Source organism: Chelativorans sp. YIM 93263 (assembly GCF_028767125.1).
Lineage (GTDB): Bacteria > Pseudomonadota > Alphaproteobacteria > Rhizobiales > Rhizobiaceae > Chelativorans.
This window is the reverse complement of the sequence record NZ_JAKCWP010000006.1, coordinates 56936-113717: the sequence shown is the minus strand read 5'-3', so window position 1 is coordinate 113717 and position 56782 is coordinate 56936. Positions and strand designations below refer to the sequence as shown.

General features: G+C 62.7%; 53 protein-coding genes (2 of these 53 cut by a window edge). 20 read left to right on the top strand and 33 right to left on the bottom strand.

Annotated elements, in window-relative coordinates:
- Both LY631_RS13665 and LY631_RS13660 read left to right on the top strand, forming a co-directional pair.
- A protein-coding gene (locus tag LY631_RS13665; protein ID WP_445082884.1) for a serine hydrolase domain-containing protein crosses the window boundary here: on the top strand, window positions 1-235 show its final stretch. The gene continues 770 nt to the left of window position 1, outside the view; 235 of the gene's 1005 nt are visible here — the last part of the coding sequence; its start codon lies beyond the left edge, outside the window; its stop codon occupies window positions 233-235.
- Window positions 235-1347 carry an anhydro-N-acetylmuramic acid kinase gene (locus LY631_RS13660; RefSeq protein WP_274426029.1) on the top strand — a complete coding sequence of 371 codons (1113 nt, stop codon included), beginning with the start codon at window positions 235-237 and terminating at the stop codon, window positions 1345-1347. The genes LY631_RS13665 and LY631_RS13660 overlap by 1 nt, the downstream gene beginning before the upstream one ends.
- A gap of 28 nt (window positions 1348-1375) precedes the next feature.
- On the opposite strand, the gene LY631_RS13655 is transcribed toward LY631_RS13660, so the two are convergent.
- The 8 genes from LY631_RS13655 to LY631_RS13620 form a co-directional block, all read right to left on the bottom strand.
- Window positions 1376-1801, bottom strand: coding sequence for a GNAT family N-acetyltransferase (locus LY631_RS13655; RefSeq protein WP_274426028.1), 426 nt, complete (start codon window positions 1799-1801; stop codon window positions 1376-1378).
- Window positions 1798-2682, bottom strand: coding sequence for an N-acetylmuramic acid 6-phosphate etherase (locus LY631_RS13650; protein WP_274426027.1), 885 nt, complete (start codon window positions 2680-2682; stop codon window positions 1798-1800). The genes LY631_RS13655 and LY631_RS13650 overlap by 4 nt, the downstream gene beginning before the upstream one ends.
- A 2-nt stretch (window positions 2683-2684) precedes the next feature.
- Window positions 2685-3572, bottom strand: coding sequence for an N-acetylglucosamine kinase (locus LY631_RS13645; protein WP_274426026.1), 888 nt, complete (start codon window positions 3570-3572; stop codon window positions 2685-2687).
- Window positions 3569-4240 carry an N-acetylmannosamine-6-phosphate 2-epimerase gene (locus LY631_RS13640; protein ID WP_274426025.1) on the bottom strand — a complete coding sequence of 224 codons (672 nt, stop codon included), beginning with the start codon at window positions 4238-4240 and terminating at the stop codon, window positions 3569-3571. Before LY631_RS13640 ends, LY631_RS13645 begins: the two co-directional genes overlap by 4 nt.
- Window positions 4237-5106, bottom strand: a complete 870-nt coding sequence (locus LY631_RS13635) for a carbohydrate ABC transporter permease (protein ID WP_274426024.1) — start codon at window positions 5104-5106, stop codon at window positions 4237-4239. The genes LY631_RS13640 and LY631_RS13635 overlap by 4 nt, the downstream gene beginning before the upstream one ends.
- A complete protein-coding gene (locus tag LY631_RS13630; RefSeq protein WP_274426023.1) occupies window positions 5103-6023 on the bottom strand; it encodes a carbohydrate ABC transporter permease in 921 nt (306 codons plus the stop codon). Before LY631_RS13630 ends, LY631_RS13635 begins: the two co-directional genes overlap by 4 nt.
- A 61-nt stretch (window positions 6024-6084) precedes the next feature.
- Entirely contained in the window at window positions 6085-7323 is a 1239-nt protein-coding gene (locus LY631_RS13625; protein ID WP_274426022.1) for an extracellular solute-binding protein, read from the bottom strand.
- Between the two features lie 22 nt (window positions 7324-7345).
- A complete protein-coding gene (locus tag LY631_RS13620) occupies window positions 7346-8428 on the bottom strand; it encodes an ABC transporter ATP-binding protein (RefSeq protein WP_274426021.1) in 1083 nt (360 codons plus the stop codon).
- A gap of 232 nt (window positions 8429-8660) precedes the next feature.
- Between LY631_RS13620 and LY631_RS13615 the strand changes: the two genes are divergently transcribed.
- The 3 genes from LY631_RS13615 (at window position 8661) to LY631_RS13605 (ending at window position 11443) form a co-directional block, all read left to right on the top strand.
- On the top strand, window positions 8661-9614 hold the full coding sequence (locus LY631_RS13615; protein ID WP_274426019.1) for an ABC transporter substrate-binding protein: 954 nt from the start codon (window positions 8661-8663) through the stop codon (window positions 9612-9614).
- 150 nt (window positions 9615-9764) lie between these two features.
- Window positions 9765-10649 (top strand): ABC transporter permease, encoded by an 885-nt coding sequence (locus LY631_RS13610; protein WP_274426018.1) that lies wholly within the window; start codon window positions 9765-9767, stop codon window positions 10647-10649.
- On the top strand, window positions 10646-11443 hold the full coding sequence (locus LY631_RS13605; RefSeq protein ID WP_274426017.1) for an ABC transporter ATP-binding protein: 798 nt from the start codon (window positions 10646-10648) through the stop codon (window positions 11441-11443). Before LY631_RS13610 ends, LY631_RS13605 begins: the two co-directional genes overlap by 4 nt.
- Window positions 11444-11646: 203 nt before the next feature.
- Here LY631_RS13605 and LY631_RS13600 read toward each other — a convergent pair whose 3' ends face one another.
- From LY631_RS13600 to cyoA, 9 genes are all read right to left on the bottom strand, one after another.
- Window positions 11647-13677, bottom strand: coding sequence for a CocE/NonD family hydrolase (locus LY631_RS13600; RefSeq protein ID WP_274426016.1), 2031 nt, complete (start codon window positions 13675-13677; stop codon window positions 11647-11649).
- Complete coding sequence (locus LY631_RS13595) at window positions 13664-14971, bottom strand: ATP-grasp domain-containing protein (RefSeq protein ID WP_274426015.1); 1308 nt, start codon at window positions 14969-14971, stop codon at window positions 13664-13666. The genes LY631_RS13600 and LY631_RS13595 overlap by 14 nt, the downstream gene beginning before the upstream one ends.
- Before the next feature lie 309 nt (window positions 14972-15280).
- The gene (cml, locus tag LY631_RS13590) at window positions 15281-16489 is read right to left on the bottom strand and encodes a CmlA/FloR family chloramphenicol efflux MFS transporter (RefSeq protein WP_274426014.1); all 1209 of its coding nucleotides are present in this window, start codon (window positions 16487-16489) and stop codon (window positions 15281-15283) included.
- Window positions 16490-16880: 391 nt separating this feature from the next.
- Window positions 16881-17684 (bottom strand): ABC transporter permease, encoded by an 804-nt coding sequence (locus LY631_RS13585; RefSeq protein WP_274426013.1) that lies wholly within the window; start codon window positions 17682-17684, stop codon window positions 16881-16883.
- Window positions 17681-18691, bottom strand: coding sequence for an ATP-binding cassette domain-containing protein (locus LY631_RS13580; protein WP_274426012.1), 1011 nt, complete (start codon window positions 18689-18691; stop codon window positions 17681-17683). Before LY631_RS13580 ends, LY631_RS13585 begins: the two co-directional genes overlap by 4 nt.
- A gap of 241 nt (window positions 18692-18932) precedes the next feature.
- Window positions 18933-19241: a cytochrome o ubiquinol oxidase subunit IV gene (cyoD, locus tag LY631_RS13575; RefSeq protein WP_274426011.1), complete on the bottom strand. Its 309-nt coding sequence runs from the start codon at window positions 19239-19241 to the stop codon at window positions 18933-18935.
- The gene (gene cyoC / locus LY631_RS13570) at window positions 19241-19831 is read right to left on the bottom strand and encodes a cytochrome o ubiquinol oxidase subunit III (RefSeq protein ID WP_274426010.1); all 591 of its coding nucleotides are present in this window, start codon (window positions 19829-19831) and stop codon (window positions 19241-19243) included. The genes cyoD and cyoC overlap by 1 nt, the downstream gene beginning before the upstream one ends.
- The gene (cyoB, locus tag LY631_RS13565; protein WP_274426009.1) at window positions 19828-21861 is read right to left on the bottom strand and encodes a cytochrome o ubiquinol oxidase subunit I; all 2034 of its coding nucleotides are present in this window, start codon (window positions 21859-21861) and stop codon (window positions 19828-19830) included. The genes cyoC and cyoB overlap by 4 nt, the downstream gene beginning before the upstream one ends.
- A gap of 14 nt (window positions 21862-21875) precedes the next feature.
- The gene (gene cyoA / locus LY631_RS13560) at window positions 21876-22733 is read right to left on the bottom strand and encodes a ubiquinol oxidase subunit II (RefSeq protein WP_274426008.1); all 858 of its coding nucleotides are present in this window, start codon (window positions 22731-22733) and stop codon (window positions 21876-21878) included.
- A gap of 221 nt (window positions 22734-22954) precedes the next feature.
- Between cyoA and LY631_RS13555 the strand changes: the two genes are divergently transcribed.
- Entirely contained in the window at window positions 22955-23509 is a 555-nt protein-coding gene (locus tag LY631_RS13555; protein WP_274426006.1) for an HdeD family acid-resistance protein, read from the top strand.
- A gap of 13 nt (window positions 23510-23522) precedes the next feature.
- Here LY631_RS13555 and LY631_RS13550 read toward each other — a convergent pair whose 3' ends face one another.
- From LY631_RS13550 to LY631_RS13520, 7 genes are all read right to left on the bottom strand, one after another.
- Entirely contained in the window at window positions 23523-24314 is a 792-nt protein-coding gene (locus LY631_RS13550) for an SDR family NAD(P)-dependent oxidoreductase (RefSeq protein WP_274426005.1), read from the bottom strand.
- Window positions 24315-24685: 371 nt separating this feature from the next.
- Window positions 24686-25528: a purine-nucleoside phosphorylase gene (locus LY631_RS13545; protein ID WP_274426004.1), complete on the bottom strand. Its 843-nt coding sequence runs from the start codon at window positions 25526-25528 to the stop codon at window positions 24686-24688.
- Between the two features lie 9 nt (window positions 25529-25537).
- On the bottom strand, window positions 25538-26854 hold the full coding sequence (locus LY631_RS13540; RefSeq protein WP_274426003.1) for an amidohydrolase family protein: 1317 nt from the start codon (window positions 26852-26854) through the stop codon (window positions 25538-25540).
- Window positions 26855-26864: 10 nt separating this feature from the next.
- Complete coding sequence (locus tag LY631_RS13535; protein WP_274426002.1) at window positions 26865-27767, bottom strand: ABC transporter permease; 903 nt, start codon at window positions 27765-27767, stop codon at window positions 26865-26867.
- Window positions 27760-28821, bottom strand: coding sequence for an ABC transporter permease (locus LY631_RS13530; protein WP_274426001.1), 1062 nt, complete (start codon window positions 28819-28821; stop codon window positions 27760-27762). Before LY631_RS13530 ends, LY631_RS13535 begins: the two co-directional genes overlap by 8 nt.
- On the bottom strand, window positions 28818-30338 hold the full coding sequence (locus LY631_RS13525) for an ABC transporter ATP-binding protein (protein WP_274425999.1): 1521 nt from the start codon (window positions 30336-30338) through the stop codon (window positions 28818-28820). Before LY631_RS13525 ends, LY631_RS13530 begins: the two co-directional genes overlap by 4 nt.
- A gap of 44 nt (window positions 30339-30382) precedes the next feature.
- On the bottom strand, window positions 30383-31384 hold the full coding sequence (locus tag LY631_RS13520; RefSeq protein ID WP_274425998.1) for a BMP family ABC transporter substrate-binding protein: 1002 nt from the start codon (window positions 31382-31384) through the stop codon (window positions 30383-30385).
- Between the two features lie 159 nt (window positions 31385-31543).
- Here LY631_RS13520 and LY631_RS13515 point away from each other — a divergent pair, with 159 nt between their 5' ends.
- The 3 genes from LY631_RS13515 to nagA all read left to right on the top strand — a co-directional run bounded on the left by LY631_RS13515 (window position 31544) and on the right by nagA (window position 34213).
- Window positions 31544-31912, top strand: a complete 369-nt coding sequence (locus tag LY631_RS13515) for a cupin domain-containing protein (RefSeq protein WP_274425997.1) — start codon at window positions 31544-31546, stop codon at window positions 31910-31912.
- Between the two features lie 112 nt (window positions 31913-32024).
- A complete protein-coding gene (locus LY631_RS13510; RefSeq protein ID WP_274425996.1) occupies window positions 32025-33056 on the top strand; it encodes an SIS domain-containing protein in 1032 nt (343 codons plus the stop codon).
- Window positions 33053-34213 (top strand): N-acetylglucosamine-6-phosphate deacetylase, encoded by a 1161-nt coding sequence (gene nagA / locus LY631_RS13505; protein WP_274426161.1) that lies wholly within the window; start codon window positions 33053-33055, stop codon window positions 34211-34213. Before LY631_RS13510 ends, nagA begins: the two co-directional genes overlap by 4 nt.
- Before the next feature lie 3 nt (window positions 34214-34216).
- On the opposite strand, the gene LY631_RS13500 is transcribed toward nagA, so the two are convergent.
- The 4 genes from LY631_RS13500 to LY631_RS13485 form a co-directional block, all read right to left on the bottom strand.
- On the bottom strand, window positions 34217-34393 hold the full coding sequence (locus LY631_RS13500; protein WP_274425995.1) for a hypothetical protein: 177 nt from the start codon (window positions 34391-34393) through the stop codon (window positions 34217-34219).
- Between the two features lie 6 nt (window positions 34394-34399).
- A complete protein-coding gene (locus tag LY631_RS13495; RefSeq protein WP_274425993.1) occupies window positions 34400-35815 on the bottom strand; it encodes a TRAP transporter large permease in 1416 nt (471 codons plus the stop codon).
- Window positions 35812-36432, bottom strand: coding sequence for a TRAP transporter small permease subunit (locus LY631_RS13490; protein ID WP_274425992.1), 621 nt, complete (start codon window positions 36430-36432; stop codon window positions 35812-35814). The genes LY631_RS13495 and LY631_RS13490 overlap by 4 nt, the downstream gene beginning before the upstream one ends.
- Before the next feature lie 79 nt (window positions 36433-36511).
- Window positions 36512-37639 (bottom strand): TRAP transporter substrate-binding protein, encoded by a 1128-nt coding sequence (locus LY631_RS13485; RefSeq protein ID WP_274425990.1) that lies wholly within the window; start codon window positions 37637-37639, stop codon window positions 36512-36514.
- Between the two features lie 273 nt (window positions 37640-37912).
- Between LY631_RS13485 and LY631_RS13480 the strand changes: the two genes are divergently transcribed.
- Window positions 37913-38554 (top strand): LysE family translocator, encoded by a 642-nt coding sequence (locus tag LY631_RS13480; protein ID WP_274425989.1) that lies wholly within the window; start codon window positions 37913-37915, stop codon window positions 38552-38554.
- A gap of 27 nt (window positions 38555-38581) precedes the next feature.
- Here LY631_RS13480 and rlmN read toward each other — a convergent pair whose 3' ends face one another.
- Window positions 38582-39808, bottom strand: a complete 1227-nt coding sequence (gene rlmN / locus LY631_RS13475; RefSeq protein WP_274425988.1) for a 23S rRNA (adenine(2503)-C(2))-methyltransferase RlmN — start codon at window positions 39806-39808, stop codon at window positions 38582-38584.
- A gap of 418 nt (window positions 39809-40226) precedes the next feature.
- Here rlmN and LY631_RS13470 point away from each other — a divergent pair, with 418 nt between their 5' ends.
- From LY631_RS13470 to LY631_RS13445, 6 genes are all read left to right on the top strand, one after another.
- Entirely contained in the window at window positions 40227-40886 is a 660-nt protein-coding gene (locus LY631_RS13470) for a DUF599 domain-containing protein (protein WP_274425986.1), read from the top strand.
- 152 nt (window positions 40887-41038) lie between these two features.
- Window positions 41039-42454, top strand: coding sequence for a mannose-1-phosphate guanylyltransferase/mannose-6-phosphate isomerase (locus LY631_RS13465; protein WP_274425985.1), 1416 nt, complete (start codon window positions 41039-41041; stop codon window positions 42452-42454).
- A 395-nt stretch (window positions 42455-42849) separates the two neighbouring features.
- Window positions 42850-43821 carry a metal ABC transporter solute-binding protein, Zn/Mn family gene (locus LY631_RS13460; RefSeq protein ID WP_274425984.1) on the top strand — a complete coding sequence of 324 codons (972 nt, stop codon included), beginning with the start codon at window positions 42850-42852 and terminating at the stop codon, window positions 43819-43821.
- A gap of 14 nt (window positions 43822-43835) precedes the next feature.
- Window positions 43836-44651, top strand: a complete 816-nt coding sequence (locus LY631_RS13455; RefSeq protein ID WP_274425983.1) for a metal ABC transporter ATP-binding protein — start codon at window positions 43836-43838, stop codon at window positions 44649-44651.
- A gap of 291 nt (window positions 44652-44942) precedes the next feature.
- Window positions 44943-46154: a metal ABC transporter permease gene (locus tag LY631_RS13450; protein WP_274425982.1), complete on the top strand. Its 1212-nt coding sequence runs from the start codon at window positions 44943-44945 to the stop codon at window positions 46152-46154.
- Between the two features lie 7 nt (window positions 46155-46161).
- Entirely contained in the window at window positions 46162-47088 is a 927-nt protein-coding gene (locus LY631_RS13445; RefSeq protein WP_274425981.1) for a metal ABC transporter permease, read from the top strand.
- On the opposite strand, the gene LY631_RS13440 is transcribed toward LY631_RS13445, so the two are convergent.
- Entirely contained in the window at window positions 47052-49313 is a 2262-nt protein-coding gene (locus LY631_RS13440; protein ID WP_274425980.1) for a heavy metal translocating P-type ATPase, read from the bottom strand. The two genes, LY631_RS13445 and LY631_RS13440, sit on opposite strands and share 37 nt — an antisense overlap.
- A 68-nt stretch (window positions 49314-49381) precedes the next feature.
- Here LY631_RS13440 and LY631_RS13435 point away from each other — a divergent pair, with 68 nt between their 5' ends.
- The gene (locus tag LY631_RS13435) at window positions 49382-49810 is read left to right on the top strand and encodes a MerR family transcriptional regulator (protein ID WP_274425978.1); all 429 of its coding nucleotides are present in this window, start codon (window positions 49382-49384) and stop codon (window positions 49808-49810) included.
- A gap of 561 nt (window positions 49811-50371) precedes the next feature.
- Window positions 50372-51271: a LysR family transcriptional regulator gene (locus LY631_RS13430; protein WP_274425977.1), complete on the top strand. Its 900-nt coding sequence runs from the start codon at window positions 50372-50374 to the stop codon at window positions 51269-51271.
- Between the two features lie 5 nt (window positions 51272-51276).
- On the opposite strand, the gene LY631_RS13425 is transcribed toward LY631_RS13430, so the two are convergent.
- Window positions 51277-52305 carry a LacI family DNA-binding transcriptional regulator gene (locus LY631_RS13425; RefSeq protein ID WP_274426160.1) on the bottom strand — a complete coding sequence of 343 codons (1029 nt, stop codon included), beginning with the start codon at window positions 52303-52305 and terminating at the stop codon, window positions 51277-51279.
- A gap of 273 nt (window positions 52306-52578) precedes the next feature.
- On the opposite strand from LY631_RS13425, the gene LY631_RS13420 reads away from it, so the two are divergent.
- Both LY631_RS13420 and LY631_RS13415 read left to right on the top strand, forming a co-directional pair.
- A complete protein-coding gene (locus LY631_RS13420) occupies window positions 52579-53553 on the top strand; it encodes a WD40 repeat domain-containing protein (protein WP_274425975.1) in 975 nt (324 codons plus the stop codon).
- 680 nt (window positions 53554-54233) lie between these two features.
- The gene (locus LY631_RS13415; RefSeq protein ID WP_274425974.1) at window positions 54234-54854 is read left to right on the top strand and encodes a UdgX family uracil-DNA binding protein; all 621 of its coding nucleotides are present in this window, start codon (window positions 54234-54236) and stop codon (window positions 54852-54854) included.
- 22 nt (window positions 54855-54876) lie between these two features.
- On the opposite strand, the gene LY631_RS13410 is transcribed toward LY631_RS13415, so the two are convergent.
- On the bottom strand, window positions 54877-56142 hold the full coding sequence (locus LY631_RS13410) for a glycerate kinase type-2 family protein (RefSeq protein WP_274425973.1): 1266 nt from the start codon (window positions 56140-56142) through the stop codon (window positions 54877-54879).
- Window positions 56143-56481: 339 nt separating this feature from the next.
- Window positions 56482-56782, bottom strand: the 3' end of a protein-coding gene (gene guaD, locus LY631_RS13405) for a guanine deaminase (RefSeq protein WP_274425972.1). The gene runs 1004 nt beyond the window's last position; the window shows 301 of its 1305 coding nt (coding positions 1005-1305); its start codon lies off the right edge, out of view — the gene reads right to left on this strand; it ends in the stop codon at window positions 56482-56484.

The following is a 56782-nucleotide window of genomic DNA, read 5'->3' as shown; positions in this document are numbered from 1 at the left end:
GCGCACCCATGGCTGGGAGCGGACCTATATCGGCTGGCCGGGCGGGGATGCCGCGTCCGCCGGAACGATTGGGCACACGGGCTTCACCGGAACGGGGCTTTGGATCGATTTCGACAAGCGGCGGGCGTGGACATTGCTGACTAACCGTATACACCCCACCCGCCATTTCGATAGCGGCATCGCCGGTTTGCGTCGCGCCGTTGGGGATCGGGTGAGTACACAAGGAGACGCCTGATGGAGCCGATTTGGGCTGTCGGTTTGATGACCGGGACTGTGCTGGATGGAAACATTGACGTCGCCATTCTGAAGACGGATGGCGAGACGATTTCCGAATTCGGGGCTTACACGCTGGCACCCTATGACGAGGATATTCGCGCGCTTCTGGTGGAGACGCTGGCGGCGGCGCGGGCGTGGAATTTCGAGGGACCGGAGCCGGCGATCTTCGCCGAGGCCGAGGACAAGCTGACGCGGGCGCAGGCCGATGCCGTGCGCGATCTGGTGACATCGAGCGGGCTTTCCTTGGACGATATCGGCGTGGTGGGTTTTCACGGACAGACCGTTCTGCACCGCGCGCCGCAGCCCGGCCGTATCGGCGATACGCGCCAGCTCGGCGACGGCGCGCTGATGGCCGAGATGCTGGGCACCAGGGTCGTCTATGATTTCCGCACGGCGGATGTCCGCGCCGGCGGGCAGGGGGCGCCGCTTTCCGCTGCCTACCATGCCGCGCTCCTGAAGGGGCTTGGTACTTCCGGCGAAACGGCGGTTCTCAATCTTGGTGGTGTGGCCAATATCACCTGGAGCGACGGCGAGCGGCTTGTTGCCTTCGATACCGGCCCGGCGAACGCGCCGATCAACGATTTCGTGCGTGAGCGCGGGCATGGCGAGATGGACGTGAGTGGGCGTCTTGCGCGCGCCGGCAAGGTGGACGAGGCGCGGCTTTCGCAGCTTCTCACCCATCCCTATCTCGCCGCGCCCTATCCGAAGTCGCTCGACCGCTTCGATTTCTCGGCCTCCATGGCGGAGGGATGCGGGCTGGAGGACGGCGCGGCGCTGCTGACGGCATTCACCGCTTGCGCCGTCGGCAAGGGGCTCGATCTCCTGCCCCGCCGGCCGGAGCGGCTGATCGTGTGCGGCGGCGGCCGGCACAACCCCGCGATCATGGACGCGCTGAATGCGCGCGCGGGGGTGGAAGCGGCGCCGGCGGAAGATGTTGGCTGGCGGGGCGACGCCATCGAAGCAGAATGCTTTGCCTTCCTCGCGGTGAGGAGTTCGCGTGGTTTGCCGATTAGTTTTCCTACGACGACCGGGGCTCCCGAGCCGATGACGGGCGGGAGGATTGTGGGATGACACTCCCCTCCTCAACGCAAGGGAAGCGCTAGCCTTCCAAGCGCTTCTGCAAAAACGTCCGGGTTCGGCCCTTGGGGAAATCGTCGAGCGTGCCGAAGGGTATGTAGCCGGCTTTGCGATAGGCGTTGAGTGCGTGCGAGCTGAAGGTGTCGATCCAGGCACCGTGGCAGCCGCGGGCCAGTGCTTCCGCCTCGGCGCGGCTTAGAAGCTCGCCGGCCAGGCCTTGTCCGCGAGCGTCCTCACTCAGCCAGAGCCACTGCACATAGAGCCATCCCCACGCGGTGTAGCCGGAAAGGCCGCCGGCAATCGCGCCGGAGTAATCACACATGAAAATCGCCAGCGCCCGCTTCTCGGCCGGTCCGACATCCACCTCGTTGAATGCGGAGAGCGCCTCGCGGAGGTGGGCGAAGTCGTCCGGCTTCGGCGCTCCGGTCACCTCGAAGGCAAAACTCATGATGCTTCCATCGCCTTGCGCAAATTTCCGCCGGCCTGTTCGAGCGCTTGTTCGGCCTCGACGCGGCTCAGCGATTTTTCAATCATCAGGCAGGCATGCTTGATGGAATAATCCGCTTCGAGAAGCTTGGCTTGGGCTTCGACCTGGTCGGCGCCGGTGATGCGGGCGACGATATCGGCCGCGCGGCGCCGGAGCTTTTCGTTGGTCGGGCGCATCTCCACCATCAGGCCCTTGTAGACGTAGCCGAGCTTGATCATCACGCCGGTGGAAATGCAGTTGAGCGCCGCTTTCTGAGCCGTGCCGGCCTTCATGCGGGTGGAGCCGGCCAGAAGTTCGGAGCCGGTTTCGAGCAGGATTTCGATTTCGCTCACCTCTCCGACCTTGCCGCCGCGGCTGTTGAGAATGCCGATGGTGAGGGCGCCTTTTTCGCGGGCATGCTTCAGACCGGAGACGACGAAAGGCGTGCGGCCGCTTGCGGCGAGGCCGATGACGACGTCGTTTTCTCCGATGCCGTGGTTATCGAGTTCGCGGGGTGCTTCGGTTTCACCGTCCTCCGCGCCCTCTATAGCCTTGATGAAGGCGGCGTCGCCGCCGGCCATCAGCGAGATCGCCCGCTCATAGGGCCAGTTGAAGGTGGGCGGCAGCTCGGCCGCATCCTGGGTTGCAATGCGGCCGGAAGTGCCCGCGCCCAGATAGACGAAGCGCCCGCCCTTGCTCAGCCGCTCGGCGGCGCGGGCGATGGCCTCGGCGATGGTTACACGGGCGGCATGGACCGCGGAAATGGCCGCGAACTGCCCCTCAACGATGCCTTCGACCAGGTCCAGGCTCGTCCAGTCCTCAATGTTGGCGTAGCGGGCAGCGGCGGTTTCGGTCTGGATCATGCTTACCGTTCCATCTGTGATGCGATGCGCGCGGCGGAAAGTGCGGCATCGAGGGTGGGGAATTCTACCGCGACATCGGGCAGGGACGCCAGGATGGCGGATTTTATCCGAGGATCCAGGGTGAGCACGCCGCCGACAAAGGCGACCGGGGCCGGGCCGCCGCGCGAAAGAAGCGCGTTGGCGAGGCGGGCAAGCTCCCCGGCGGCCTCATCGAGCAAGGCGCCGGCCACCGGGTCGCCGGCTTGGGCGGCTTTTGCCACAGCCTGCGCCAGGCCGCCGATGCGGCCACGGTCTCCGCCATAGACGAATGCGCGCACGGCGTCCCAGCTTGCGCCGCCTACTGCCGAGAAGAGGGCCTCGGCGAGGCGTTGAGCATCCGCCGGGCCACCGGTTTCGTCAATGCGATGATAAATGGCGCTGAGCGCGCGCAGCGCGATCCAGGCGCCCGAGCCTGCGTCGTCGATCAGAATGCCGCGTCCGCCGACGCGGATGTGCTCGCCGCTGGCAGTGATATGCAGCGCGATGGAGCCGGTGCCGGCAGCAACGAGATGGCCTCCGCCGGGGGCGAAGTGGATGCGGAAGGCAAGCTCGATATCGTCCGTTGCGCGCACCGTGTCCGGCGGGCATCCAGTTGTCTCGCCGATCAAGGCTCGTGCTTCGGGCGCGGTCATCTCTCCGAGGCCTGTTACGCCCGCCACGATTGCGGCAACGGGTTTTTCCACCTGCTGCGCAATTTCGGCAATTGTCTCGGAGAAGTTCGCCCGCGCTTCGGGCCTGAAGAGATGGCCAGTGGCGCCGGTCGCCTTTCCACGGGCAATCAACCTGCCGGTCGCATCGACAAGTGCCCAGCGCGATCCCGTGCCGCCGACGTCGATCCCGAGGAAGTTCAAGCGCCAAGTCCTCGCACAAAGCCGCGCGTGATTTCGCGCGGATTGGTGATCATGGTGCCCACCACCACCGCATGCGCGCCCGCATTCAGAGCGGCGCGTGCCATCTCAGGCGAATTGTAGCGTCCTTCGGCGATCACCGGAACCGAGACACGCTTCGCCAGCGCCTCGACCAGTTGCAGATCCGGTGTCTCCGGCTTGGGCTGCGTGTAGGCCGTGTAGCCGGAAAGCGTCGTGGCGATATAGTCGGCGCCCATTTGCTCGGCGGCGAGGCCCTCATCCAGGATAGCGATGTCGGCGAAGGTGGGGAGGTCGAGTTCGTCTTTGGTACGCCGGATGAGCGCGTCCGGGCTCTCGCCGTCGCGTGGGCGCGGTGTGCAATCAAGCGCGATGATATCGGCTCCGGCGTCTTTCAGAGCGCGGGCGGCCTCAAACGTCGGCGTGATGTAGACATCGAATTCGTCGGAGAAGACCTTGTCGATGCCGATGACGGGGAGCCCGGCCTGCTTGACCGCCGCCACATCAGCCGGCCCGTTGGCGCGGATGGCGACGGCCCCGCCCTGGGCCGCGGCAAGCGCCATCGCGCCCATGAATTGCGGCCCGTGCAGCGGATTGTCGGCGCGCGCCTGACAGGAGACGATAAGTCCGCCTTTGGCCAAGAGCTTGCTCATTTGAGCGCTCCGGAGGTCATGCCGTTGATGAACTGCTTCGACAGGATGATGTAGACGATGGTGATGGGCGCGGCTGCGAGCGTCAGCCCGGCGAACATCACGCCCCAGTCGGTCGTGTACTCGCCCATGAAGGAGGTGAGGCCTTGGGGCAGGGTTTTCAGCGCGTCGTTCTGGATGAATACCAGCGGGAAGAAGAAGTCGTTCCAGATCGGTACCAGATTATGGATGGCCGAGATCACCAGCGCAGGACGGCAGAGCGGCAACAGGACGGAGACCATGATGCGCAGCTCGCTGGCACCGTCCATGCGGGCGGCATCCTCGAGTTCGCGCGGGAGCGTGCGGATAAAGCTCGTCATGATGAACACGGTGGAGGGCAGACCCATGGCCACATAGACGGCGATCAGCGCCCAATAGGTGTTGAGGATACCCATGTCACGGAACAGGATGAAAAGCGGGATGATGGCCAGCTTCAAGGGCAGCGTCAGGCCCGCCAGGAAGAATAGCAGGATGATGTTCGACCCGAAGAACTCGTAGCGCGCGATGGCGTAAGCGGCCATCGTTCCCAACACCAGGATAAGGCCGATAGACAGGCCCGTGACGAAAACCGAATTGAAGAGGTAGCGGGCGAAATTCGTCTGCGTCCAGACCTTCACATAGTTGGTGAGGTTGGTGAAATCGGGGATGGCGAAGGGCTGGTTGAAGATCTCCATGTTGGACTTGAAGCCCGAGAAGATCATGATCACCACCGGAAACAGCATCAGGGCGGTGTTGGCCACCAGAATGATCTGCAAAAGTCCCTCGCGCCCGAGCGTGCCGAGGATGCCCTTGTTGTCGTAGGCCATTGCCTTTTCGGCGGCCGCACTCATAGCTGGATCTCCCGCTTGCGCAGCCGCACCGTCCAGAAGGCGGCGACGACGGCGATGAAGAGGAAGATGAGCACGGCAAGCGCGCTGCCGTTTCCGAAGTCCTGCACGCCGGCGGACTGGTTGCCGAAAGCCGTGCGGTAGAAGTAGAGCCCGAGCACATCGGTTGAGCCGAAGGGCGACCCGTCAAGCCCGACCATGATGTAGGGCAGCTCGAACCAGTTGAACGAGCCGATAAAGAGCAGGATGAAGACCACGGTCGCGCTGGGGGCGACCAGCGGCCAGACGATCTTCTTGATGAGCACCCATTCGCTGTCGGTCTCCATGCGCGCGGCGTCGAGCAGTTCGGTCGGGATGCGCTGCATGCCGGCGAGGAAGACGAGCGTGGGAAAGCCGATCCAGGCCCAGGCGTTGACGAAGATCAGCGAGCCAAGTGCTGTCGAACTCTGGCCAAGCCAGGGTTGGGCCAGAAAATCGAGACCGACCCCGCGGAAGATCTGGTTCACCGGCCCGAAGATCGGGTGGAAGAAGAGCTTCCAGAGAAAGCCGATGATGACGGTCGAAAGCACCACCGGCAGGAAGACGGCCACCCGGTGGAAGGCCGCGCCGGGAAGCTCGCGCCACAGCGCATACGCCAGAATGAAGCCGGTGCCGTTCTGGATGACCATCAGGCTGAAGAACACAATGATATTGTGCATGAAAGCGCGCTGGGTCCAGCTCGCGAACGGTTCGGTGAAAAGGACGTTGTAGAAATTCTGGAGCCCCACGAACTCGCCACGCTGCAAGCCTTGCCAGTCATAGAAGGCATAAGCGAGCGCGGAGCCGATCGGATAGGCGACGAATGTCGCCATCACCGCGAGCGGCGGCACGATGAGCGCGGTGATCCAGAGAGTACGTCCTGTCAGGCGAAGTCTGGGCATGTCTGGCTTCAAGCTGAATGACGGGAGTAGCCGGGAGGGGGAGCCTCCCGGCCTGCCGAACTTACTGCTGGAACGGCTCGTAGTAGGTGGCGATGCCTTCGGTTACCGCCTGCGCGGCTTCCTCGGGAGTCTTTCCGCCGGCCAGCATCTCCTGGACTTCGGACTGGATCAGGACCGAGCCGGAGGGTTCCTGATAGCGGAAGTGGACCAGCATGATGTAGGGAATGGAATTCTGGTTCAGTTCCGCCACTTCCTGCAGCAGCGGATCCTCGAACTCCACGCCGGGGATCGGCGAAATGTTGCCGAGCGAGTTGGCGAATTGTTGGCCGAATTCCTGGCTGGCAAGATAGCTCAGGAACTTCTGCACGGCCTCGGGATGCTCGGTCTGGGCGTTGCCGGCATAGCCGCCGTCGAAGAAGAGGCCGACCAGGTGCTGGTCACCTTCCTCTTTCACGGGTGCCGGGAAGACGCCGAGGTCGAGATCCGGGTTCTGCGACATGAAGTTGGCGATCTCGAAGGAGCCGCCGGCGAACATGCCGGCCATGCCGGAGGCAAAGAGCTGCTGGGCCGAAGCGTAGTCCAGACCCGTAAAGCCGTCGGGGAAATACTCGCTGATCTCTACCAGCGCTTCCAGCGCCTCGACGAAACGCGGGTCGGTGAAGTCCGTCTCGCCCGCCATCAGGTCGTTGTAGAAGTCCTCCCCGATGATGGAGGAGCCGAGGGCGGAGACGATCGTCTCGTTCTGCCAGGCCGTTCCCGTGCCGTTTGCAAAGGCATACATGCCGGCGTCCTCGATGGCCTGGCTGACTTCGAGCAGCTCGTCCCAGGTCTCCGGCTCTTCAAGTCCGAGCTGGTCGAAAATATCCTTGTTGTAGATGACGAGCATGGTCTGGGAGGCGAACGGGACCGCGTAAATCTTGCCGTCCGAGCGCAGGGTCTCGGCTTCCAGAGCCGGTTTCGGCATGTCCGCGAGGCCGGGAACGGTCTCCTCGTCGAGCGGCATCAGATAGCCGGCCTCGGCGACCGTTTCGAAGGCGCCATAGGCGCGCACCATCATGATATCCGGCCCGGAATCGCCAGCGAGCGCGGTTGAAAGGATGGTGTTGTAGTTTTGCGGCTCGATTGTCTCCAGACTTATTGTGATGTCGGGATTGTCGGCTTCGAAATCTGCGATGAACTGCTCATACTGCTCGCGGTCCTCCTGACGCCAGCTCCAGAAGCTGAGCTCCTGCGCGAACGCCGGAAGGGCCATCGACACGGCGCCCAAAAGGGCCGCCGAGCGTACCAGATATTTCTTCATGATCGTCTCCTCTCCTTGGTGTTCAATGTGCGGCCACTGCCGAGGGCTCAAGCCGCTGACCGGATTCGGCATCGAAAAAGTGAACCGGGCTGCCGTTCAGATTTATCCTGACGGCTTCGTCCGGCTCGAAAATGTCGTTGGGATGGGTGCGGATCGCGACCAACGTGCCGTCGGCCAGCCGCGCGTAAACATAGGAATCGTCACCCAGATACTCGGTATAGACGACGCTTGCGGTAAAGCCGTCCTCCGCCTCGCGCTTGACGGTAAGCGCGTCCGGGCGGACCCCAAGCTTCAGGTGAGGTGTCTTGTCGGGAAGCTCATCGAGCGGAACGGAACCGCCATCAGCTATGCCAAGGCGGTTTCCTGAGCGGGAGACATCCACGAGGGTCATCTTCGGCGAGCCGATGAACGTACCGACGAAACTGTTGGCCGGTTTTTCGAAAAGTTGCCTCGGGCTGCCTACCTGCTCGACCCGGCCATTGTTCATCACGACGATCTTGTCGGCCAGCGTCATGGCTTCGATCTGATCGTGGGTGACATAGATCATGGTGCCGCCGATCTCGCGGTGCAGCTTGGCGATCTCCAAACGAACCTCCGAGCGCAGAGCGGCGTCCAGATTGGAAAGCGGCTCGTCCAGCAGAAAGACCTCGGGTTTGCGCACCAGCGCGCGCCCGATCGCCACACGCTGACGCTGTCCGCCTGAAAGCTCGCGGGGCTTGCGCTTCAGCAGTTCTTCCATCTTCAGCATGCGGGCGGCTTCGCTGATCCGCGATTCGATCTCCTCCTTCGGCAGGCCCATCAGGCGCACGCCGAAAGCCATATTTTCATAAACGTCCATATGCGGGTAAAGTGCGTAGGACTGGAAAACCATGGCGATTCCGCGCTTAGACGGCGCCACATCGTTCATCATCCGCTCGTTGAGATGGAACGAACCTTCAGTGATTGGGTCCAGCCCGGCGATCAGCCGCAAGAGCGTGGACTTGCCGCAGCCGGAGGGGCCGACGAACACGACGAACTCGCGGTCGCGGATTTCGAGGTCTATGCCGTGCAGGACCTCGGTTTCCTTGAACCGCTTCTTAACGTTGCGCAAAGTGAGCCGTGCCAAGATCCCTCTCAAGTGGTCTTATATTCGCGTACCGGAATAGGACCAATACAATACCATCTGGTGGCGCCGGTCAACGGCGAGGCTCGCCTGATGAGATGACTGCGCTTGTTTCTTGTCTGGACGAGCAGCAGGATGATCCCTTAAAGGAATTATAACAATCAAACGGGGGGCAACGATCCAGCCGGGTTCGGCGGGTGACGTGCCCGGATGAGGACAAGCTAGGGAGTCGATCATGCGAACACTTTTGACCATTGCCGCGGCGAGCCTTGCGCTTTCCACGGCCGCTATGGCGGATACCGCGAAAGTTGCGGTTACGGCTATTGTCGAGCATCCCGCGCTCGACGCGGTGCGCGACGGCGTGCGCGACCGGCTGGAGGAAGCCGGCTACACGGTCGGGGAGAATCTCGAGTTCACGTATGAATCGGCACAGGGCAACACTGCCACGGCAGCGCAAATCGCGCGCGAGTTCGCCGGCGCCAATCCGGACGTGATCGTGCCGATTTCGACGCCTTCTGCACAATCGGCGGCCGCGGCGACGCGCGATATTCCGGTTGTCTTTTCGGCGGTCACGGATCCGCTGGTGGCGGGCCTCGTGGACTCCCTTGAGGAGCCCGGCGGCAACGTCACCGGCGTCTCCGACCTGACGCCGATTGCCGACCATGTCGCGTTGATCAAGGAGCTGGTGCCTTCGGCTGAAAGCATCGGCTTCGTCTACAATCCAGGCGAGGCGAATTCGGTCGCACTTCTCAAGCTGTTCAAGGAAGCTGCGGAAGAGCAGGGGCTCAGGGTTGTTGAAGCGCCGGCCAACCGCTCGTCCGATGTCCAGGCTGCCGCGCGCAGCCTCGTCGGAGAGGCGGACGCCATGTATGTGCCGACCGACAACACGATCGTTTCCGCTCTGGAATCGCTGATCGGTGTGGCGGAGGAAAATGACCTGCCGCTGATTTCCGGCGATACGGATTCAGTGGAGCGCGGGACGCTTGCTTCCGTTGGATTCGACTATCACGAAGTTGGCCTGAGGACGGGAGATATCGTCCTGCGCGTCCTCGACGGCGAGAACCCCGGTGAAATTCCGGTCTCCTACGCCGAGGGCACGAACCTCTTCGTCAACCTAAAGGCGGCGGAAGCCATGGGCGTCGAGCTGCCGGATTCGGTGGTTGAACGGGCTTCCAACGTCATCGAGTAAGATCAGACACGCCCTGCGTTCCGGGTAAAGGCCCGGCGCGGGGCGGTTTCCGCGATCAATCACGCGGGTCCGGCATTTTGCTTGCGCTGAGTTTCGGACCAGGCCACCCGGTCGCAACAGTCGTCAAATATCGCGGGGCATTTCTAACGTATGTCTGCAATTGCATTCTGGGGCGCGGTTGAGCTGGGCTTGATCTATGGCTTTGTCGCGCTCGGTGTTTACCTCGCTTTCCGCATACTCGATTTTCCCGATCTGACCGTGGACGGCTCGTTTCCGCTCGGCGCGGCGGTGGCCGCTGTCGCAATCACGGCGGGTTGGGATCCCTGGCTGGCGTGCCTTATAGCGGCAGTCGGCGGCGCCGTTTGCGGACTAGTGACCGCTTTTCTCAATGTCCGCTTCGGCATCCTGAATCTGCTCGCCTCGATCCTCACCATGATCGCGCTCTTTTCCGTCAATCTGCGCATCATGGGGCGGCCGAACATGGCAGTGCTCAACCGCGAAACCGTGGTTACGCCGTTCTACGATCTCGGCCTGCCGGACCATCTGGTGCGCCCGGCCTTGCTGGGTGTTCTGGTGCTTGTCACCGTGGTGCTCCTGGCGCGTTTTCTTGCCAGCGATTTCGGCCTGGCCATGCGCGCCAGTGGCGCCAATCCGCGCATGGCGCGGGCCAATGGCGTGAGGGTCGGCGGCCAGATCTATGTCGGCATGGCGCTTTCCAATGCGCTGACGGGCCTTGGCGGTGCGCTTTTCGCGCAGATCGCGGGTTTCGCGGATGTCACCTCCGGTGTCGGCACAATCGTGGTGGGGCTTGCCTCGGTGATCGTCGGCGAGACGCTCTTCCGCACGCGCGCGCTGTTCCTTGCGCTGTTGGCCTGCGTGATCGGGTCAGTCATCTATCGCATCGCGGTTCAACTGGCGATATCCACTGACGTGCTCTTCCTCAGGGCATCGGACTTGAACCTCGTGACCGCGGTCCTGGTCGCCCTGGCGCTTATCCTGCCGCGGCTGCGCGGGGCCAAGGGAGCAGTGCAATGATTTCCGTTGAGGCTCTTCAGGTTGTTTTCAGCGCGGGCACCCCGCTGGAGCGCCGGGCGCTCGCCGGGGTGGACCTGACGCTTGAAGAGGGTGAGTTCTGCACCGTCATCGGTTCCAACGGGGCGGGGAAGTCGACGCTGCTCGGTGCCGTCGCCGGAGACGTGGTGCCGCAGAGCGGGCGCATCAAGATCGGCGACCGGGACGTGACCAGGCAGGCGCCGGCACGGCGCGCGAAGCGCGTCGCCCGTGTCTTCCAGGATCCGCTCGCCGGCTCCTGCGCCAATCTTTCCATCGAGGAAAACCTGGCGCTGGCTGCGATGCGCGGGAAGAGACGCGGGCTTGGGTCGGCGCTTCGTGCCGAGCGCCGCGACGACTTTCGTGAACGTGTAAAGGAACTCGGTCTCAATCTCGAAAACCGCCTGGGCGACCGCATGGGCCTGCTTTCGGGCGGGCAGCGACAGGCCATGGCGCTGGTGATGGCAACGCTCTCCGGAGCGGAGGTGCTGCTCCTGGACGAGCATACGGCCGCGCTCGATCCCGGAATGGCCGAGTTCGTGACCGATCTCACGCGCCGGCTCGTTGCCGAGCATGGCCTGACGACGCTGATGGTTACTCATTCCATGCGCCAGGCGCTTGATCTCGGCACGCGCACGATCATGCTTCATGAAGGCAACATCATGCTGGATATTGCCGGTGAGCGGCGCAAGGAAATGACCGTGGATGGGTTGGTCGATATGTTCCGCCGCGTGCGCGGCGGCGCGGAACTGGATGACGACGCACTGCGGATCGGGTGATGTTGCAGCGTCGGCTCAGGGCGTCGCCGGAAGGGCGCCGGCGAACAGGAAGCGATGCGGTCCTGCCACCCGCACCGTCGGGTCTTCTGTGCTCTTCGCCCCACTCTGCTGGTTTGTGAGTATCAAAGAGAACTGGAGCGCGCAGCGTGAGCAGCGCGCCCCGGAGTTGGTGTGTCGATGGTCCGCATAGCGGCGGGTGGCGTCTATACCAGGTTCCGCGGCACAGAGATCTGCCAGGTTCGACAAAAGACCCGACGGTCGTTCTCATAGGCGTCGATGTCTCCTGTTATGTGAAATTCGGTGGCTGAGGATGTAAGGCGCGTGCGCGTTCTTGTGCTGATGCGCCAATCATCGCCGCGAGCGATGCTGCGGTCCCAAACCGTCTCTCCGGCGACAGAATCGAAATCGTTTCCGCACGCGCGATAGCACTCCACAGCTTTCGCGCCGACTTCCAGCCCTGTGGACTCCATCACATATGTGCCTCGATCGTCGATAACCTCGAGCACCGACTCGTCGCTCGCCAGGTTGCGTCGTACAAGCCACTCGTGCTGCTCGGGCGATATCATCCGGCTGCCACTTGGCCGCGCGCCCTGGGGATCACCCAGACTCCGCAGTTCCCTGTCCTCCGCTCGCGGCTCGCGTATCGGGATACTAAGGGTGGAGTCGTGGAAGTGCACGGTCAACGCGACCGGCTCGGGTGGCGGCCATGCAAGCGGCCAATAAGACGTCGAGAGCGACAGGCGCAGCTTGTGTCCGGCCGGCAATTGCTGCGCGATATGGTTGAGCTGCACCCTCACGCGGGTCTTCTCGCCGGGCTGCATCACCGATGGATGGTCCCTGCTGTCGCGGTGGGTGAGGTTGAGCAGACCGTAGGTGAAACGGGTTGCAGAACCGTCGGGCCAAACATCCGACAGGCGCGCTGCGATCATTGCCACAGGCCGGTCGACGCTCACCGTCAATTCGACGAAAGCCTGGCCCAATATCTCGATGGTCTCCGCCAGGGGCTCCGTCTCGAAGATGAGCGCGCCGCCGTCCTCCTGGCGCTGGTCGTGCGCGAGGTCGGGTCCGGAAGCATAGGAGCACCACTTGCCGGCGAACAAGCCGACGGACAGGGGTGACTGTATCGTTTCGCTAGCAGGATCCGGATCGGCCATCTTCGCCGGATCGCCGAGCGAGCCTTGACGCAGTGCCAGTGTCTGGTCCCTGATCTTCGCGGAAGGCCAGCTGTTTTCGCCAACCCAGCGCCCCGGGCGCTCCTCGTATTGCGTGGTAGGCCGTTCGCTGTCCTGCATCCATGCACGCAGCATCGGCTCGTCCATGACGCCGTTCGCGATACCCTTCAGCCAATGGTCCCACCAGCGTTTGATTTCCGTCAGGAAGTCAATAGCTGGACCGGGGCTGCCAAGATGCGGGTAAGTATGCGCCCAAGGACCGACGAGTCCCTGGCGCGGCACATTGAGCCCCTCCAGCATGCGGAAGACGGCATTGGTGTATCCGTCGGCCCAGCCGCTCACCAGAAGAACCGGGCACTCGACCGCCGAGTAGTCCTCGCGGATCGAACCATGGCGCCAATAAGCGTCGCGCCGCTGGTGGGACAGCCATGTCGGAAGCCAGAAGCCCCCGGCCTCGAGCCGCTCGAACCACATATCCCGCCACTTGTCGCCGACGAGAAGCGGATCCGGTGGCAGACTGTTGTACGCGAACATCACGGACGCCCACGAGAGGTTGTCGCCCAGCAGGCAGCCGCCCATGTGGTGCACGTCGTCGGAGTACCGGTCGTCGGTGGAGGACGCGCTGACGACAGCTTTCAGCGCCGGCGGCCTTAGCGCAGCGATCTGCAGCCCGTTGAAGCCTCCCCAGGAGATGCCCATCATCCCGACGGAGCCATTGCACCAGGGCTGGCGGGCGAGCCACTCGATGACCTCGATACCGTCCTCGAGTTCCTGGGGCAGATATTCGTCCGCAAGCACGCCCTCCGATTCGCCGCTTCCACGCAGATCCACGCGAACGCACGCGTAGCCGTGGCCGGAGAGAAAGCCGTGCGTGATCTCGTCGCGGTGAGCGGTGCCGAAGCGCTTGCGGTAGGGTATATACTCGAGGATGGCGGGAACAGGTGTCCTGTGGGCCTCTCTTGGCAGCCAGATGCGCGCTGAAAGGCGCACCCCATCCGCCATGGTTATTTCCACGTGGTCCTCGACATCGACCGGAAAGGGAAGTTCGTCAATGAGTTTCATCAGGTACCTGCGCCGTGAGACCTATCTCGAAGGGCAGCAACTCCATGATATCGGCGTGCTTGCTCATCAGTTCAGCGTCGCTTCGTCCGCCGACGAATATGTCTGCGATCTCAAAGCTGTAACTGTCCTGAAATGTGAGATGCGACAGGCGCTGTCCTTCCTTGACCAAAACCTGGATGAGAGCTTCGGGGTAGCGTGACTGCACGTGATGGAGTTCCGGCGCCGACGGTACCCTTTTGATCTCTCCGTCCTGAAACATCCGGACCATGAATTTTGCCGCCTTCGGCCATTTTCCCTCGCGCCTGGGAAAATCCGGTGCCCGGCCCAAGGCCAGATCGAGTGCGACCTTCTGATGGCTCGATCCATCGACGTCCTGGAAGAGGGGGCAGTGCGACTTGGATATCCGCGTGTTCACCTCCAACAGGCTGATGCGGTCGCTTTGCTCGTCCCAGAAGAATTCAGCGTTGAAAGGCGCATTGTCGTAGCCAATGTGGTTCAGAAGACGGGCGATCGCCTTCTCCATCCGCTCCAGCACCGGCTGCGGTAATCGAGAAGGGTATTCGTAACGCGAGAACGATGATTGCGACTGGCCCTCGCGCAACGAGTCGACATGGCCGTAGACCGTGAGATCGCCGTTCCAGACATAGCCCTCAAGCGTGACCTGCGCATCGGCGGAGATAATCTCCTCGGCTATGCAATAACAGCCGCCGATGTCGGCCACTTCCGGCGGGCGCTCCACAAGCTTGAGAAATTCGTCGAATGCATGGCCGAAATGTCCGATGTGCTGGCGCATGGCAGTGATCGCCACCTGGAGATCCTCGGGACCCTCGACACGGAACCCGAGATAGGAGGAATGCGATACGACGGGCTTGAGCCAGAACGGAAAATCCAGGTCAATGGCGGCGGCGGGATCGCTCGCGAAAGGATCGACAGCGCAGACTTTCGGGGTGACATCGGGCACGCTGGCTTCCATTTCCTGTCGCGCCCAGTACTTGTGCTCCATCGCTGCAACAGCTTCCAGCCTTGGCGCTGTTAGCCCGTGCCTTTTGCAAAGCACCGGCGTTAGGCATGAGCCCGGAAAATCCCAGTAGTTGAGAATGGCGTCGGGTGGATCGCTTTCGCGCAGGCGGCTCTCCGCCAGCCTAAGCATCTCGTCGAAGCTGAATCCCGGCTCAACCTCTATCGCTTCATGCGTATCGAGAAGCTCGCGAAAGTCCATCTCGTCGGCTTGCGGCATGGCTTCCAACAGCGCAAGGTTGAATGGCTCGAGGCCGATTACAAATACATTCGACATATTGGCGGTGTTCTCCGTCGGCGGGTTTAGACCTGGCGTAAGCACTGCTAAGGAACCGTCGCGCCTAACCAAAGTTCCGACGAAGATCGCAACAGCGTCAAACGCAGCCGCCTTCAGCGTTCGAGATCGACAGTATGGACGAGCCCGCGTCTCCGGTTAGAGCTGAGGGGTCAACGCCAGTTCCTGGGAAGGCTATCGGGCACCGAAATGGGTTTATGAATGGCAGCGGATGGTGGGAAGGGGAGCGGGTACTGCCGGTGTGCCGACGCTGAGGAGCGGCCGTTGTCGCGGCGGCTCGCATAAATGGCCTTAAGCGGCTTGGAGACGCTTATCCCGAATGTGGAGCCGCAGCAGCGCCGCCAGGGTAATCGCGGCCATGCCGGCCGAATAGACGATCAGGGGCCAGGCGGTATCGCCGTTGAGGGCAATTACAAAGAAGGTGCCGACGACACCGACGATGATGCTCTGGATGCAGAAATGCAGGGCAACAGCGGTGCCAGCGATATCTCCGAACTCCTGCAGTGCGCCGTTGGCCGTGACCGAGACCGCAAACACAATGCCCGCTGCCATCAGCCACATCGGGAGAATGAACGACCAGAACGATGGCGGAAGGAAGAGCTGGCCGAACAGCAGCACGCAGGCGCCCAAGATCAGAAGCACCATGCCACGCACAGCGCTTCCGGCAATTCCCCACCGCTCCACGAAGCGCGCGGCGAAACGTGTCGTGGCGATCATGACGAAAGCCACGGTCGCGAAGGCAAGGCTGAAACCGAGTTCCGAGAAGCCGGCACCCTCGATCAGTACACGCGGTGCGGTGGAGAAGAACACGAAGAACGTGCCCATGGCCGTGCCGAAACCCAATGTATAGGTCCAGAAGGCGAGGCTCTTCAGCACCGGGCCGAACGAGGCTTCACGCGGTGTTTCATGCACGGGTCGCGTTTCGTGCCAAGCAGGTAAAGCGCAAAGGAGTATCAATATCGCAGGAACGCCCAGAGTGATGAAGATGATGCGCCATCCAAGAGAACCGGCAATGAGCGCTCCGGCAATCGGACCGAGAGCTGGCACAAAGGCTAGCATTCCGTTCATGAGGCTGTAGACGACGGCGCTTTCCGGCCTTTCCGCGTAAACATCGCGTATGGTCGCAAAGAGCGCCACCAGCATTGCCGATGCGCCAATCGCCTGGAACAGCCGCAGCGTCACGAACAGAGAGGGCGAAGACGTCACAGCCAAGGCAAACGAGGCCAGTGCGAACAGTGCGGCACCGCCGAACAGGACCGGCCGGCGGCCGGCCCGGTCAGAGAGTGGGCCGAATATGATCTGCCCGACGCCGAGCATGATCATGTAGAGGGTAAGGGTTAACTGGACCACGGCCGGGGTGGTCCCGAGGATTCCGGGCATCGCTGGGACGATTGGCAAATATATGTCCATGCCGAGCGAGGGAAGAATGTTGAATGGCGCCAAAAGCAACAAGGCGACTGGCAGGCTGTAAGTCCACAGCCGTGGATTGTGAATAGGCATGACAAAGCATCCGCTCAAATGAGTGACATCTGGCGGCGGCCTGCGTTCTCATGATCTGAAGGTGGAACCTGGCAGACAGCCGCAACAACAAGGCAGGCGTTGTTGCGGCCTATCGGTCTGACTGCTTCGATTCCATGACTTCGTGCCTCAGTGAGGTGGTCGATAAATGGCAGGGCTATCCTGTATCAAGCAGGACTGAGGCTGGCAACCGCCGGTTCTGGTTGTTGTGTTTTGGCGGCATCATGATCTTCCGTAACGGGCCAGAGCGGAAGTAGCTCTCTCGCGGAATCATCCAGATTGTCTGCTGATCTCAAACCAATCCATTTTGTCTTTAGTATTTTGACCTGGGCTCGGCTTCTCTCCCCCAACTTGGGGAGAAAGACGCTCTGCATCACCGGCGCATGTAGAGCCAAAGTGTTGTCGGGGCGAGGACCACGGTCAGCACCACCGGTGCGATGAGGGCGAGGCCGATCTGCTCCAGGGTGATGCCGCCGTTCATCAGCCCGCGCAGGGCCGTCGTCATCAGGGAGATGGGGTTCACCTCCACGAATGCCTGGAGCCAACCCGGCATGGTGGACGGATCGACCATGATGTTGGAGGCGAAGACGATCGGAAAGATAAAGGTAAAGCCTATGGTCATCACCGTCATGGGTGTGCGTATCAAGAGGCCGAGTACCAGGAATATCCAGCCGAACCCGAAGCCGATGGCAAACAGGAGCAGGAAGGCGCCGACGACCCCAAGAATACCCTCTTCCGGCCGGTAGCCTAGGATCAGGCCGACGCCCAGAATGATGAGGCCGGCGATCAGGTGGCGCAGGACATCGCCGACCATCAGCCCGGCAAAGGGTGCCAGCGGCCAGATGGGCAGGGAGCGGAACCGGTCGAACAGCCCCTTGCTCAGGTCTGTCGAAAGCCCCATCCCGGAATAGACGGCGTTGAACGTCACCGTCTGGACAAGGATGCCCGGCAGGAAAAACTGCAGATAATCACCCACCGAGCCCGCAAGCGCGCCGCCGAAGATGAAGGTGAAAAGCAGCGTAAACATGAGCGGCGTCATGATCAGATCGAACAGCTGCTCCGGCACATGCTTGAACTTCAAGACCGCGCGCCAGCCAAAGACGAGCGCGTTCGAGATCGCCGAAGGGCGCTTCGGACGCTCCACATTCTGCAGCGTAAGAGACGCGGGATTGTTCATGACACTGCTTCCTTTTCATCCTCGGCATCCGTGACCTGTCCGGTCAGGGCGAAGAAGACCTCGTCGAGACTTGGCTGACCCATGGAGAAGGTCGAAACGTCGATGCCGGCGGCGATAAGCGCGGCGATGGCTTCGTTCGCGGCGCTCGCCGTTGTGACGGGAACGGAGAGCTCCGCGCCTTCCACGCTGGTCTGCGCCGTGGCATCCAGCCGCCTTTCCAGAAGCTGTGCTGCTTCTTCCATACGGGCGGCATCGTCCAGTGCAATGTGAAGGAAGCCGGAGCCGGTTGCCGCCTTCAATTCACGGCTGGTGCCTTCGGCGATCTTCCGGCCCTTGTCGATTACGGCGATGCGCGCGGCAAGCTGGTCTGCCTCTTCCAGATACTGCGTGGTCAGCAGGATGGTGACGCCCGAGCCCGCAAGCTGGCGGATCATTCGCCACACATCCTGCCGCGCCTTGGGATCGAGGCCAGTCGTCGGCTCGTCCAGGAAGAGGACGCCCGGCGTGACGATCAGCGAGGCGGCAATGTCGAGGCGGCGGCGCATGCCGCCGGAATAGTCCTTCACCTGCTTGGCGGCGGCATCCGACAGGCTGAAAGCCGAAAGCAGGGCGTCGGCTCGACTTTTCGCCTGGCGCCCGCGGAAGCCCCACAGACGCGCGAGGAGAATCAGATTCTCGCGTCCCGTCAGGTCCTCGTCGAGGGAGGCGAACTGGCCGGTCATGGCGATGGCGGAGCGGACCTCGTGCGGCTCTTTCACCAGATCGTGCCCCACGACGGTCGCGGTTCCCGCATCCGGTGCCGACAGGGTGGCGAGCATACGCATGAGCGTGGTCTTACCCGCGCCGTTCGGCCCGAGAATGGCGAAGATCATGCCACGCGGCACGTCCAGGTCGATCCCGTCCACGGCGCGTGTTTCGCCGAATGTCTTGACAAGACCACGGGCGGTAATCGCAAGCGGCGTTTGCGTGCGCGGTTTCGTCGTCTCTACAGGCGAGGCTTCGTTCATGGGTTCGCTCTCGATTGCAAGCAGCCGCAGACGGCCAAGCGGAGCGAAGCTTTTATATCAGAAGCCGTCTATGGAACAGTGAACCTTTTATTCCTGCTGACATAGGTTGTCAGCAGGAATGTTGGAGCGCGATACGTTGTAGACGGCTGCATGCGTAAGGTACGTTTTCGCAAGCGCTGTCGTGTTTCGTCGCGCGCGCTGACGCTTCCGGAACGCCACCACCGAAGCCTCAAACGGGCTCTCACATCATCCGGTGGTTCAGGTCGAACATGATCCAGAAGCTGCCGCCCATCATGATGCAAATCAGGAGGGCAGCGAAGGCGATTGCCAGCAGGTTTTCGCGCGGTGTGTGCGTGAGGTCGAGATGCAGGAAGAAGCGCAGATGCACCAGAACCTGAATGACGGCGGCAATGGCGATCACCAGCAGGATCTGCATGCGCGGTAGCGAGCCCCAGACCACCAGGGCGAAGGGGAAGGCGGTCAGCATGAGCGCCAGGACGAGGCCGACCAGATAGGTCTTCGGGCTCGGTTGGGCGGACGTGTTTGCCATCACAGAACCCCCGGCAGATAGACGACCGAGAAAATCCCGATCCAGATGATATCCAGGAAATGCCAGAAGAGACCGAGCCGCATAAGGCGGGAGCCAACTGGCGCAGTCAGGCCTTTCACGGCGACTTGCGCCAGCATCACCACGATCCAGACAAGACCGAGGCTGACATGCAGGCCGTGCGTGCCCACCAGGGTGAAAAAGGCCGAGAGAAAACCGCTGCGGCCGGGCCCGGCGTCCTGTGCGATCATGCCTAGGAACTCGATGATTTCCATGGCGACGAAAGAGAAGCCGAGCAGGAAAGTGATGATGAGCCAGGCGAGCACGCCGGCCTTGCTTTTCGAGACGAGTGCCACGCTGGCAAAGCCGAAGGTGATGCTGCTGGCGAGCAGCACCATGGTCTCGGCGAAAACGTGACCGACGTCGAAGAGTTCCCGGCCGGCTGGTCCGCCGGCGGTGTTGTTGACCATGACCACATAGGTCATGAAGAGCAGCGCGAAGATGATCGCGTCGCTCATCAGATAAAGCCAGAAGCCGAGCGTTTTTTCTTCGTGCGTGTCGTGCTCGTGCTCTGCGGTCACTGCGCCTGTCATGCCGCACCTCCGGGAAAGGGATCCGCGACTGGCGTCTGATCGTCATGGCCATAGTGTTTGCGTGCTATGGCGAGCTTCCGGTGGCGCTCGGTTTCAATCTTCTCGACCTCGCTGGCCGGGATGACAAATTCGGTATCGTCGTTGAAGGCACGGCCGGTGATGGCCGCGAAAATGCCCAGCAGCGCGACGACGGCCAGCCACCAGATGTGCCACACGACGGCAAAGCCGAGCAGGAAGGCGAAACCGCCGATGAAAACGCCGGCCATGGCGTTCTTCGGCATTTGGATGTCCGTGTACTGTTGCGGGTGCGAATAGGCGGTGCCGCGCCGTTTCATTTCTATAAAGGCATCACGGCTTTCCACCTGGGGAATGATCGCGAAGTTGTAGGGCGCGGGCGGCGAAGAGGTCATCCATTCCAGCGTGCGCCCGTCCCACGGATCGCCCGCCAGGTCCCGCGCCTCCAGGCGATTGTGGATGCTGACGACGAGCTGAACGACAAGGCAGACGATGCCGAGGAGGATGACGACGGCGCCGAGTGATGCGACGATCAGCAGGGGCTGCCACTCCGGCACGTTGTATTGCTCCATGCGGCGCGGCATGCCCATGAAACCCAGCACGTAGAGCGGCATGAAAGCCAGGTAGAATCCAACGATCCAGCACCAGAAGGAGCGGATGCCCCAGCGCTCGTCGAGTGTGAAGCCAAAGGCCTTCGGGAACCAGTACATGTATCCGGCGAGATAGCCGAAGAGCGCGCCGGGGATGATCATGTTGTGGAAGTGGGCCACCAGGAAGGTGGTGTTGTGCATCACGTAGTCGACCGGTGGCAGTGCGAGCAGTACGCCCGTGACCCCGCCGATCACGAAGGTGACGATGAAGCCGAGCGTCCAGTACATCGGGGCGCTGAACTCGATGCGCCCCCTGAACATGGTGAACAGCCAGTCGAAGATCTTTACGCCCGTGGGCACGGCGATGACCATGGTGGCGATGCCGAAGAAGGCATTCACGTTGGCGCTGGAGCCCATGGTGAAGAAGTGATGGAGCCAGACAGTGAAGGAGAGAAGCGCGATCGCCGCCGTGGCGTAGACCAGCGAATGATAGCCGAACAGCCGCTTGCGCGAGAAGGTCGCCACCACCTCGGAAAAGACACCGAAGGCCGGCAGGACAAGGATGTAAACCTCCGGATGCCCCCAGATCCAGAAGAGATTGGCATAGTTCATCATGTTCCCGCCGGCATCATTGGTGAAGAAGTGCATGCCGAGCACACGGTCGAGCGCGAGCATGGTGCAGGCGACCGTCAGCGCCGGGAAGGCGAAGATCATGAGAATGTTGGCGCAAAACGCTGTCCAGGTGAAAAGCGGCATGCGCATCAGCTTCATGCCGGGCGCGCGGCGCTTCAGGATCGTGACGGCGAAGTTGATCCCTGTCAGGGTCGATCCCATGCCGCTGACGAGCAGCGCCCAGATCCAGTAGTCCACGCCGACATCCGGGCTGTACTTGATGCCGGAATAGGGTGGGTACCCGGTCCAGCCGGCGGTGGAGAAGACACCGATGACGAGCGAGGCCATGACGAGGCCGGTGCCGGCTGCGGTGAGCCACAGGCTGACGGAATTCAGGAACGGAAAGGCGACGTCGCGCGCGCCGATCTGCTGCGGCACGACGATGTTGATCAGCCCGGTCAGGAACGGCATGGCCATGAAGAAGATCATGATCGTGCCGTGGGAGGAGAAGATCTGATCGAAGTGATCGGGCGGCAGATAGCCCTGCGAGTCCAGGGCGAATGCCTGCTGCGCGCGCATCATGATCGCGTCGACGAAGCCGCGCAGGAGCATGACGAGCGCCAGCACGATGTACATGATGCCGATGCGCTTGTGATCAACACTGGTCAGCCACTCGTCCCAGAGATAGCGCCATTGACCCAGCCAGGTAACGAGCGCGAAAACTCCCAGTGCGCCGAATACGGTGACCGCCGCCCCGCCCATGGCGACCCAGCTGTAGAAGGGGAGCGCGTCAATCGACAGCTTTCCGAGCATCCTGGTCTCCCGCGCTACTCAGCGCCTCGCGCCCCGGTGGTCCGGGCCGCGTACTTCGCGATGACTTTTCGGAACAGATCCGGCTCGACATTCGAATAATAGGTCACCGAATGGCCGATCGTGGGCTCGGCAAGCTTTTGGTAGGTTCCCGCATCGAGCTCTTGCGAGGATTGCCGGACCTCCTCGACCCAAGCGTCGAAAGCTTCGCGGGTCGTGGCGACCGCCTTGAAATGCTGATGCGGGAAGCCGTCTCCGCTGTACTGCGTGTTGCGGCCCTGGAACGTGCCGGGCTCGTCTGCAAGCAGATTGAGGTGCGAGCGCATTCCCGCCATGGCGTAGATTTGACCGCCAAGCTCGGGAATGAAAAAGGCATTCATGACCGTATCGGATGTGATGTCGAGACTGAGCGGCGCCTCGCTCGGGAACACGAGCTCATTGACGACGGCAACCTTCTGCTCGGGATAGATGAAAAGCCACTTCCAGTCCTGCGCGACGACCTGGACCTTGACCGGCTCCACGGTGGAGGCAAGAGCCTCGTAGGGATCGAGCCGGTGGGTGGCTGTCCAGACCAGATACCCCAGGGCGACGATGATGAGAGCCGGAACGAGCCAGACGAGCGCCTCGATCCCGAGGGAGAACGACCAATCCGGTGTATAGCGCGCCTTCCTGTTGGAAGTGCGGTAGCGCGTCGCGAAAACGAACGCCATGATGAAGACCGGAATGGCGACGATCATCATGAGTCCGAGCGCATCGAAAAGAAGATCCCGCTCGGCCCGCGCAATCGGCCCTTTGGGGGTCAGCGCCGGCATGCTGCAACCGCTCAGCAGCAACGCTGTGCTGAACGTGATCGCGGCCCCCCGAATTCGACGCATTCTTGTTCCGTTTCACGAACTGTTCTGCCTGATTCGGCACGGTTTAGTTTGAAACGGCTATGCGGAATGATCAATCCATGTATGCAACTCTTGGTTTTCAACGAGTAAATATGCCACTAAAGCGCGATCGGCGGCAGGTGAATTGACAGGATTCACGCAAAGTGCAAGCTCTCGACCTGGCTGGACAACAGCTTTCACTCAACGGCTTGGAGGAGGTCACCGTGTCTAGTGCGCTTGAAACGGTTCCGAGGGGACCGGAACTGAAATCGCGGTGGGGCTGGATCGTCGCCCTGGGTGTACTGTTTCTGGTAGGGGGCGTGGTCGCGCTGATGAGTGTCGTGACGGCAACGGTCGCCAGTGTCTTCATCGTGGGCATCATGATGACACTCGCCGGCGTGGCCGAGATCGTTCATGGCTTCCGCATGAGAAGCTGGGGCCGGTTTTTTCTCTGGATCATCATCGGCGCCCTTTATGTCGCGGCCGGGTTCATTGCCTTTACAAATCCCACACTGGCATCGGAAGTGCTGACACTGATGCTCGGCCTGGGCCTGCTGATCGCCGGGGTGATGCGCGGGGTTCTTTCGGTGCGGTTGCGCGAAGAGTCCGGCTGGGTCCTGGTGCTGATATCGTCTATCATCACCGTGATCGTCGGCCTGATAATCGTGGCCGGATGGCCCGCGACAAGCCTGTTCACGCTGGGTATATTCCTCGGTGTCGACCTGGTCTTTGCCGGTATCGGCTGGATCGGGGCGGGACTGGCCTTGCGGAACGCGTAAAGCCGGAGCGCCGCTACCAGGTGGGCCGGGCGCTCACGCCACCATCAACCACGAGATCGGTGCCGGTGATCCAGCGCGCGGCATCGGATGCGAGGAACAGCGTGGCATCGGCAATGTCGTCGGGTTGTCCTAGGCGCTCCAACGGGGCAGCCTTCTTCCATCGCTCCACGCCTTCCGGCCACCCCTGCTCGATGCCTTCGCGTCCGATGAGCCCCGGAGAGACGGAATTGACGCGGATGCCAAGCGGGCCGAGCTCGAGGGCGGCGGCCTTGGTAAACATCACCAGGGCGGCCTTCGACGCCGCGTAGTGGGCGTGACCGGGGGCGGGCTGGTGGCCCTCGATGGAGGCGATGTTGACCACCGCCCCGCCCTTGCCTTGCCCCTGCAAATGATCGGCGAAAGCGCGCGTGGTGAGGAACGGCCCCCCGGCATTCACCGCCATCATGGATTGCCAGCTCGCCTCGGAAATCTCCATCAGCGGCTCTACCGGCTGATGGCCGGCATTGTTGACGAGGAGGTCCACGCCGCCGAACAGGCGGGCGGCTCTTGTGATCAGGTCCTCGGCGCCTTCCCGTGTCGAGACGTCGGCCTCGATGACGATCGCCGTTCCGCCGGTTTCTTCAATGCTGGTGATGAGCGCTTCCGCCGCGGCCCGGTTTTTGTGGTAATGGCAGACGACCTTCGCGCCGGCTTCGGCGAACCGTTGGGCGATGCCGGAGCCGATGCCGCCGCTTGCGCCGGTGACGACCGCGGTGCGGCCCGAGAGGTCGAGGAGGGTGGAGAGGGGTGGGACGGAGTTAGTCATGGTTTAGGGTAGAAACCTTGGTTGCGACTGCGTTTGCAAAATTGGCTCGCCACCTCAGCATGCGGCGGCCTTCCGGAAGCGTTGGTGCGATGCGTGACCGCTCAGGCATGGATCCCAAGGTCAAGCCTTGGGATGACGAATGTGTCTATGTCTGCGCTAATCTCGAACCTCGGCGATGAACCGAAGCGTTCTCCACCTCGTTGTACCAAGGCTTGACCTTGGTATCCATGCCGGAGCTGCGGCGAAACGGGCCGGCTTTTCCAGAAACGCACCTTACGCTCGTCATTTCCAGCATGCGCAAGGCTCGGGTGCAAACAAACGCTTCAGAGTTGATGAGGGCGAAAAGGTTGGCCGAACGGAATCCATGCTGGCTACCTCTCGCCCACAGGCAAGTCCGGCAGAAGCTCTTTCAGGATCGCCTCGATCTTCTCCCCGCAAATGGCCGCGTGGGCGAGCACATCCTCGACAGTGTCGGGCTGCTGGTCCGGCCCGCCGGTGGCGGCGTTGGTGATGGCGGAGAGGCCGATGACGCGCAGGCCGGTGTGGACGGCGGCGATCACTTCCGTGACGGTGGACATGCCGACCGCATCGCCGCCGGAGGCACGCAGATGGCGCCGCTCGGCGGAGGTCTCTAGCGAGGGGCCTGTGATGCCGATATAGATGCCGCGCCGCACCGCCTCGCCGGCGCGCTCGGCCGCTTGCCCCGTCTGCTTAAGAAGATCAGGGTCGTAGGCGCGCGACATATCCGGAAAGCGGAGGCCGATCTCCTCGTCATTGGGGCCGATCAGCGGATTTTGACCCGTGAAGTTCAGGTGATCCTCGATCAGCATCACATCGCCTGCGTCATAATCCGGGTTCAGCCCGCCGGCGGCGTTGGTGACGATGAAAGTCTCGCTGCCCAGCCGCTTGAGCAGGTAGACGGCAAGCGCGATATCCTGCGGTGTCCAGCCTTCATAAAGGTGAAGGCGGCCCTGCATCATCGCCACCCGGCGGCCATAGAGCGTTCCGATGACGAACTGCCCCTTGTGACTTGGCGCGGTGGAGACGGGAAAGCCCTCGATCTCGCCATAGGGGATGACCGTGGCGTCCTCGACGGCATCGGCCAAGTGACCGAGGCCGGAGCCTAGCATGACGGCAATCTCGACCGGCGCGCCGGCGCGCTCGGCAATGGAAGCGTGGGCCCGGTTCAGGCGGGCTAGCTGGCTCTCGGTCATCGATACTCCTTAGGCAATGCTGGCGGCGATCTTCGGTTGAAGTTGCTCGACTTGCGCGATGGTCTCTGCAATGTCGTGCTGCGTGAGCGCGCCATTGCGCACGACTTGCCGTCCTCCGACGAAAACGTGGCGCACGTCAGACTTCGCCGTGGAATAGACGAGGTGCGTCACCGGATCGAACATGGGCACGGCATGCGGGCGCTTGATGTCAATCAGGATCATGTCGGCGAATTTGCCGGGCTCCAGGCTGCCGATACGCTCTTCGGCGTCGAGCGACTTCGCGCCGGCGGTTGTTGCCATGGCCAGCGCCTGCGCGGTGGAGACGGCATCGGCGCGCCCAGTATAGCCCTTGTGCATGGTGGCGGCGAGGCGCAGCGCCATCCACATGTCGAGATCGTTGCCGCTGATCGCACCGTCCGTGCCGAGCGCCAGGGGGATGCCCGCGGTCAGCATTTCCGGCACGCGCGCAAAGCCGGAGGCGAGCTTCAGGTTGGACATGGGGTTGTGCACCGCCGAGGCCCCGCTGCGTGCCAGAATGTCGATCTCCTCGTCGTCCAGGTGGACGCAGTGGGCGAGCACCGTGCGCTCGTCGAGCAGCCCCAAATGGTCGAGATGACGGATGACGGTGCGGCCGTAGCGGCTGGATATATCCGCCTGTTCGGCGCGGGTTTCGGCTGCATGGGTGCAGAAGAGGGCACCGTGGCGGTCGGCGATCTGCTTTGCCGTCTTCAGATTGTCGGGGGAGACCGTGTAGGCACCGTGCGGCAGGACCGCGGGGAAGACATCCTCGGCGTCGCCGAATTCCTCGAAGAAGCGCTCGGCGGCGGCGATGCGGCCTTTCAGGTCGTCACCGGTCACGCCGGGTGGGTCGAAGAAGATGCCGCCGGTGGAGATACGCGCGCCGAGGGTGCGGGCGGCGTGCACCGTCTCGTCCGGATACCAGAACATGTCCATCGTCGTGGTGACGCCGGAAAGCAGAAGCTCCGACAAGCCGAGCATGCTGCCCAGGCGGGTGGTTTCGCGGTTCAGGGTGGCGCCTTGCGCCTTCCACACGACCTGCAGCCATGGCTCCAGCGGCAGGTCCTCTACCAAGCCGCGGAACAGGCTGTCGCCGGCATGGCAATGAGCGTTGACGAGGCCCGGCATGAGGATGTGGCCGGTGCCGTCCACCACCTCCCGGGCGTTGGAGGCCGCAGATTCCAGCTCGCTGGACGGAGCAATGCGGGTTATCCGGCCGTTTTCCACTGCCACGCCGCCATCGGTGAGCACGGTGTTTTGGCCGTCGCAGGTCACGATTGTTGTGTTCCTGATGACGAGATCCGTCATGGCCGCCTCCTCAAATTGTCTGCCGTTTGCGCCACCATGACAGCGCAACAAGCACCAGAAGGGTGGCGACATAGGGCATCATGTCGGTGAATTGTTGCGCGAGGCCCAAACCTTGCACGCGGAAGGACAGGCTGTCCACCGCGCCAAAGATGATGGCGATGAGAAAGAGCGGCCAAGGGCGCCCGCGCGTCAAAAGCACGGCCACAACCGCGATCCAGCCGCGCCCGGCGCTCATGTTCTCCACGAACAAGCTGACATTGGCGATGGAAAGCTGGGCACCCGCCAGGCCGCACAATGCGCCGCAGCCGATCAGCGACCAGAGCTGCACGATGCGCGGGCTCACGCCGCCGGCGACCAGGGCAGCCGGGTTTTCGCCTGCCGCGCGAATGCGCAGGCCCAACCGGTGGCGCGCGAGGAAGTAGTGGATCGCGGGCACGGCCGCCACGGCGATGTAGAACAGCACGGGCTGGCCGCTGAGCACGCGCCCGAGGAAGGGGATGGACTCGACCAGTGGAATGTGGATGGGGCGGAACGGCACGATATTGGGATCGGTGAAAGCGCCGATGACGTCGAAAATTGCGCGCAGGAGGTAGGTGGTGAGCCCAGCTGCCAGGATGTTGATGGCGATGGACACGACAATCGGATTGCCGCCGCGGCGCAGGTTGAACTCGGCGAAGACGAGGCCCAGCATGATGCCGGCTAGGATGGCGGTCAGCGCTCCAATCCACGGTGATCCGGTATAGTAAGAGCCGAGCACGGCAAAGAAAGCGCCGGTGAGGATGAAGCCTTCGAGTCCTATGTTGAAGACGCCCGCGCGCTCGCAGAGCGCGCCGCCGAGCGCGGCCAGCAGAATGGGCGTGACGAAGCGGGGTATAGATTCCGCGAAAGAGGGATCGAAGATCAGCTCAAACATTGTCCGTCTCCCTGCGCGTGGAGGAGGCGGTGAGCGCGCCGGAAACACGGGAGGCGACGAACAGGATGATGACGGCCTGCATGATAAAGGCGATTTCCTTGGGCACGCTCGCCGCGCGCTCCATGCCTGCGGCACCCGTCTGCACCGCGGCGAAGAAGAAGCCGGACAAGGGCACGGCCCAAGGCACCATGTTGACGAGCAGCACGGCGATGATGCCCGTCCAGGCGTAAAGCGGCTGGACCAGCATGCCGTCGATATAGCGGTGGTGGATGCCGAAAACGGCGACCGCCCCGACGAGGCCGGCGATCGCGCCGCTCATGGCGAGCGTCTGGAGTGTGAGCTTCTTGACCGGCAGGCCGACGGCACGGGCGAAATCGGGCGAAAGTCCATTAAGCCGCGAATGGTAGCCGTGCACGGTCGTGTAGCTGTAGACGATGGCGAAGGCGGCCGCCACACCGACGAACAGAATGCCGATGTCGAGACGCGTGCCGGGAAAATAGGGTAGCCAGGTCTCCATTGGCACAAGGTGAGACTGGATCATGCCGGACTGCACATCCCGGTATGGATGCGCGACCATATAGGAGGCGAGGTATCGGGCGGGGTAATTCAGAAGCAGCGAGCCGACCAGCAGGGGCACGCCCACATAAAGCTGCAGGACACCGGCCAGCAGGGCCCAGAGCCCGCCGGCAACCATGGCGGCAAGGATGGAGGCCGTCAGCACGAAGAGCGGCGGCCCGGGCAGGAGCACTCCGACCAGCGCGGCCACCAGCCCGCCGACGACGAGCTGGCCCTCGCCGCCGATGTTGAAGAGCCCGGCGCGGAAGCTCAGCATCACGGAAATCGCCATGCCGGCGATGAGGGTTGTGCGGCTGAGCGTCGTCATCAAATAGGCGTAGCGCCGCCCGCCGAACGCGCCGCTGAAAAAGCCTTGGAGCGCCTCGATGATCGGCGCGCCCACCATCAGCATGAGCACGAGGAAAACGGCGAGGATGGCCGCTACGGCGCCGGCCCAGGACAGCGCCTCGCCGGAGAGAATGCCGCGCAGCGTCTTCATGCGACCTCCGCCAGCGCGTCGGCCGCGCGCGAGGTCATCAGGCTGCCGATTTGGTCGCGGTCGGCTTCCTCGCCCGAGACTTCGCCGGCAATCCTGCCCTCATACATGACGAGGATGCGGTCGGAGAGCGCGAGGATCTCGTCAAGCTCGGTGGAAATCAGCAAAACGGCATGGCCTTCGTCGCGCATGCGCATCAGCTCGCCATAAATGAAGTCGATGGCGCCGATATCCACGCCCCAGGTGGGGTTTTCGGCGATGACCAGCGGCGTGTTGCGGGCGAGCTCGCGCCCGACCACCAGCTTCTGCTTGTTGCCGCCCGACATGGTATCCGCCGCGGCCGATGGCCCCGCCACGCGGATGCGGAAGCGATCGATAAGCGCGCGGGCGAAATCCGCCATGGCCCCGCGATTGAGGAAGGGACCGCGCGCGAAGGCGGCGCGGTCGTCACGCCCGGCATTGGCGTTTTCGCTGGCCGTCGCGCCAAGGGCTAGACCTGTGCGCTGGCGGTCTTCGGGGATGTAGCTCATGCCGATGTGGCGCCGGGCCTCGATATCCTGTTGTTCTATGCGCTGGTCGAGCAGGGAGACCGTGCCGGCAAGCGGCCGCTTGAGCCCGACAAGAGCTTCGACAAGATCCGCCTGGCCGTTGCCGCTGACGCCCGCGATGCCGACGATTTCTCCAGCGCGCACGGAGAAGGAAAGCGGCCCCACGGTGAAGCCGCGCCCGGCGATCTCCAGGTTTTCGGCCGACAAAACCACATCCCCCAAAGGACGCTTCTTGCGCTCGCGCGTGGGCGGAAGTTCGCCGCCGATGATCTCGCGGGCAATGCGGTCCTTGGACGTTGCCGAAAGCGGCTCGGAGGAGATCAGCCGCCCGCCGCGCATGACGCTGACGTGGTCGGCGATCTCCATAACCTCGTCCAGCTTGTGCGTGATGAGCACGATGGCGCGGCCTTCCGCGCGAAAGCTACGCAGGACGGCGAAGAGCCGGTCCTTCTCCTGAGGAGTGAGCACGGAGGTCGGCTCATCAAGGATGAGAACGCGGGCGTCGCGATAGAGCAGCTTGAGGATCTCCACCACCTGCTTCTCGCCTACCGAGAGCGCACCGACCTGCCGGTCGAGTGGCAGTGCGATGCCGTGACCTTGCGCCCGTTCATCGAGGTGGCGGCGAGCTTCGGCGAAGCTGATGAAGCCGAGACTGTTCGCCGGCTCGGAACACAGGACGATGTTCTCCAAGACGGACATGGAGTCCTGCAGCATGAAATGCTGATGCACCATGCCGAGGCCGGCCCCGATGGCGTCCTGCGGAGAGGTCCACTGCCGCTCTTTCCCGTCCACGGAGATCGTGCCGCTCTCCGGCCGGACGAGACCGAAGAGGGCATTCATGAGCGTGGATTTGCCGGCCCCGTTTTCGCCGAGGACGGCATGAATCTCGCCGGGCTCGATGCCCAGCGAGACGTCATCGACCGCGGTGACCGGGCCGAAGCGGACGGTTATGCCGGAAAGGTCGACGCGCATCGGCCGGTCCCGTCAACGCTGCCGTTTGCTTTTGGCGCGGCACCTCACTGGGCGAACATCGGATCTTCGAGCTCCAGCGTCCCGTCCTTGATCTCGTTCGCGACCCGGCGCACCTTTTCGATGACTTCGGGATGCTCGGCGATCAGGCATTGGCTTTCGGCCAACCCGTTGTCCTCCAGCGCCAGGGTGGACATACCGCCTTCGGCGAGCCCGAGGGACATCATCACGTGCTCGCCTTCCAGAATGGCGCCGATGGCCTGCACCATGGCGGTGTCGACGCGCTTCAGCATGACATCCACAACATGCCCGGGCACTGCAGGGCAGTGGTTTACGTCGACGGTGAAGACCTTGAAGTCTTCAGCCTCCGCGGCCTCGAACACGCCGAAATCGCCGCCGGACGTCGCCGAAAGGATGTGGTCCGCGCCGGCCGCATGCATGGCGACGGCCTGCTCCTTCGCGCGGACGGGATCGGCAAACGGGTTTTCTCCCCCGACCCAGCGCACATCGACTTCGACATCCGGCGCGACGGATTTCACACCCTCGGTAAAGCCGTCCGTGTGGCGGTGCAGGAAGGGAATGTCCAGCGCGCCGACCACGCCGACGTGATCGGTCTCGGTCAGCATGCCGGCCTCCACGCCGAGCAGATAGCTGGCTTCATACTCGCGGAAGACGGCGCAATGAACATTCTCTGGCCGGTCGTCAATGCACTGGTCGACAATGAGGAACTGCGTATCGGGCGCGGTGGGCGCGATCTGCCGCACGACGTCGTTGAACTCAAAGCCGAGCAGGACGACAATATCGGCTCCCTCGTTCACGGCGGCGTTCACATTATCCATCCGCTCGGAAGCCGTGCGGCTCTCATAGGTGCGGACCTCGGCGTCGTATTGCTCGCCTGCTGCCTCGATCCCGGACTCGCCCAGCTGAAGGAAGGCGTTTACGCCGATCGGATCCGGCGAGACATAGACGAAAAATCGCTCCTGGGCCGATGCGGCGCCCGTGACAAATGCTGCCGCCCCCGCGGCCAGCAACGTCCCCCAATATCGCATGTTCAACTCCTCTCGCTCTCGACGCCGTTTGCGGCCGGCGCAAACAAATGTCCACCCGGCATTTTATAATGCAGTTGATTTTCTTTGACAGATAACAGGCGACCTCTAACAATTGTCAAGCACGTTGATATTTGCTTATCCGGCTGAAAGGACGCCCGAATGACCCCAGATTGGTATGTCGCGGACAAGGGCCGCGAGGAATTCTGGACCGAGGAACGCTGTCATATCACGGAACTCCTGAACGATACCAGTTCGCCGGAAGCATCCCTGGCGATCGCCCGCGTGGAGCCGGGCGTAACGACGCAGCTTCACAAGCTCGATGGAATTGCCGAGCGCTACATTGTGCGAAAAGGCCGCGGTGTTGTGGAAATCGGTGGCGAGGCACACCCGGTGAGAGTCGGGGATCAAGTTATCATCCCCGCCGATGCTGCCCAGCGCATTACCAATGATGGGGCGGAAGACCTGGAGTTCTACTGCCTCTGCGTGCCGCGTTTTCGACCGGAAAGCTATGTGAATCTGGAGGGATAGAGGTGAAGACGTCCCTCGCCGGGGGTGCGGACGCACGTTGACCTGAAAGAGTTGATCGTGCATCTGGTATTAGATTGGTTTTATATTCCTGCCGACTGGCGCGAGGAGACACATGATGAGCGAAGCGTCCCTGATGTTCCGCGAAACGGGTGAAGCCCCAGAGGTCGTCGCGCGCCTGCTGGCGCATGAACGCAGGACCTTTGAGGAACTCGGCCGTTTCGTGACCGAGCGCCGCCCGCCGGTCGTCACGGTGGCCGCGCGCGGCTCCTCGGACCATGCGGTCAGCTTCTTTAAATATCTCTTCGAGATCGGTACCGGGGTCCCGGTTGCCTCCATCGGCCCGTCGGTCGCGTCCGTCTATCACGCACCGCTGAACGTGCCTGGCGCACTCCACATCACGGTTTCGCAGTCGGGCGCGAGCCCGGATGTCATTGCGGTTCAGGATGCGGCGAAGCGCGGCGGCGCACTGGCAGTCGCCGTGGTCAATGCGGCTGAGAGCCCGCTGGCGCGGGAGGCCGATGTGGTGCTTCCCATCCACGCGGGCGAGGAGAAAAGCGTGGCCGCCACCAAGAGCTTCATTGCCTCGGCGGCAGCATTGGCGGCGCTGACCCAGGCGGCGACCGGAAGTGCGGAACTGGCCGATGGCCTCGCGCGCCTGCCCAGTGCGCTGCAAAAAGCCTGCGAGGCGGACTACGAGCCGGCGCTCCAGGCAATGACCGAGGCGTCGTCCGTTTACACAGCCGGACGCGGACCGGGCTTTGCCATTTCCCTTGAAGCCGCGCTCAAGGCCAAGGAAACGGCGAAGCTGCATGCGGAGGCATTCTCGCTGGCCGAGCTGATGCATGGGCCGATGCAACTCGTTGATCAGGGCTTTCCCATCCTCGCGTTTGTGCCGAAAGACGAAGCGCTTTCCTCAAGCACGGCAATTCTGGAAAAGCTGTGCGGGATCGGCGCGCGAGTTGTCACTTTTTCTTCGGTGGAGGTGAGCGAGGGCACCATTGCCATGCCTTCCACCGGCTACGGCAAGTTGGACCCGCTTGCCGCGCTTGCCGCGTATTACCGGATGATCGAGCGCCTGACCCGGGAGCGCGGGCTCGACCCGGATGCACCGGACAAGCTCAAGAAGGTGACGGAGACCATCTGATGGACGAGACGGTTATCGTCGGCGCGCGTATTTTCGACGGCGAGCGCTTCCATGACGCGGAAGCCATCATCATGGGGGAGGGGCGTGTCAAAGCGCTCGTGCCGGAACACGAGATCTCCGGGCGCGAAGACGTCACCCGGCTCGAGGGCGGGATACTGGCGCCCGGCTTCATCGATGTGCAGGTGAATGGCGGCGGCGGTCGGATGTTCAATAACGAGCCCTCGGTGGAGACGACGGCGGTTATCGCCGCCGCCCATCGCCGTTATGGCACGACTTCGCTGCTGCCGACCCTGATCACCGATGCGCGCGCGGTAACCGATGCAGCCATTGAAAGCGCTATAGTAGCGTCCGGAACGCGGGACGGCGTCGCGGGCCTGCATCTTGAGGGGCCGCATCTCGCCCCCGCCCGTCGCGGCGCGCACCTGGCCGAGCTCATGCATCCGTTGGACGAGGAGGAACTTGAGCGGCTTTGCCGCGCGGCGGAGGCGCTGCCGGTTTTGCACGTTACGGTCGCCGCGGAGCAGGTTACCGAGAAACAGGTCGAGCGGCTTGCGAGAGCCGGCGTCATTCTCAGCCTGGGGCACACGGATTGCACATGCGAGGAGGCACAGCGCCTGTTCGGCGCCGGTGTTCGCGGCGTGACCCATCTCTTCAATGCGATGAGCGGACTTTCCCACCGTGCGCCCGGCTTGGTCGGTGCCGCACTCGACACCGGAGGCGCGTGGGGGGGCATGATCGCGGACGGCCATCACGCCGATCCCGTTGCCTTGCGCACCGCGCTTCGCGCCAAGCGCGGGCCGGGCCGACTTTACCATGTAACCGACGCCATGGCGCTGGTGGGAAGCGAGGACCAAAGCTTCGAACTTAATGGGCGCACCGTGCGCCGGGAGCCGGGAGAGGCGTGCTCCAAGCTGGTTCTGGACGACGGAACGCTTGCCGGGTCCGACCTCGACATGGCTTCCGCCGTGCGTTTCGGCGTGCAGAAGCTGGAATTGCCGGTGGAAGAATCGCTCAGAATGGCGAGTGCCTATCCGGCTACCTATCTGGGGATCGAGCGCGAATACGGGTTCCTGCGCCCCGGCGCTTGCGCGGATATCGTTCTGCTGGACAACGATCTCAACGTGCGGCAGGTCTGGCTCGGCGGCATGCCGCGATAGGCTTCACCGCTTTCCATTGCGGAAGAGCTGGTTCCAGAAGTCGAACAGGACAAGGCACACCACCAAGCCGGTCACTACGAAGAGCGCCGGGCGCGGCACCGAGACGACGAAGATGCCGAGATAGACGATCAGCGTCGCCAGTGCCGCCAAGGCTATCAACCGGTCCCGCAACATGCTCATCCTCCATCATCCATAAACAAGTCGCGGCAGGAAATATACGATCTCGGGAATCGTATAGAGAACCACCATCGTGACGAACACCATCACCAGATAGGGCAGCGAGCCGGCGAAGATATGCGTGAGTTGCACGTGCGGCGGTGCAATGCCCTTCAGGTAGTACGCAGACATCGCCATGGGTGGCGTCAGGAAGGAGGTTTGCAGGTTCAGCGCGATCAAAATGCCGAAGAACAGTGGATCGATCTCGAACAACGCCAGCAGCGGCAGGAAGATCGGCACGAAAATGATGATGATCTCCGACCACTCCAGCGGCCAACCGAGCAGGAAGATGATGAGCTGAGCCAGCAGCAGGAACTGCAGCGGCGTCAGGTTCATGCCTTCCACGAATTCGCGGATGAGCGCCTCCCCGCCGAGGTATGAGAAAACCGACGCAAACACCCAGGATCCGACAAAGAGCCAGCAGACCATCGCGGTGGTGCGCACCGTCAGATAAACGGATTCCTGCAGGCGCTCCCAGGTCAGTGCGCGGTAGGCCGCCGCCAGGACCAGCCCGCCCAGCGCACCGATGGCCGCGGCCTCGGTAGGCGTTGCCAGTCCGAAGAGGATGGCGCCGAGAACGGCCATGATGAGAAAAGCGAGCGGGAAAAACGACGTCAGCAGCATCCAGGCGATCTGCAGGAAGCCAACGTCCGCGCCCAGTTTTTCCGCCTTTGGCGCAAGTTTCGGCTGAATGATCGCGCGCGTGACGATGTAGATGAGATACATGCCCGCCAGCAGGAACCCCGGCAGAAGTGCTCCCGCATAGAGCCGCACGATGGAAACGCCCGAAGTGGCCGCATAGACGATCAGCATGATGGAGGGCGGGATAAGGATACCCAGGGTGCCGCCCGCGCAGATCACGCCCGAGGCAAAACTTTTATCGTATCGCGCCTTCAGCATGGCCGGGAAGGCGAGCAGGCCCATAAGCGTGACCACGGCACCGACGATTCCGGTGGCCGTGGCAAAGAGCGCGCAGGTGATCAGCGCCGCGACCGCCATCGAGCCGGGCAGATGGCGCGTGGAGACGCTGAGCGTGTAGAAGAGCCTGCTGACGATATTCGCCCGCTCCACGATGTATCCCATGAAGAGAAAGAGCGGAACGGCGGTCAGCACGTCATTCGCCATCACAGAATAGGTCTGATTGACGAAGAGATCGAAGACGCGATTGTTGAAAAACCCACCTATCCAGTGCTGGATCAGCGTCAGCGTGCCTGCATCTTCCTCCAGCGCACGCGCGTAGCGGATCCACATGCGGTTTGCGTCGTAATAGGCGTAGTAGCCAAAGCCGATGCCCATCGCCATGAGGGTGAAGGCGATCGGGAATCCGAGCAGGATGATAAAGATGAAGATGCCGAGCATGGCGACGGCGACTTGCGGGTCGGTCATTGCCGGCGGTCCTCTGGATTGATGATGTCGACGGCTTCGCTGCCGTGCTGCAGCGCTTCCACACCTTCCTTCTGCAGCACGGTTTCCAGTTCCTCCACGTCGCCGGCGCGGGCGGGCCACTCGCCGGTGCGGATGGTGATGATGCAGCGGCAGACCTGTGCGATGCCCTGGATGAGGAGCAGAATGCCCGCAGCGATGATCACTGTTTTGAACTGATAGATCGGCACGTTGGCGGGGCTCATCGTGCTGACTTCCATGTAGCGCCAGGATCGGCTCGCGTAGCGCCAGCCGGAAAAGATCAGCGCCAGGATGCCGGGAAAGAAGAAGAGGAAATACAGGACCAACTCGACTTTCGCCTGGGTTCTCGGTTGCCAGAGCCGGTAAATGAAGTCGCCCCTGACGTGTCCGTCCCGCGACAGCGTGTAGGCGCCGGCCATCATGAAGAGCGTGCCATACATTATATAGCTGAGATCGAAGGCCCAGACGGTGGGGCGGCTCAGCACGTAGCGCACGAAAACCTCGTAGCTGACGGCGAGCGTCATCAGGACCACGCACCAGGAAAAGGCCTTGCCGAACCACGCCGAGACCTGATCGGCAAAAGCAATATAGCGCAGCATTCAAACCGACCCGTTGGAGAGCGGCCCGGCGGCTTCGCTGGGAAACCGTCGGGCCGTGTTCATACGCATGTGAACCCCTCTACAGGGCCAGCTTGCCCGGGAAGTAGTGCTCATAGGCAAGTGTCAGGTCGGGCGAATTCATGAGCTCGTAGAAAACGACGCGCTCCACCCACTGGCGCTGGCTGTCGAGAACGCGCTTCATAAACTCGTCCTGCTCCAGTTCGGGGATGATCTCGTCCCAGGCCCGGAGCTGTGCATCCAGGATCTCCTGCGAGGTGCGGTGCACCTCCACGCCGTGTTCGTCCTGAAGCGTTCGCAAGTCAGCGGAGTAGTTGTCGAGAGCGGAGGCCGTATTGGCCGTGCTGGCGGACTCGACCCCGTATTCCAGGATCGCCTGCAGGTCGTCGTCCAGCGAGTCGAACACATCCCTGTTGAACAGGAACTCGAAGGATTCACTCGCCTGATGATAAGACGACAGGATATAGTTTTTCGCCACATCCTGCGAGCCGAAGCGCAGGTCGGATGACGGGTTGTTGAACTCGAACGCGTCGATGACGCCGCGCTCCATCGCCGGCACGATCTCGCCGCCGGGAAGCTGAGAAACCGCCATTCCCATCTGCTGCAGCAGATCGGCGGCGAGTCCGACCGTGCGATATTTCAACCCCTGGATATCTTCGACCGACTGAACCGGCTCCTTGAACCAGCCGAAGGGCTGGGCCGGCATCGGGAAACCGTAGAAGCCATAGACGTTCAGGCCCAGGATGTCCTGGGTCAGTTCGCGGTAGAATTCCTTGCCCTCGCCCTGGTGGAACCAGGCAAGCATCGTTGTCGCGCTGCCGCCGAAGACCGGCCCCGTGCCGAAGAGCGATGCGGCCTTGTGTTTTCCGTACCAGTAGACTGGCACAGTGTGGGCGGCGTCGATCACGCCGTCATGGACGCCATCGAGCACCTGGAAAGCCCCAACAACCGCACCGGCCGGCAGCAGGTCGATCTGCAGCCGTCCGCCCGACATCCGCTCGACGCGCTCGATATATTGACGCGCGAAATCCATCCAGATGTCTGATGACGGCCATGACGATTGCATCTTGATTGTGACGGGTGCCTGCGCCAGAACCGCCGGCGCAGCGAGGGTTCCGGCCGCTGCCGCGCCAGCGGCTGTTGTCGCCCGGCCCAGAAACTTCCGGCGTGAATAGGTCTTGTCAGTCATTCCAATCCTCCCATTTCATCTCTTCCGGGCTCATTTTTTTGCTTTTTTCGAGCCAGCAGGTCGAGATTACAGTGTCATCATGCAAGAAAACGGGTGTGTTGCGGAAGCAGAATGAACCAATTTACGACTAAAGTCGTAGAAGAGGAGCAATCAGGCGCGATCCTTCCATCTACCTGTTCTTCCGACAGTTCGGCCGCGGATATCACAACGCCATGCTTGACCGGCAAGAGTTTGCGGCCTAGCAAGCGTGCTCCGAGAAAGAGCGGCAGACCCATGGTTTTCGTTCCCGATTTCGCGATCATTGTTCAATTCGCGCTTGCCACATTCGTGCTGGCTATCACCCCCGGGCCGGACATGACGCTCTTCGTTGGCCGCGCGCTTTCGCAAGGCAAGGTCGCAGGCTTTGCCTGCATGTTTGGCGCGATGACCGGCATTCTGGTGCACACGCTGCTGGTGGCGCTCGGGCTTTCGGCGCTTATCGTCGCCTCGCCGGAAGCCTTTCTGGCTCTGAAGATTTTTGGCGCGGGCTATCTGATCTGGCTTGCCTGGCAGGCGATCCGACACGGTTCCGCCTTCTCGCCGGAAGCCACGGCAAGCAAGAGAAATTCGTTCTTCAAGAATTGGCTGACCGGCCTCGGCATAAACCTGCTCAACCCGAAGATCGTGCTTTTCTTCATGACCTTCCTGCCGCAGTTCGTCTCGCCTGGCGACCCGCACGCCTCGGCCAAGCTCCTGTTCCTGGGCTTGCTTTTCATCCCGCTGGCGCTGCCGGTCACCACGCCAATGGTGCTGGCGGCGGATGGGTTCTCAAAGCTGCTGAGAAAAAGCCCGACCGTGACGCGGCTGTTGGACTATCTCTTTGCCGGAGTCTTTTCGGCCTTTGCCATCAAAATACTGACGGCGCAGGCGCGGTAGCTTCGCCGCGCAGGCTGTGGGCGGCGCCTATTCCCCGTGCCCGGCGATCATCATCGCCTCAAGCTTCATCCGCTCGGACTTTTTCATGCGCTCGGACTGTGATTTGAGCTGACCGCAGGCGGCAAGAATATCCCGTCCGCGCGGCGTGCGGATCGGCGAGGCATAGCCGGCACGATTGACCACCTCGGCAAACTCCTCGATCTGCTCCCAATCCGAGCATTCATAGTCGCTGCCCGGCCACGGATTGAAAGGGATGAGATTGATCTTGGCCGGGATGCCGCGCAGGAGGCGAACGAGATCGCGGGCATCCTCCAGAGAGTCGTTGACGTCCTTGATCATCACATATTCGAAGGTGATGCGCCGGGCGTTCGACAGTCCGGGATAGGCGCGACAGGCGTCGAGCAGCTCTTTCAGCGGGTACTTTTTGTTGATCGGCACCAGCTCGTTGCGCAACTCGTCGCGCACGGCATGCAGCGAGATGGCCAGCATGACGCCGATCTCCTCGCCCGTGCGGTAGATCTCCGGCACGACCCCGGAGGTCGAAAGCGTAATGCGGCGCTTGGAGAGCGACAGGCCGTCGCCGTCGGAGGCGATGAGCAGCGCCTGCTTGACGTTCTCGAAATTATAGAGCGGCTCGCCCATGCCCATCATGACGATGTTCGTCACCTTGCGGCCTTCCGCCGGCACGATGGCGCCGTCAGGCGTATCGGCATCGGGGAAATCGCCCAGCCGTTCGCGCGCGATCAGCAACTGATCTAGAATTTCACCCGCCGTCAGATTGCGCACCATCTTCTGTGTGCCGGTGTGGCAGAACGAACAGGTGAGGGTGCAGCCGACCTGGGAGGAGATGCACAGCGTGCCGCGCCCTTCCTCCGGAATATAGACGGTTTCCACCTCGACCGGGCGGCCCGCCCCGCGTGGCGGAAAGCGCAGGAGCCACTTGCAGGTGCCGTCCTCGGAAACCTGCTCTTCCACGATCTCCGGCCGGGCGACGGTGAAGCGCTCGTCGAGCTTGGTGCGCAACTCCTTGGAGATGTTGAACATCTGCGAGAAGTCGGAAACACCGCGCACATAAAGCCAGTGCCAGAGCTGGCGCACGCGCATGCGCACCTGCCGCTCGGGCACGCCGACGGAGCCAAGGGCTTCGCCCAGCGCCTCGCGCGAAAGGCCGATCAGCGGAGTCTTCTCCGGTTGCGTTTCAGGCCGCGGCCGAGGGCGGCTTTCAGGATTTGTTGTATCGATTGTCAGGGTCATGGTGCATTCAAATGCGTTTCGAGCGGCGCTCGGCCGCCCGTGTCGATTGCGGGCCCTCATAACACGGCTTTAGCACGGCGTCACTATCGGGTTGCTTAGCTTCAGTTACGTTTCACCTTCGCCGATCAACTTGAATGCCGGTTTGAACCCAATGTCAGGTGAGGGCTTTGATTGAACATGGAAAGGGCAGCTTCGACTGGCAGGCCCTCACAAGTAAAGCAGCGATCGGCCGTTCTCGTTGGCTAGATGGCGTTTCCCCGGCTCCGCGGCAAGGGAGAGCATCCCGCCACGGTCGAATTTCTGCACACCCGGCAACCCGAAGCGGCGGAGCGAGGTTGAGCCTGCTGGGCGACGATTGCACCGCGGATCGCCCGCGCGTAGAACTGATGTCCTCGAACGTGAACGGATTCTTTGTAACGTGACGCTGGCTGCCTCTCTTTTTCCGCTCCTGTGTTGGCTTGTTTATGCGTTCGTCGCCAGCCGCATCGAGGTGGTGCGGCCCTCGCTCTCCATCATCATGAGCGCGCAGCGGCGCCGCTGGGTGGAAAAGGCGGTCCGGCGCGACACGCCGCTCGATGCGATCCTTTCCGGCAATCTGATGAACGCGGTTTCCTTCTTCGCCTCCACGACCGTGCTCATCATCCTGGCGCTTTTCGCCGTCTTCAATCAGGTCAGTTCGGTGGTCGAGGCCCTGAATGTCATCCAGCCCGAGAGGCCGGTCACCAAATCCCAGGTGGAACTGCATCTCGCCTCCATCCTGGTACTGTTCGTCCTCGCCTTCCTCTCGTTCACCCTGTCGCTTCGGCAGTTCAACCATTTCTGCATCATGCTGGGCGCTGCCACCCATTCGGAGGAGCGCGATCCCGAGGAGATCTTCGTCATCGCCGCGCTGAACACGCTCGGCGCGCGCAATTTCAACCAGGGCATCCGCGCCTACTACTTCGCGCTCGGCATGCTGGCCTGGTTCATTTCGCCCGTCGGGTCCATCGTGGTGACGATCGCCATCTTCGCCTTAATTCTCTACCGTGAGTTTTATTCCGCCGCGCGCGAGCTGGTCGCCAAATTGCGGCCGGATTAGCCATAAGGTGGAGCCCACCGCCTATTTATGGTGTCAATCCGCGCAAAAGCGCGGTGCCACTCCCCTCCAAGCGCATGCTACCAGTAGTGGCAAAACACACGCGGCAGATTTGCAAACTGTAGCCGCAGGTGGATGCGAGATGGGAGGGTATCTTGCACATCGTTCCGGTTATTATTTGCGGTGGCGCGGGATCGCGCCTGTGGCCGCTCTCGCGCGAAAACCATCCCAAGCCGCTGATCCGGCTTGCCGACGGTCTGTCGCTGATCCAGCATGCGTTTTTGCGGGCGCTCGCGCTTCCGCGCATCGCGGAGTTGGTAACGGTCACCAATCGTGAGCTGTTCTTTGCCATTGATGACGAGTACCGGCAGCTTGGACATAATGCGGCCGCCATGCGCGCCCTGCTCGAACCCGAGGGGCGCAATACCGCAGCCGCAATCGCCGCCGCCAGTCTTGAGGTCGCCGACCGGCTGGGCGGCGAGGCGATTCTGTTCGTCATGCCGGCCGACCACGTGATTGCGGAGCGGGAAAGGCTGGCGCACGCCGTGGAGGAGGCTTGCGCACTCGCCGGCGAAGGCCGTCTCGTGACGTTCGGCATACGGCCCGACCGGCCCGAGACAGGCTATGGCTATATCGAGGCGGACGGCATCAATGTGCGCCGTTTCGTGGAAAAGCCGGAGTCCGCTGCCGCCGAGGAATTCGTCGCCAGCGGCCGCTTTCTCTGGAATTCCGGCATGTTCTGCTTCCAGGCGCAAACGATGATCGATGAAATGGAGCGCTTCTGCCCGGACATCCCCGCAGGCTGCCGCGCCGCACTGGGTGCAGGCCGGCGGCTGAACGGGCAGGGTACGGAGCGCATCGAGCTCGACCCGGAGCGCTTTGCCGAGGTCCCCTCGGTATCCATCGATTATGCGGTTTTGGAAAAAGCCTCCAATGTGGCTGTGGTCTCCTGCGACATTGGGTGGAGCGACATCGGATCCTGGGCGGCGCTGGGCGAGCAGTATGAGCGTGATGCGGACGGCAATCGGGTGCTCGGCAACGTGGCCTCTTTCAACGCGCATGGGAATGTCGTTCGCGGAAGCGACCGGCTGATCGGGCTGGTGGGCGTCGATGATCTGGTGATCGCCGATACTCCCGATGCGCTTCTGGTCACCTCCAAGGAGAACGCTCAGGATGTCCGCCTCCTCTACAATCGCCTGAAGGACCTCGGCGACGAGACACACCGTGTCCATCGCACTGTTTTCCGTCCTTGGGGCTCCTACACCGTTCTGGAGGAGGGGCCTCGCTTCAAGATCAAGCGCATCGAGGTGAAGCCCGGGGCACAGTTGTCCTTGCAGATGCACCACCACCGCGCCGAGCACTGGGTCGTCGTCTCCGGGACGGCGCGTATCGTCAATGGTGAGCGCGAAATCCTGCTGACGACCGATCAGTCGGCCTACATTCCCTGCGGCCAACGCCATCGGCTGGAAAACCCTGGCATCCTCAACCTCGTCCTCATCGAGGTTCAGACGGGCGACTATCTCGGCGAGGACGACATCGTGCGTTTCGACGATGTCTACGGGCGCGGGTAGGGCGGTGTCGCACTATCATTTCGCTCCTCGCTTCGCGCCGACCGAGGGTGACGGGCGAAGGAGGGGCGCGCGCGCCAATCGCGTTCCTGCGACTTAAATGATGACGATTAGCAGGTAAGTCTTCCACCTTGTCCTCCCGGGGCTCGATCTTGGGAACCAAGCCAGAGCAGTCACGAGACGCGACAGCGCTTCCGGAAAATGCACCTCACGCTCCCGCGCTTCCGGGAAGGCACCCCGCGCGGGAATAAGAAGGCATGGCGGGCGCCACAGTGCGGGTAAGGGTCGCTTACGCTCCGTTCTTTTTGCAAATCATTTGCAATTGCAGAAAAAGGAACCTATAGTGCGCAGAACAGTTGCAAACGGATTGCAGTTGCAAGATTCTGGCGGAAGGAAAAATGGCCGACGGCATCAGGCGCTCGCTCATCAAATTTCTCGTGGCCTTGCCGGCGCTGTTCCTGCCGGCGGCTTCGGCGCAGGCGCAGGAAACCCTTCACGTGGTCACGACCACCGGCATGATCGCCGATGCCGCGCGCCAGGTCGGCGGTGATCATGTAGAGGTGCGGGCGCTCATGGGGCCGGGGGTCGACCCGCATGCCTATCGGCAGACCCGAACGGACATTCTCGCCCTGATCCGGGCCGATCTCGTGCTCTGGCACGGCCTTTATCTCGAAGCGCAGATGGAATCGTTCATGGGATCCCTTTCCGAGCGCGGCCAGGTGGTGGCTGTCGGGGATCAATTGCCGCGCGACGTACTGCTTGCCGATCCCACCTATGAAAATCGTTACGATCCGCATGTCTGGATGGACCCGAATCTCTGGTCGCAGGTCGTCGTCGTCGTGCGCGATGCGCTGATCGATGCGCGGCCGGAGGGCGAAGCCGCTTTCCGCGCGAATGCCGACCGACATCTGGAAGAAATCGCCGCGCTTTCCGAGTACGCCCAGGAAGTTCTGGCCAGCGTGCCGGAAGAGAGCCGGGTTCTGGTCACCGCGCATGACGCGTTTGCCTATTTCGGCCGTGCCTATGGCTATGAGGTGCTCGGCATTCAGAGCATTTCGACCCAGAGCGAAGCGGGGCTGAAGCGTATTTCCGAGCTGGTCGACATTCTGGCCGACCGCCAGATCGGGGCCGTCTTCGCCGAATCCTCCGTATCGGACCGCAATGTCCGTGCGCTGATCGAAGGCGCTGCGGCCGAGGGCAGCGCGGTCAAGGTGGGCGGCCAGCTTTTCTCCGACGCGATGGGGCCGGACGGCAGCTATGAGGGCACCTACATCGGCATGATCGATCATAATGTCACCACCATCGCCCGGGCGCTTGGCGGCAAGGCGCCGGGGCGCGGTATGTTCGGCCATCTGGCGGTCGGCAGTTGAGAAATGAGGCGGATATGAGCGAGGTAGCGCTCGAGCTAGCCAGCAACGAGGGGAAAGCGGTCGCCAAGCCGCTGCCCGCCGATAGCCCGCTTCTCATCCAGGAACTGACGGTCGCTTATGGCGAAAAGCCTGCTGTCTTCTCCGTCGATGCTTCCATTCAGCCGCAGTCCATGACGGCCATTGTCGGCCCTAACGGGGCCGGCAAGTCGACCCTTCTCAAGGCCGTGCTCGGCATCGTGCCACGTCTGTCCGGCAAGGTCCTCGTCTTCGGCGAGCCGATCGAAAACGTCATGCAGCGCGTGGCCTACGTGCCGCAGCGCGCCTCGGTCGATTGGGATTTTCCAACACGTGTCATCGACGTGGTGCTGATGGGCCTCTACCGGGAATTGGGGCTTCTGCGCCTCGTGCGCCGCGCCCATCGCGAGCGGGCGCTGGCCTGCCTCGACCGCGTCGGCATGGCCGACTTCGCGGACCGGCAGATCGGTCAGCTTTCCGGCGGGCAACAGCAGCGCGTCTTCCTTGCCCGGGCGCTCGCGCAGAACGCCGATCTCTATCTGCTCGACGAGCCCTTCGCCGGCGTGGACGCGGCCACGGAACGGGCCATCATCGACGTGCTGAAGGCTCTGCGAGGCGAGAAGCGCACGGTCGTCTGTGTGCACCACGATCTCGCGACCGTCAGCGACTATTTCTCCAACGTCCTGCTTATCAATATCCGCAAGATCGCCGAAGGGCCGGTGGCAACCACCTTCACCGCCGAAAACCTCCAGAAGACCTATGGCGGGCGGCTGGCCACCGCGCACATCGATCAGCTGAAACTGCCGGTGGCCTAGGGTGTGGAGGATGCACAGTAGAGCCCCTCTCTTGCAAATTCTAAGCGCTTGGCTGCGCCAAACCCAAGAAATCGCTTTCTCTCCCGCAAGGAGAGAGATGGTGGGCGGTTGCATCGTCTTGGCAAATCACCACCGTTGGCGTTTGGCGCAAACGCAACTGCAGCCGATATCTCTCCCCTTGAGGGAGAGAAAGCTATTTCAACATCTTAGTCGAAGACTAAGTGTTAGGAATCGCAAGAGAGGGCCTTTTGAACCGGGGCTCCCGTACAACTCCTCAGCCCTGGGTGCAGCGTGCTGAACGCCTTTCTCGAAGCCCTGCTGTTCCAGGCCGGCTACAATACGGCGCTGGTGGCGATTGGCGCGGCGCTGCTCGGTATCGCGGCTGGGGGTGGGGGCAGCTTTCTGTTCCTGCGCAAGCGGGCGCTGGTGTCGGATGCCGTGGCGCATGCCACGTTGCCAGGCATCGGCCTCGCCTTCATGATCATGGTCGCGCTCGGCGGCGACGGGCGCAACCTGCCGGGCCTGCTTCTTGGCTCGGCGCTGTCGGCAATGCTCGGTCTCATCGCCGTGGAGTGGATCACGCGGAACACGCGGCTTGCCGAAGATGCGGCCATCGGCGCGGTGCTCTCGGTCTTCTTCGGCTTCGGCGTCGTGCTTCTCACGATCATCCAGACCATGACAAGAGGTTATCAGGCCGGGCTGGAAAGCTTCTTGCTCGGCTCGACCGCCGGTATGCTCTACCAGGATGCGGTGGTGATCGCCATTGGCGGTTCGCTGGCGGTCGCCTTCGTGCTTTTGCTGCGGCGGCCGATGACGCTGGTCTCTTTCGATGCCGAATTTGCCGCCACATCCGGCATCAATGTCGCGCGCATGGACCTCGTCATGATGGGCCTCGTCATGGCGGTGACGGTGATCGGGCTCAAGCTGGTGGGGCTCATCCTCATCGTCGCCATGCTCATCATCCCGCCCGTTACGGCGCGGCTGTGGAGCGAGCGCACGGAACACGTGGTCTTCATCGCCGGAGGGCTTGGCGGCTTGGCGGGCTATCTCGGTGCGGCGTTTTCGGCTTCCGCGCCCGATCTGCCGACCGGACCCATCATCGTGCTCATCAGTTTCACCCTTTTCGCCATATCACTTCTTCTCGCGCCGGGGCGGGGTGTCCTCGCTGCGTTTCTGCGCCACAAGCGGTTTCAGATCCGCGTTCATCGCCGCCAGGGATTGCTCGCATTGGCGCGGGGCGAGGTCATACTCGAGCCGCTCACCCGAAGAGTGCTGCGTCGTGAACGCCTCATCCGGCGCGACGGCGTGGCGACGGAGAAAGGCAGGGCTGCCGCGGCCAAGGCCGTACGCGACGAAAGCCGCTGGGCGCTTGCCCGCCAGCTTTATCAGGACGAAACGGTCTACAGCCGTTATGACGGGCTGACGCCGATCGAAACCGTGCTGACGCGAGACGAGATCGCCGACATCGACCGCCGGCTCGGCCCGCCGGCGCCGGTCATGTGAGGCGATGATGGGCGCGGAATTCGTACAGCTCAGCCTCACGCCGATTCTTATCGGCATTCTGGCCGCAATTGCCTGCGCGCTGCCGGGCAATTTCCTCATTCTCCGCCGCCAGGCGCTGATCGGGGATGCAATCAGCCATGTCGTGCTGCCGGGCATTGTAGTGGCCTTTATCGTCACCGGCACGATCACCACCTGGCCCATGCTGATCGGCGCGGCGGGGGCGGCCGTGGTGGCCGTCATCATCATTGAGGCGATCCGCCGTGTCGGCCGCATTGAGCCGGGTGCGGCGATGGGGGTCGTCTTCACGGCACTCTTTGCCGCCGGCGTCCTGCTTCTCGAACAGACGGATACGAGCGGCGTTCATCTCGACGTGGAACACGCCCTCTACGGCAATCTGGAGAGCCTGATCTGGTTTTCCGCGGAAGGTTGGGGATCGCTGCTTGACCCGCAGGCGCTTGCCGGATTGCCGCCGGAGCTTTTCCGCATGGCGGCAGCGGCATTCATCATCGGAGTTCTCACAATCATTTTCTGGCGTCCGCTCAAGATTTCAACCTTCGACGAGGGCTTTGCCGGCGCGGTGGGCGTGCCCACGACTATCTTTAGCCTCGGGCTGGTGATTGCCGCCGCCGTGGCCGCGGTCGCCGCCTTCGATGCGGTGGGCTCCATCATCGTGATCGCCATGTTCATCTGCCCGCCGGCGGCTGCCCGGCTGATGACGAACAGGCTCGAGATCCAGGTTCTGTGGAGCATCGTCTTCGCCACGCTCTCGGCCATCATCGGCTATGTCCTGGCGGGCTACGGGCCGCTGTGGATTGGACGGGATCACGCCGTCAGCGCCGCCGGTATGATCGCCACCGTCTCGGGCATCATTCTCGCGCTCGCCTGCCTCTTCGCGCCTCACCGCGCACGCATCGGCGCGCCGAAGGAGGGGTGAGGCGGACGGGTGGGTGCGTTCAGGCCGGGATCCGCCCTCCACATCAAAAGCCGCATGGCATTCGCCGTGACCAGAACGGTCGCCCCGGTGTCGGCCAGGATGGCGGGCCACAGGCCGGTGATGCCGAGGATGGTGGTGATCAGAAAGATCACTTTCAGTCCGAGGGCGATCGTGATGTTCTGCCGGATGTTGGCCATGGTTCGGTTGGAAAGCTGGATCATCGCCGCCACATCGCTCACGCGTCCATGCAGGATGGCGGCGTCCGCGGTCTCCAGCGCCACATCCGTGCCGCCGCCCATGGCGATGCCGATGTCGGCCGTGGCGAGCGCCGGTGCGTCATTGATGCCGTCACCGACCTTGCCGACCTTCAATCCGCCCGACTTCAGCTCGTTCACGAAGCGGCTCTTGTCTTCCGGCAGCATTTCGGCCCGCACTTCAATCCCGAGATCGCGGCCGATAGCCTCGGCGGTGCGGCGGTTGTCGCCGGTCAGCATGAACGTGCGCAGGCCGGCGGCCTTCAGTTGCTTGAGCCCGGCAATAGCGTCCTCGCGCGGCTCGTCGCGCATGGCGATGGCACCGGCAAGCGCGCCGTTGATTGTCAGCACTGAAACCGTTTTGCCTTCAGCCGCGAGCGCGTCGATCTCGTGGCGTTGTGCGGGAGAAAGCTGCACAGAGGCGGCTTTGGGCGAACCGAAGAAGACCTCGTGAGCGTCTACACGGCCCGTCACGCCCTTGCCGCCAAGCGCGGCGGCATCCGTGGCCGATGGAATGACGGTCGCGTCGTTTTCGGCCTGTTGCAACACGGCAAGGGCCAGCGGATGACTGGAGCCCTGTTCCAGCGCGGCAGCAAGGCGCAGCACCTCGGCCGGTTCCTGTCCGAAAGGTACGATATCTGTCACCTTTGGCCGGCCTGTCGTCAGCGTACCGGTCTTGTCGAAGGCGATTGCCCGCAGGGAGCGCGCCTGCTCCAGCACCGCGCCGCCCTTCATCAAGAGGCCGCGCCGGGCACCGGAGGAGAGGGCCGCCGCGATGGCTGCCGGGGTGGAGATGACAAGTGCGCAAGGGCAGCCGATCAACAGAAGCGTCAGCCCTTTATAGACCCACTCGAGCCAGGGCTGCGCCGCCACGAGCGGCGGCAGGACGGCGACCATCGCCGCGAGCAGGACGACGCCCGGCGTGTAGTAGCGGGAGAAGCGGTCGATGAAGCGTTCCGTTGGGGCTTTGCGCTCCTGTGCTTCCTCCACCAGCCGGATGATGCGGGCAATCGTGTTGTCCTGTGCCGCGGCGGTCACGCGCACGCGCAGCACGCCATTGCCGTTCACCGTGCCGGCAAAGACTGCTGCGCCGGTCTCCTTGTTCGCGGGTGTGCTTTCGCCGGTAACCGGTGCCTCGTCGATGGCACTGAGGCCAGAAAGCACCTCGCCATCGGCTGCGATGCGGTCGCCGGGCCGTACGAGAACGGTGTCGCCGACCGCGAGCCTTTCCGCCGGCACTTCCTCGATGCCGCCACCGGCGCGCTCCACGCGTGCCATCTTCGGCACGAGCTTGCCGAGAGCGCGGATCCCGGCGCGGGCGCGGCCTGCCGCCACGCCCTCCAGAAGCTCGCCGACCAGGAAGAGAAAGACGACGATTGCCGCTTCCTGCGAGGCGCCGATGATCGCGGCACCGGCGGCCGCAATCGTCATCAGCATCTCGATGGAAAACGGCGTCCCCGCCAGCGCGGCCGAGAAGGCGCGGCGGGCGACCGGCACGAGGCCGACCAGCATGGCGATGTCATAGGCCCAGGGGCCGACTGTCGGAGAAAACCGCGCCGTCACGAAAGCCGCCACCAGCGCCAGCCCGCTCATCAGCGTCAGCCGAACCCGCGGCTGCTGCCACCATGATGGCTCGGCTTCGTCCGAACCTGCGGCCAAGGTTTTCGGCGGCTCGGCCTGCCCGGTGCTTTCCGCTCCCCCGCAGCAGCCGCAACCTTCGGACTTTTCCGCCTCACCTCCAGCCGGGGCAAGCAGCGCGGCGCCATAGCCCAAACGTTTCACCTGCTTCTCGATGGCGGGTTGGACCTGCGTGGTGCCTTCATGGATTACAGTCATCGTACCGCTGGCGACCGAAACGGAGACGTCTTCCACGCCGGCTATACGCCGAACGGCGGTGTCGATCTTGCGCGCGCAGCCCGCGCAATCCATCCCGCTGACCCGATATCGGCTTTCGGTAAGAGTTTCTGCCATTGCCGGCGTCCTTGATGTGATCCGGCACGAGGACTACTTCCTATAGCGACTATAGGAGCAAGAGAAAAATGACCGTTCGCGAAATTTCCATCGGCGAAGCCGCCCGGCGCAGCGGCGTGAAAGTGCCCACGATCCGTTATTACGAGCGGATCGGTCTTCTGCCCGCGCCGCCGCGCAGCGAGGGTAACCGGCGGCAATTCGACGGGAGGGATTTAAGTCGGTTGCAGTTTATCCGGCATGCGCGCGAACTGGGTTTTGAAATCTCCGATATCCGCGAGCTTTTGGCGATGACGGACCAGCCGCAGCGCTCATGCCATGCGGCCGACAGCATCGCCAGGCGGCATTTGCACGAGGTCGATGCCCGCATCGCCCGCTTGCAGGCGCTTCGCGGGGAGCTTCAGCGCATGGTGGACGAGTGCGACCATGGCAAGGTTTGTGAGTGCCGGGTGATCCAGATTCTGGCCGATCATGAGCATTGCGCGAACCGCGTGCACTGAACGCGAATCATTTTTCCTTAATCAGTAACCGTTTGTAAACCAAACGTTCCGGTTGTACCGGCGCCCCGCGGCTGGAACGCTCTCCTGCGTGCGCTTTAAAGTGTTTACGCGGCATTAAATTCTGTTTTAATCAAATCGATACAGCAAATGGTTATACGTATACAACCGTATATTACATATATGTTTGCAATGGTTGTTTTTATACAACTTATACGTTAAACACGAGGGTCTATGGTGTTTGAAAACAAGAGGGGAGGCTCGGCGACAATACACCAAGGGCTTATCCGGCGTTCGCGTTTGTATTGACCGCAGGTCCTGCAGTGGTCGGTAAGGCGACCATATCTCCAGGCAGACAGCCTTCGCTGCCGCACTCCCTTTCGGGGGGCAAGGCACCGTTTGCCGAAATGACGAAAATCGCTGGCGTTTTCCAACCCGGATGAGTGTGGCTTGCCTGGGCAGGGGAGGTCTGTGCCCGACGGCGCCAAGTGGGAGTGTCAAGTGCGTATCGAACAAGCAATGCAACCGGGGTTTTTCCCCGAAACATATCGGAGAAGGCGCGCAATGAACGGCCAGAAACAGGACGGATTGTCTTTCGCGACATTGAGGGCGGCCGACGCTGTTATAGAAACCAGGAGCCTTACAGGAGCGGCTATGAAGCTGGGGATCAGCCAGCCCGCCATCAGCATGCATCTCAGCCGGCTGGAACGGGCCATCGGCACCTCGCTGATCAAGAAGGTCGGCAACAAGATCATCATCAAGGAGGAGATTTCACGGCTTATCCGCCAGATGCTGGAGTTGGAGCGGCGGCTGAAAACCGTTTCCTATGAGAGGAACGCCTCGAAGCTGAAGGTGGGTGTGTGCACCTATTCCACACCGCTTCTGGTGGAGCGCACCGAGCGGTTGGGCAGTCTGAAAAACAATCTGAGTTGGAAGATTACCGAGTCGCGTAAACTTCAGGATCTGTACGAGCAAGGCGAGCTCGACGCCATTTTCCGCGCCCTTCACCCTTCAGAGATCGCGCCGGACCTGGTGACGGAGTTCTCGCTTAAGTGGATTGGCGACAGGCAGTTTCAGGATGATACGAGCTACGAAGGACAGGGGCTGCCGGTGGTCCTCGCCTCTCCCAGTTCGCCTCTCGGCGCTGCTTCGCGTGAGTGGCTGCGTCAGCACGAGGTCAGCTACGACATCGTTGGAGAGGTGGATGATATCATGTCGGCCATCCGGCTCGTCTCGAGCGGCATCGCGTCTTCGCCGCTGCCTGCGTATGTCCGCGACAGCCTCAAGAATTGCACGCAGGTTCTGCCCGGACAGTTGAAAATTCGCTACGGACTGTTCATCAACGAGCAGCGTTTCAGTCTGCGAACGGCGCTGGACGTTTTCGAGCTTCTGAAAGAGGACATGCCAAAGCCCGCCCCTTCAGTACCGGTCGCCGAGGTGCAATTCGACACCGGTAGGCGCTGACCGGCCTACCGATGCTTTTGCTCGACGAGTTCGGTCGTTGACTGACGCACACGCAATTCCGGCTTTATGAGTTCCTGAACGGGGTCGATCTCGGCCCCGTTCAGCCGGTCCAGCAGCACGCGCGCGGCGCGTTGGCCGACATCGCGCTGGCCGTTCCAGACGGTGGTGAGCGCGGGGGTGGCGATCGCCGCTTCCTCGAGATCGTCATAGCCGGTGACGGATATGTCCACGCCCGGTGTCAGGCCGGCGCGCGCCAGGCCGTTCATCAGGCCGATGGCCACCAGATCGTTCCAGCAGACAGCCGCCGTCAGCCTGTCTTCATGCGACAGGAAGGCCTCGGTCATGTCGAAACCGGCCTGTTTCGTGCGCGGGCCGGGAAAGCGCCAGTCCGGCTTTGCCCCAAGGCCGGCCCTTTCCATCGCCGCCACGTAGCCGCGATAGCGGTCGCGGCCTGTCGAGGTATGGTCCGTGCCGCCGATCATGGCGATGCGGCGATGGCCGAGGGAAACCAGATGGTCGGTCGCAAGGCCAATGCCATAGGCGTCGTCACCGCGGAAGACCGGCACGCGCGCGCTTTCCACCGAGCGTGCGATGAGCACGGCAGGCAGACCGTTTTCCTCGACCAGGCGAATGTCCTCGGCCGGCGTGCCGATGGCGGGCGACATGATGATGCCATCAGCTCCGAGCTGAAGGAGGGTATCGATAAAAGTGCGCTGTTTTTCGAGCTGGTCGTAATGGTTCGACAGGAGAAAAGTCTGTTGCGAACGGTCGAGCTCTCTTTCGATCGAGCGCAGAATCTCGGCGAAGAACGGGTTCATGATGTCGTGGACCACCACCCCGACGATGCCGGAACGGGAGGTACGCAGGCTCGCCGCGCGGCGGTTGTATATATAGCCGATCGTCCGCGCATGCTCCTTGATGCGCTGCCGGGTGGCATCGGCAACCAGCGGACTGTCTCTCAGTGCCAGCGAAACGGTGGCCGTGGACACGCCAAGAGCATCGGCAATCGTCGATAGCTTGATCTTCTGCGCCAGCGTGCCCCTCCCGGCCATGGCCAATCTTTAAACTGTTTAGGCTGCGCTTATGACATTATCCGGGCAGCGGTCCAAGAGTTTTTGGCCCGAGGCTCGTGCTTATCTCAGGGAGATCGCTATTGATCGGTCGGACCGGTAGCTATCGCTTTTGGTACTACCCTCTGGGTATGCACCCAGACCCGGTCCGGCCCTGTGCTTCGGAAGGGGCTGGCAAGATGTCGCTCTTCGCGTAAAACGGGTCCCGTTGTTCGAATCGTTTGCATTGAGGAACCGATGCCCACTGTCGCGCCGCTCGACCTGGAAGGCCATTGCGTTGCCGCTGCCTGGCTCGAGAATGTTCCCCTTTTCGCGCTGGCTGATGGCGTGGTCCACCGCCTCGACAATGGCCACAGATGGGCGGAGCTGCATGACGGGCTGCTTTGTGCGGTTCCCACGCGGGACAATGCCCGGCTCCTGACGGGCGGAGAGGACGGCAAGGTCATGCTGCTGTCGCGGGACGGCGCCAGCGAGGCAATTGCGGAGATCGGCCGCAAATGGATGACGAGCGTTGCCGCCGGCCCGCAGGACGCGGTGGCGTTCGCCACCGGGCGCATTGCCTATGTTCGGCTTCGCGACGGCAGGGTGCGCGAGTTCCAGCATCCCCGCAGTGTGGAGGGCCTTGCCTTCGCGCCGAAGGGTCTGCGCCTTGGCGTTGCGCGCTACAACGGCGCCACGCTGCATTTCGCGGCGACCGAAGGCAAGCCGGCCGAGCTTGAATGGGCGGGTGCACACACGGGCATCACCTTTTCGCCGGACGGCAATTTCCTGGTCACCACAATGCAGGAAAACGCCCTGCACGGCTGGAAGCTGGCCGACGGCAAGCACATGCGCATGGCGGGTTATCCGGCCAAGGTGAAGAGCTTCTCGTGGAGCAGGAAGGGCAAATGGCTCGCCACATCCGGCGCGCCGGCGGCCATCGTCTGGCCCTTTCAGGGCAGAGACGGGCCGATGGGCAGGGCCCCGCTCGAGCTCGGCACGCGCGGCGACACGATGGTGACGCAGGTCTGCTGTCATCCGGGCGAAGATATCGTGGCGATCGGCTATGCCGACGGCATGATCCTGGCCGCGCGCCTGGCCGACCAGAAGGAGGTGCTCCTGCGCCGACCCGGCAAGGGCGCCATCACCGCCGCGAGCTGGGACAAAGAGGGCCGCCGCCTTGCATTCGGCACGGAAACCGGCGACTGCGGCGTGGTGGATATTTCGGCGTAGCGACTTTGCGCTCCCTACAGCAAGAGAGCCGACCATCTTAAATGCCAGCGTGCAGCTGTAAATCCAGGATCTTTTGACCTTCGGCCAGCACTCATCGCCGCCACGCCCGGCTCTCACCGTCTGGCCATTAAGAAAGCGGGAAGCGGGGCGCGTGCGCCGGGACTTCTCACTTCTATGTCAGGCACGTTCCCACGCGCCCCGCCTATGGACGGACCCGCTGTCGGCCGGCCGCTCAAGAAGGTCCATGCCGGAACCTTCCTCACGGCGTCGCCCCGTTCACACATCCAGCCGGGCGACCTCCGGTCTCAGCCCCCGAGAGGGCTAGGGATAGTAATCGCCCGGCCGGCCGTGGGCGCCGGCCCGTCGCGGAACCTTCAAGCTGCGGGTCTCGGTCCCGCCGCCCAAAGGCTCGCCACCGTCGCTCTCCCGAAGCCCGGCGGCCGCGCGGTTCCCGCAAGAGCGATGGCCACAGAATAGGTGTGCGGGAGGGAGCGGGGATAAAATCCTCAAGGAAAAATCGTCAGGGAGGAGCCAAGCTATTGATCCGGCGAAATAAAAAATTTGCCGAAGCATTTTTGGCACTCAATTTATCCCCGCCGGCAACCTCGCCATTCTCCTCACACCGTTCGCCTCTGGAACATTTCCGCCACCTATCCGCTTTTTCAGCAGAAGGTGACGCAATGACTGCCGAGACCACCGAAAAGACATTTCCAACCCCGCTCGGTACCGTGCGCGAGGAGGCGCAGGACTGCACCCGCTGCGATCTCTACAAGAACGCCACACAGACCGTCTTCGGCGAGGGTGGGGGCGATGCCCGTGTGGTCTTCGTCGGCGAGCAGCCCGGCGACAAGGAGGATATCGAGGGGAAACCCTTTGTCGGGCCGGCGGGAAGGCTCTTGGACGATATTCTCGAGGAAGCCGGCATCGACCGGAAAAAGACTTACGTCACCAACGCGGTGAAGCATTTCAAGTTCGAGCCGCGCGGCAAGCGGCGCATCCATTCAAAGCCCAATGCCGGGGAAATCCGCGCCTGCCGCTGGTGGCTGGACCAGGAGCTGACGCACATCCAGCCGGACCTGGCCGTTGCGCTCGGCGCGACTGCCGCCCGCGCTCTTGTCGGCAAGCAGGTGCCGGTGATGAAACAGCGCGGCACTGTAGTCGAGAGCGCGGAAGGCATTCCGGTTTTCATCACGGTGCATCCATCCTCGCTGCTGCGCATCCCGAATGACGTAGACAGGCGCAGCGCGCGCGAACGCTTTACCGAGGATATGCGGAAGGTGAAGGCGATGATGAAGGGGTGAGGAGGCGTTCGCTAGCCTTACATCACCTCACCAGCACAGCCCGCAAATCATTCACATTTGTGCCCGTCGGGCCGGGCATGAAGAGGTCGCCCAGCACATCGAACGCGCCCCAGGCGTCGTGCTTGGCGAGCAGCGTCTTGGGATCATGGCCGGCCTTGCGCAGACGCAGAGCGGTTGCGTGATCGGCGAAGGCGCCGGCATTGTCCTCGGAGCCGTCAATGCCGTCCGTATCGGCAGCGAATGCGGAAATGCTCTCCACACCGTCGATGCCGAGCGCCAGCGATAGCAGAAACTCCGTATTGCGCCCGCCGCGCCCGCCTTTTTCGCGGATCGTGACGGTGGTTTCGCCGCCCGACAGCATCAGCACGGGCTTGGCGAAGGGACGGTCGCGTAGCGCAACCTCGCGCGCGATGGCCGCGTGCACCGAGCCGATCTCGCGCGCCTCGCCTTCAATCGCATCCGATAGGATTACCGCATTGATGCCCTGCCTTCCCGCTTCTGCGGCCGCCGCTTCCAGCGAGCGCGCGGCGGACGCGATGACGTGGACCTCGTTCCGGCTGAAACGAGGGTCGTCGGGTTGCGGGGCATCCGCTTCCGTCGACTGCAGGTGCCGGAGTGCCGCTTCAGGCAGCTGCAGGCCGTAGGCTTCGATCACCGCTTGGGCGTCCTGCCGCGTGGCTGTGTTGGGCACGGTCGGTCCGGAGGAGACGAGCGCCGGGTCGTCGCCGGGAATATCCGAGACGATGAGCGAGACGACGCGGGCGGGATGCGCGGCTGCAGCAAGCCGGCCGCCCTTGATGGCCGAAAAGTGCTTGCGCACCGTGTTCATGGCCGAGATCGGCGCGCCGGAGGCAAGCAGCGCCTCGTTGATGGCGATTTCGTCCTCGAGCGTGAGCTCTCCCGGCGGCGCGGGAAGCAGAGCCGAGCCGCCACCACAGACGAGCGCCACGACGAGATCGTCTTCCGTAAGGTCCTGTACGAGGTCGAGCAGCCGCCGGGCGCCTTTCAGGCCCGCCGCATCGGGCACGGGGTGAGCGGCCTCGATGACTTCGATCTGCTCCGTCGGCGCGCCATAGCCGTAACGCGTCACGACCGCACCTTCGAGCGGACCGTCCCAAGCTTCCTCGAAGGCTTGCGCCATTTGGGCTGCTCCCTTGCCCGCCCCGATCACAACGGTGCGGCCTTTCGGACGGGCGGGGAGATGGGCGGGAATGGTTGTCTTCGGGTCGGCGGCGGCGACGGCGGCGTGGAAAAGGCTTTCGAAGAATGCTTTTGGGTCGGCTGTCATTCGGTAGCGCTCCTCCATAAGGTATTCCCGGCGTCCCGCTTTGTCCGGGTTGAAGTTCGTGGACCGCCAATGGGTGGCGAGGCTCAGGCATGGATCCTCGGGTCAAGCCCGAGGATGACGTGTGAAGGGGAGTGGCTTTGCCAATCGCCAACGCCTTAGCATTTCACAACATCACAAAGGTTAACGATTAGCAGACACGCCCTCCACTTTCGTCATACCAGGGCTCGACCCTGGTATCCATGCCTGACGGTGACGAAACGCTCAGCACTTCCGGATAGCCTCCCCTCGGCAGCACCATCGCAGGAGCGGAGCGCAAGAGAGAAGGGCACTCCGGGAGAGTTAAATGGAACCCTTCACCGCCTCACCCGCCACATAGGTCTCCACCACGGCACGGTCGTCGCCGAGGGTCTGGAGCACGAAGAGTTCCTCGGCGAGCGTTTCGGCGCGTGCCATGCGCAGGCGCATGGGCGGGGTGGCGCGGGCATCGAGCACGACCAGATCGGCGTCCGTCTCGGGTTCCAGCGTGCCGATACGGTCGGCCAGCGACAGGGCCTCGGCATTTCCGCGCGTGATCTGCCAGAAGGAGGCGAGCGGGTTCAGCTTCTCGCCCTGCAACGCGATTACCTTGTAGCCCTCGTCC

Coding starts and splice junctions, on each gene's coding strand:
- LY631_RS13660 (WP_274426029.1), top strand. CDS start 235: ATGGAGCCGATTTGGGCTGTCGGTTTGATGACCGGGACTGTGCTGGAT.
- LY631_RS13655 (WP_274426028.1), bottom strand. CDS start 1,801: ATGAGTTTTGCCTTCGAGGTGACCGGAGCGCCGAAGCCGGACGACTTC.
- LY631_RS13650 (WP_274426027.1), bottom strand. CDS start 2,682: ATGATCCAGACCGAAACCGCCGCTGCCCGCTACGCCAACATTGAGGAC.
- LY631_RS13640 (WP_274426025.1), bottom strand. CDS start 4,240: ATGAGCAAGCTCTTGGCCAAAGGCGGACTTATCGTCTCCTGTCAGGCG.
- LY631_RS13635 (WP_274426024.1), bottom strand. CDS start 5,106: ATGAGTGCGGCCGCCGAAAAGGCAATGGCCTACGACAACAAGGGCATC.
- LY631_RS13630 (WP_274426023.1), bottom strand. CDS start 6,023: ATGCCCAGACTTCGCCTGACAGGACGTACTCTCTGGATCACCGCGCTC.
- LY631_RS13625 (WP_274426022.1), bottom strand. CDS start 7,323: ATGAAGAAATATCTGGTACGCTCGGCGGCCCTTTTGGGCGCCGTGTCG.
- LY631_RS13615 (WP_274426019.1), top strand. CDS start 8,661: ATGCGAACACTTTTGACCATTGCCGCGGCGAGCCTTGCGCTTTCCACG.
- LY631_RS13610 (WP_274426018.1), top strand. CDS start 9,765: ATGTCTGCAATTGCATTCTGGGGCGCGGTTGAGCTGGGCTTGATCTAT.
- LY631_RS13605 (WP_274426017.1), top strand. CDS start 10,646: ATGATTTCCGTTGAGGCTCTTCAGGTTGTTTTCAGCGCGGGCACCCCG.
- LY631_RS13600 (WP_274426016.1), bottom strand. CDS start 13,677: ATGAAACTCATTGACGAACTTCCCTTTCCGGTCGATGTCGAGGACCAC.
- LY631_RS13595 (WP_274426015.1), bottom strand. CDS start 14,971: ATGTCGAATGTATTTGTAATCGGCCTCGAGCCATTCAACCTTGCGCTG.
- cml (WP_274426014.1), bottom strand. CDS start 16,489: ATGCCTATTCACAATCCACGGCTGTGGACTTACAGCCTGCCAGTCGCC.
- LY631_RS13585 (WP_274426013.1), bottom strand. CDS start 17,684: ATGAACAATCCCGCGTCTCTTACGCTGCAGAATGTGGAGCGTCCGAAG.
- LY631_RS13580 (WP_274426012.1), bottom strand. CDS start 18,691: ATGAACGAAGCCTCGCCTGTAGAGACGACGAAACCGCGCACGCAAACG.
- cyoD (WP_274426011.1), bottom strand. CDS start 19,241: ATGGCAAACACGTCCGCCCAACCGAGCCCGAAGACCTATCTGGTCGGC.
- cyoC (WP_274426010.1), bottom strand. CDS start 19,831: ATGACAGGCGCAGTGACCGCAGAGCACGAGCACGACACGCACGAAGAA.
- cyoB (WP_274426009.1), bottom strand. CDS start 21,861: ATGCTCGGAAAGCTGTCGATTGACGCGCTCCCCTTCTACAGCTGGGTC.
- cyoA (WP_274426008.1), bottom strand. CDS start 22,733: ATGCGTCGAATTCGGGGGGCCGCGATCACGTTCAGCACAGCGTTGCTG.
- LY631_RS13550 (WP_274426005.1), bottom strand. CDS start 24,314: ATGACTAACTCCGTCCCACCCCTCTCCACCCTCCTCGACCTCTCGGGC.
- LY631_RS13545 (WP_274426004.1), bottom strand. CDS start 25,528: ATGACCGAGAGCCAGCTAGCCCGCCTGAACCGGGCCCACGCTTCCATT.
- LY631_RS13540 (WP_274426003.1), bottom strand. CDS start 26,854: ATGACGGATCTCGTCATCAGGAACACAACAATCGTGACCTGCGACGGC.
- LY631_RS13535 (WP_274426002.1), bottom strand. CDS start 27,767: ATGTTTGAGCTGATCTTCGATCCCTCTTTCGCGGAATCTATACCCCGC.
- LY631_RS13530 (WP_274426001.1), bottom strand. CDS start 28,821: ATGAAGACGCTGCGCGGCATTCTCTCCGGCGAGGCGCTGTCCTGGGCC.
- LY631_RS13525 (WP_274425999.1), bottom strand. CDS start 30,338: ATGCGCGTCGACCTTTCCGGCATAACCGTCCGCTTCGGCCCGGTCACC.
- LY631_RS13520 (WP_274425998.1), bottom strand. CDS start 31,384: ATGCGATATTGGGGGACGTTGCTGGCCGCGGGGGCGGCAGCATTTGTC.
- LY631_RS13515 (WP_274425997.1), top strand. CDS start 31,544: ATGACCCCAGATTGGTATGTCGCGGACAAGGGCCGCGAGGAATTCTGG.
- LY631_RS13510 (WP_274425996.1), top strand. CDS start 32,025: ATGATGAGCGAAGCGTCCCTGATGTTCCGCGAAACGGGTGAAGCCCCA.
- LY631_RS13500 (WP_274425995.1), bottom strand. CDS start 34,393: ATGAGCATGTTGCGGGACCGGTTGATAGCCTTGGCGGCACTGGCGACG.
- LY631_RS13495 (WP_274425993.1), bottom strand. CDS start 35,815: ATGACCGACCCGCAAGTCGCCGTCGCCATGCTCGGCATCTTCATCTTT.
- LY631_RS13490 (WP_274425992.1), bottom strand. CDS start 36,432: ATGCTGCGCTATATTGCTTTTGCCGATCAGGTCTCGGCGTGGTTCGGC.
- LY631_RS13485 (WP_274425990.1), bottom strand. CDS start 37,639: ATGACTGACAAGACCTATTCACGCCGGAAGTTTCTGGGCCGGGCGACA.
- LY631_RS13480 (WP_274425989.1), top strand. CDS start 37,913: ATGGTTTTCGTTCCCGATTTCGCGATCATTGTTCAATTCGCGCTTGCC.
- rlmN (WP_274425988.1), bottom strand. CDS start 39,808: ATGACCCTGACAATCGATACAACAAATCCTGAAAGCCGCCCTCGGCCG.
- LY631_RS13460 (WP_274425984.1), top strand. CDS start 42,850: ATGGCCGACGGCATCAGGCGCTCGCTCATCAAATTTCTCGTGGCCTTG.
- LY631_RS13455 (WP_274425983.1), top strand. CDS start 43,836: ATGAGCGAGGTAGCGCTCGAGCTAGCCAGCAACGAGGGGAAAGCGGTC.
- LY631_RS13445 (WP_274425981.1), top strand. CDS start 46,162: ATGGGCGCGGAATTCGTACAGCTCAGCCTCACGCCGATTCTTATCGGC.
- LY631_RS13440 (WP_274425980.1), bottom strand. CDS start 49,313: ATGGCAGAAACTCTTACCGAAAGCCGATATCGGGTCAGCGGGATGGAT.
- LY631_RS13435 (WP_274425978.1), top strand. CDS start 49,382: ATGACCGTTCGCGAAATTTCCATCGGCGAAGCCGCCCGGCGCAGCGGC.
- LY631_RS13430 (WP_274425977.1), top strand. CDS start 50,372: ATGAACGGCCAGAAACAGGACGGATTGTCTTTCGCGACATTGAGGGCG.
- LY631_RS13420 (WP_274425975.1), top strand. CDS start 52,579: ATGCCCACTGTCGCGCCGCTCGACCTGGAAGGCCATTGCGTTGCCGCT.
- LY631_RS13415 (WP_274425974.1), top strand. CDS start 54,234: ATGACTGCCGAGACCACCGAAAAGACATTTCCAACCCCGCTCGGTACC.
- LY631_RS13410 (WP_274425973.1), bottom strand. CDS start 56,142: ATGACAGCCGACCCAAAAGCATTCTTCGAAAGCCTTTTCCACGCCGCC.